50 protein-coding genes and 5 tRNA genes (1 of these 55 cut by a window edge) are annotated in these 57,671 nt (G+C 50.3%); 43 read left to right on the forward strand and 12 right to left on the reverse strand.

Annotated features, from left to right (window positions below):
* Nucleotides 1-11 precede the first annotated feature (11 nt).
* The 5 genes from relA (at nt 12) to adhP (ending at nt 7,536) form a co-directional block, all read left to right on the forward strand.
* Nucleotides 12-2,240 (forward strand): GTP diphosphokinase, encoded by a 2,229-nt coding sequence (gene relA, locus LVQ77_RS18800; protein ID WP_154152746.1) that lies wholly within the window; start codon nt 12-14, stop codon nt 2,238-2,240.
* Nucleotides 2,241-2,302: 62 nt separating this feature from the next.
* On the forward strand, nt 2,303-3,094 hold the full coding sequence (gene mazG, locus LVQ77_RS18805) for a nucleoside triphosphate pyrophosphohydrolase (RefSeq protein ID WP_232865733.1): 792 nt from the start codon (nt 2,303-2,305) through the stop codon (nt 3,092-3,094).
* Between the two features lie 225 nt (nt 3,095-3,319).
* Nucleotides 3,320-4,960 (forward strand): glutamine hydrolyzing CTP synthase, encoded by a 1,641-nt coding sequence (pyrG, locus tag LVQ77_RS18810; protein ID WP_151995032.1) that lies wholly within the window; start codon nt 3,320-3,322, stop codon nt 4,958-4,960.
* An 84-nt stretch (nt 4,961-5,044) separates the two neighbouring features.
* The gene (gene eno / locus LVQ77_RS18815) at nt 5,045-6,349 is read left to right on the forward strand and encodes a phosphopyruvate hydratase (RefSeq protein ID WP_034497984.1); all 1,305 of its coding nucleotides are present in this window, start codon (nt 5,045-5,047) and stop codon (nt 6,347-6,349) included.
* Nucleotides 6,350-6,519: 170 nt separating this feature from the next.
* Entirely contained in the window at nt 6,520-7,536 is a 1,017-nt protein-coding gene (adhP, locus tag LVQ77_RS18820; RefSeq protein ID WP_034457491.1) for an alcohol dehydrogenase AdhP, read from the forward strand.
* A 48-nt stretch (nt 7,537-7,584) separates the two neighbouring features.
* On the opposite strand, the gene LVQ77_RS18825 is transcribed toward adhP, so the two are convergent.
* Complete coding sequence (locus LVQ77_RS18825) at nt 7,585-8,697, reverse strand: M20 family metallopeptidase (RefSeq protein WP_232865732.1); 1,113 nt, start codon at nt 8,695-8,697, stop codon at nt 7,585-7,587.
* A 300-nt stretch (nt 8,698-8,997) separates the two neighbouring features.
* Between LVQ77_RS18825 and queE the strand changes: the two genes are divergently transcribed.
* Nucleotides 8,998-9,669: a 7-carboxy-7-deazaguanine synthase QueE gene (queE, locus tag LVQ77_RS18830; RefSeq protein ID WP_154152755.1), complete on the forward strand. Its 672-nt coding sequence runs from the start codon at nt 8,998-9,000 to the stop codon at nt 9,667-9,669.
* A 32-nt stretch (nt 9,670-9,701) separates the two neighbouring features.
* Here queE and queD read toward each other — a convergent pair whose 3' ends face one another.
* Nucleotides 9,702-10,064: a 6-carboxytetrahydropterin synthase QueD gene (gene queD / locus LVQ77_RS18835; RefSeq protein WP_198528572.1), complete on the reverse strand. Its 363-nt coding sequence runs from the start codon at nt 10,062-10,064 to the stop codon at nt 9,702-9,704.
* Between the two features lie 312 nt (nt 10,065-10,376).
* Here queD and cysJ point away from each other — a divergent pair, with 312 nt between their 5' ends.
* The 7 genes from cysJ (at nt 10,377) to LVQ77_RS18870 (ending at nt 19,807) form a co-directional block, all read left to right on the forward strand.
* On the forward strand, nt 10,377-12,182 hold the full coding sequence (gene cysJ, locus LVQ77_RS18840; protein WP_232905217.1) for an NADPH-dependent assimilatory sulfite reductase flavoprotein subunit: 1,806 nt from the start codon (nt 10,377-10,379) through the stop codon (nt 12,180-12,182).
* Nucleotides 12,182-13,894 carry an assimilatory sulfite reductase (NADPH) hemoprotein subunit gene (gene cysI, locus LVQ77_RS18845; protein ID WP_232905218.1) on the forward strand — a complete coding sequence of 571 codons (1,713 nt, stop codon included), beginning with the start codon at nt 12,182-12,184 and terminating at the stop codon, nt 13,892-13,894. The genes cysJ and cysI overlap by 1 nt, the downstream gene beginning before the upstream one ends.
* Before the next feature lie 115 nt (nt 13,895-14,009).
* Nucleotides 14,010-14,741 (forward strand): phosphoadenosine phosphosulfate reductase, encoded by a 732-nt coding sequence (gene cysH / locus LVQ77_RS18850; RefSeq protein ID WP_232905219.1) that lies wholly within the window; start codon nt 14,010-14,012, stop codon nt 14,739-14,741.
* A 369-nt stretch (nt 14,742-15,110) separates the two neighbouring features.
* Entirely contained in the window at nt 15,111-16,328 is a 1,218-nt protein-coding gene (gene manD, locus LVQ77_RS18855; protein ID WP_232905220.1) for a D-mannonate dehydratase ManD, read from the forward strand.
* Between the two features lie 23 nt (nt 16,329-16,351).
* Complete coding sequence (locus LVQ77_RS18860) at nt 16,352-18,127, forward strand: sodium:solute symporter family transporter (RefSeq protein WP_232865728.1); 1,776 nt, start codon at nt 16,352-16,354, stop codon at nt 18,125-18,127.
* Nucleotides 18,128-18,222: 95 nt separating this feature from the next.
* Nucleotides 18,223-18,999, forward strand: coding sequence for an SDR family NAD(P)-dependent oxidoreductase (locus tag LVQ77_RS18865; RefSeq protein WP_232905221.1), 777 nt, complete (start codon nt 18,223-18,225; stop codon nt 18,997-18,999).
* A gap of 112 nt (nt 19,000-19,111) precedes the next feature.
* Nucleotides 19,112-19,807 (forward strand): FadR/GntR family transcriptional regulator, encoded by a 696-nt coding sequence (locus tag LVQ77_RS18870; RefSeq protein ID WP_232905222.1) that lies wholly within the window; start codon nt 19,112-19,114, stop codon nt 19,805-19,807.
* On the opposite strand, the gene LVQ77_RS18875 is transcribed toward LVQ77_RS18870, so the two are convergent.
* Nucleotides 19,802-21,910, reverse strand: a complete 2,109-nt coding sequence (locus tag LVQ77_RS18875; protein WP_232905223.1) for a heparinase II/III domain-containing protein — start codon at nt 21,908-21,910, stop codon at nt 19,802-19,804. The genes LVQ77_RS18870 and LVQ77_RS18875 overlap by 6 nt on opposite strands.
* Before the next feature lie 162 nt (nt 21,911-22,072).
* A complete protein-coding gene (locus tag LVQ77_RS18880; protein WP_232905224.1) occupies nt 22,073-23,113 on the reverse strand; it encodes an aminopeptidase in 1,041 nt (346 codons plus the stop codon).
* Nucleotides 23,114-23,383: 270 nt separating this feature from the next.
* On the opposite strand from LVQ77_RS18880, the gene cysD reads away from it, so the two are divergent.
* The 12 genes from cysD to rpoS all read left to right on the forward strand — a co-directional run bounded on the left by cysD (nt 23,384) and on the right by rpoS (nt 33,652).
* On the forward strand, nt 23,384-24,292 hold the full coding sequence (cysD, locus tag LVQ77_RS18885; RefSeq protein ID WP_034497961.1) for a sulfate adenylyltransferase subunit CysD: 909 nt from the start codon (nt 23,384-23,386) through the stop codon (nt 24,290-24,292).
* 11 nt (nt 24,293-24,303) lie between these two features.
* Nucleotides 24,304-25,731 (forward strand): sulfate adenylyltransferase subunit CysN, encoded by a 1,428-nt coding sequence (cysN, locus tag LVQ77_RS18890; protein WP_232865723.1) that lies wholly within the window; start codon nt 24,304-24,306, stop codon nt 25,729-25,731.
* Nucleotides 25,731-26,336 (forward strand): adenylyl-sulfate kinase, encoded by a 606-nt coding sequence (cysC, locus tag LVQ77_RS18895; RefSeq protein ID WP_232905225.1) that lies wholly within the window; start codon nt 25,731-25,733, stop codon nt 26,334-26,336. The genes cysN and cysC overlap by 1 nt, the downstream gene beginning before the upstream one ends.
* Nucleotides 26,337-26,387: 51 nt before the next feature.
* Complete coding sequence (locus LVQ77_RS18900; RefSeq protein ID WP_232865721.1) at nt 26,388-26,711, forward strand: DUF3561 family protein; 324 nt, start codon at nt 26,388-26,390, stop codon at nt 26,709-26,711.
* Between the two features lie 184 nt (nt 26,712-26,895).
* Nucleotides 26,896-27,210 carry a cell division protein FtsB gene (gene ftsB, locus LVQ77_RS18905; protein ID WP_151995048.1) on the forward strand — a complete coding sequence of 105 codons (315 nt, stop codon included), beginning with the start codon at nt 26,896-26,898 and terminating at the stop codon, nt 27,208-27,210.
* Nucleotides 27,211-27,230: 20 nt separating this feature from the next.
* Nucleotides 27,231-27,941 carry a 2-C-methyl-D-erythritol 4-phosphate cytidylyltransferase gene (gene ispD / locus LVQ77_RS18910; protein ID WP_232905226.1) on the forward strand — a complete coding sequence of 237 codons (711 nt, stop codon included), beginning with the start codon at nt 27,231-27,233 and terminating at the stop codon, nt 27,939-27,941.
* Nucleotides 27,941-28,420, forward strand: coding sequence for a 2-C-methyl-D-erythritol 2,4-cyclodiphosphate synthase (ispF, locus tag LVQ77_RS18915; protein WP_064555179.1), 480 nt, complete (start codon nt 27,941-27,943; stop codon nt 28,418-28,420). The genes ispD and ispF overlap by 1 nt, the downstream gene beginning before the upstream one ends.
* A complete protein-coding gene (truD, locus tag LVQ77_RS18920; protein WP_233338226.1) occupies nt 28,420-29,466 on the forward strand; it encodes a tRNA pseudouridine(13) synthase TruD in 1,047 nt (348 codons plus the stop codon). Before ispF ends, truD begins: the two co-directional genes overlap by 1 nt.
* A gap of 360 nt (nt 29,467-29,826) precedes the next feature.
* A complete protein-coding gene (gene surE / locus LVQ77_RS18925) occupies nt 29,827-30,588 on the forward strand; it encodes a 5'/3'-nucleotidase SurE (RefSeq protein ID WP_232865718.1) in 762 nt (253 codons plus the stop codon).
* Complete coding sequence (locus LVQ77_RS18930) at nt 30,582-31,208, forward strand: protein-L-isoaspartate(D-aspartate) O-methyltransferase (protein WP_232865717.1); 627 nt, start codon at nt 30,582-30,584, stop codon at nt 31,206-31,208. Before surE ends, LVQ77_RS18930 begins: the two co-directional genes overlap by 7 nt.
* Before the next feature lie 131 nt (nt 31,209-31,339).
* Nucleotides 31,340-32,476 carry a murein hydrolase activator NlpD gene (gene nlpD / locus LVQ77_RS18935; RefSeq protein ID WP_232905227.1) on the forward strand — a complete coding sequence of 379 codons (1,137 nt, stop codon included), beginning with the start codon at nt 31,340-31,342 and terminating at the stop codon, nt 32,474-32,476.
* Nucleotides 32,477-32,659: 183 nt separating this feature from the next.
* On the forward strand, nt 32,660-33,652 hold the full coding sequence (gene rpoS, locus LVQ77_RS18940) for an RNA polymerase sigma factor RpoS (RefSeq protein ID WP_151995055.1): 993 nt from the start codon (nt 32,660-32,662) through the stop codon (nt 33,650-33,652).
* Nucleotides 33,653-33,715: 63 nt separating this feature from the next.
* Here the strand turns inward: rpoS and mutS are convergent, their stop codons facing one another.
* A complete protein-coding gene (mutS, locus tag LVQ77_RS18945) occupies nt 33,716-36,277 on the reverse strand; it encodes a DNA mismatch repair protein MutS (RefSeq protein ID WP_232905228.1) in 2,562 nt (853 codons plus the stop codon).
* A gap of 249 nt (nt 36,278-36,526) precedes the next feature.
* Between mutS and mltB the strand changes: the two genes are divergently transcribed.
* From mltB to luxS, 18 genes are all read left to right on the forward strand, one after another.
* Nucleotides 36,527-37,600, forward strand: coding sequence for a lytic murein transglycosylase B (mltB, locus tag LVQ77_RS18950; RefSeq protein ID WP_232905229.1), 1,074 nt, complete (start codon nt 36,527-36,529; stop codon nt 37,598-37,600).
* A 254-nt stretch (nt 37,601-37,854) separates the two neighbouring features.
* Nucleotides 37,855-38,547 carry a metal ABC transporter ATP-binding protein gene (locus tag LVQ77_RS18955; RefSeq protein WP_232905259.1) on the forward strand — a complete coding sequence of 231 codons (693 nt, stop codon included), beginning with the start codon at nt 37,855-37,857 and terminating at the stop codon, nt 38,545-38,547.
* On the forward strand, nt 38,544-39,428 hold the full coding sequence (locus LVQ77_RS18960) for a metal ABC transporter permease (protein ID WP_232905230.1): 885 nt from the start codon (nt 38,544-38,546) through the stop codon (nt 39,426-39,428). The genes LVQ77_RS18955 and LVQ77_RS18960 overlap by 4 nt, the downstream gene beginning before the upstream one ends.
* The gene (locus LVQ77_RS18965; protein WP_232865712.1) at nt 39,425-40,303 is read left to right on the forward strand and encodes a metal ABC transporter substrate-binding protein; all 879 of its coding nucleotides are present in this window, start codon (nt 39,425-39,427) and stop codon (nt 40,301-40,303) included. The genes LVQ77_RS18960 and LVQ77_RS18965 overlap by 4 nt, the downstream gene beginning before the upstream one ends.
* A 128-nt stretch (nt 40,304-40,431) precedes the next feature.
* Complete coding sequence (pncC, locus tag LVQ77_RS18970; RefSeq protein WP_232905231.1) at nt 40,432-40,941, forward strand: nicotinamide-nucleotide amidase; 510 nt, start codon at nt 40,432-40,434, stop codon at nt 40,939-40,941.
* 83 nt (nt 40,942-41,024) lie between these two features.
* Nucleotides 41,025-42,089 (forward strand): recombinase RecA, encoded by a 1,065-nt coding sequence (gene recA / locus LVQ77_RS18975; RefSeq protein ID WP_064513292.1) that lies wholly within the window; start codon nt 41,025-41,027, stop codon nt 42,087-42,089.
* Between the two features lie 75 nt (nt 42,090-42,164).
* Nucleotides 42,165-42,662 carry a regulatory protein RecX gene (locus LVQ77_RS18980; RefSeq protein WP_232865710.1) on the forward strand — a complete coding sequence of 166 codons (498 nt, stop codon included), beginning with the start codon at nt 42,165-42,167 and terminating at the stop codon, nt 42,660-42,662.
* A gap of 289 nt (nt 42,663-42,951) precedes the next feature.
* Nucleotides 42,952-45,579: an alanine--tRNA ligase gene (gene alaS, locus LVQ77_RS18985; RefSeq protein ID WP_232905232.1), complete on the forward strand. Its 2,628-nt coding sequence runs from the start codon at nt 42,952-42,954 to the stop codon at nt 45,577-45,579.
* Between the two features lie 249 nt (nt 45,580-45,828).
* Complete coding sequence (gene csrA, locus LVQ77_RS18990; protein ID WP_013574027.1) at nt 45,829-46,014, forward strand: carbon storage regulator CsrA; 186 nt, start codon at nt 45,829-45,831, stop codon at nt 46,012-46,014.
* Between the two features lie 325 nt (nt 46,015-46,339).
* Nucleotides 46,340-46,432, forward strand: a tRNA-Ser gene (locus tag LVQ77_RS18995).
* A gap of 4 nt (nt 46,433-46,436) precedes the next feature.
* A tRNA-Arg gene (locus tag LVQ77_RS19000) sits at nt 46,437-46,513 on the forward strand.
* Nucleotides 46,514-46,710: 197 nt separating this feature from the next.
* A tRNA-Arg gene (locus tag LVQ77_RS19005) sits at nt 46,711-46,787 on the forward strand.
* 62 nt (nt 46,788-46,849) lie between these two features.
* A tRNA-Arg gene (locus LVQ77_RS19010) sits at nt 46,850-46,926 on the forward strand.
* Nucleotides 46,927-46,988: 62 nt separating this feature from the next.
* Nucleotides 46,989-47,065, forward strand: a tRNA-Arg gene (locus LVQ77_RS19015).
* Between the two features lie 293 nt (nt 47,066-47,358).
* Entirely contained in the window at nt 47,359-47,925 is a 567-nt protein-coding gene (gene yqaB, locus LVQ77_RS19020; RefSeq protein WP_232905233.1) for a fructose-1-phosphate/6-phosphogluconate phosphatase, read from the forward strand.
* Nucleotides 47,922-48,350: a YqaA family protein gene (locus LVQ77_RS19025; protein WP_232865708.1), complete on the forward strand. Its 429-nt coding sequence runs from the start codon at nt 47,922-47,924 to the stop codon at nt 48,348-48,350. Before yqaB ends, LVQ77_RS19025 begins: the two co-directional genes overlap by 4 nt.
* Before the next feature lie 195 nt (nt 48,351-48,545).
* Nucleotides 48,546-50,102, forward strand: a complete 1,557-nt coding sequence (gene gshA / locus LVQ77_RS19030) for a glutamate--cysteine ligase (RefSeq protein WP_232905234.1) — start codon at nt 48,546-48,548, stop codon at nt 50,100-50,102.
* A 155-nt stretch (nt 50,103-50,257) separates the two neighbouring features.
* The gene (luxS, locus tag LVQ77_RS19035; RefSeq protein WP_232865707.1) at nt 50,258-50,773 is read left to right on the forward strand and encodes an S-ribosylhomocysteine lyase; all 516 of its coding nucleotides are present in this window, start codon (nt 50,258-50,260) and stop codon (nt 50,771-50,773) included.
* A 63-nt stretch (nt 50,774-50,836) separates the two neighbouring features.
* Here luxS and emrB read toward each other — a convergent pair whose 3' ends face one another.
* The 7 genes from emrB to proX all read right to left on the reverse strand — a co-directional run.
* Complete coding sequence (gene emrB / locus LVQ77_RS19040; protein ID WP_232866611.1) at nt 50,837-52,375, reverse strand: multidrug efflux MFS transporter permease subunit EmrB; 1,539 nt, start codon at nt 52,373-52,375, stop codon at nt 50,837-50,839.
* Between the two features lie 15 nt (nt 52,376-52,390).
* The gene (gene emrA, locus LVQ77_RS19045; protein ID WP_232905235.1) at nt 52,391-53,563 is read right to left on the reverse strand and encodes a multidrug efflux MFS transporter periplasmic adaptor subunit EmrA; all 1,173 of its coding nucleotides are present in this window, start codon (nt 53,561-53,563) and stop codon (nt 52,391-52,393) included.
* Between the two features lie 134 nt (nt 53,564-53,697).
* Complete coding sequence (mprA, locus tag LVQ77_RS19050; protein WP_151995075.1) at nt 53,698-54,228, reverse strand: transcriptional repressor MprA; 531 nt, start codon at nt 54,226-54,228, stop codon at nt 53,698-53,700.
* An 84-nt stretch (nt 54,229-54,312) separates the two neighbouring features.
* Nucleotides 54,313-54,654, reverse strand: a complete 342-nt coding sequence (gene ygaH / locus LVQ77_RS19055) for an L-valine transporter subunit YgaH (protein ID WP_232866616.1) — start codon at nt 54,652-54,654, stop codon at nt 54,313-54,315.
* The gene (locus LVQ77_RS19060) at nt 54,651-55,391 is read right to left on the reverse strand and encodes an AzlC family ABC transporter permease (protein ID WP_151995077.1); all 741 of its coding nucleotides are present in this window, start codon (nt 55,389-55,391) and stop codon (nt 54,651-54,653) included. The genes ygaH and LVQ77_RS19060 overlap by 4 nt, the downstream gene beginning before the upstream one ends.
* Nucleotides 55,392-55,515: 124 nt before the next feature.
* On the reverse strand, nt 55,516-56,691 hold the full coding sequence (locus LVQ77_RS19065; RefSeq protein WP_232905236.1) for an MFS transporter: 1,176 nt from the start codon (nt 56,689-56,691) through the stop codon (nt 55,516-55,518).
* Between the two features lie 118 nt (nt 56,692-56,809).
* Nucleotides 56,810-57,671, reverse strand: the 3' portion of a protein-coding gene (proX, locus tag LVQ77_RS19070; RefSeq protein ID WP_151995079.1) for a glycine betaine/L-proline ABC transporter substrate-binding protein ProX. The gene runs 131 nt beyond the window's last position; 862 of the gene's 993 nt are visible here — the last part of the coding sequence; its start codon lies off the right edge, out of view; the stop codon is at nt 56,810-56,812.

Raw genomic sequence — 57,671 nt, forward strand, 5'->3', positions numbered from 1 at the left:
GAGGACGGACAATGGTTGCGGTAAGAAGTGCACATCTCAATAAAGCTGGCGAATTTGCGCCCGATAGATGGATTGCGAGCCTCGGGATCACCAACCAGCAGTCATGTGAACGCTTAGCCGAAACCTGGCGGTATTGCGAGCAACAGACCAAAGGCCATCCTGACGCAGAATTGCTGTTGTGGCGCGGCGTCGAGATGGTGGAAATCCTGTCGATGCTGAGCATGGACAATGACACGCTGCGAGCCGCGCTGTTGTTCCCTCTTGCCGATGCGGGTGTGGTCACCGAAGAAGTGATGCGCGAAAGCATTGATAACCAGGTTGTGACGCTGATTCACGGCGTGCGCGATATGGCTGCGATTCGCCAGCTAAAAGCCGCTCATACGGATTCCGTTTCTGCTGAGCAGGTCGATAACGTTCGTCGCATGCTATTGGCAATGGTGGATGATTTCCGCTGCGTGGTTATCAAACTGGCAGAGCGAATTGCTCATTTGCGCGAAGTCAAAGACGCTCCGGAAGATGAACGTGTTCTGGCGGCAAAAGAGTGCACCAATATTTATGCTCCGCTCGCTAACCGTCTCGGCATTGGCCAACTCAAATGGGAGCTGGAAGACTACTGCTTCCGCTACCTTCATCCTGATGAATACAAACGAATCGCGAAATTGCTGCATGAGCGTCGTATCGACCGTGAGCATTACATCGACGATTTTGTCAGCGCACTGCGCAAAGCGATGAAAGAAGAGGGTGTTAAGGCTGAAGTGTATGGCCGCCCTAAACACATCTACAGTATCTGGCGCAAGATGCAGAAGAAATCCCTCGCCTTTGATGAGCTGTTCGATGTGCGTGCCGTGCGCGTGGTGGCTGAACGTTTGCAGGATTGCTACGCAGCACTCGGTATTGTGCATACCCATTATCGCCATATGCCTGACGAGTTCGATGACTATGTCGCCAACCCGAAACCTAACGGTTACCAGTCGATTCATACGGTGGTGTTGGGGCCAAACGGCAAGACTATTGAAATCCAAATCCGAACCAAGCAGATGCATGAAGATTCGGAGCTGGGCGTTGCTGCCCACTGGAAATACAAAGAGGGTAATGCCAAGAGCGGCAGTTCCGGCCACGAAGATCGCATTGCGTGGCTGCGTAAACTAATCGCCTGGCAAGAAGAGATGGCTGATTCCGGTGAACTGCTGGATGAAGTGCGCAGCCAGGTGTTCGATGACCGTGTGTATGTGTTTACGCCAAAAGGTGATGTGGTGGATTTACCGGCAGGCTCCACGCCGCTCGATTTTGCTTACCACATCCACAGCGATGTCGGGCATCGCTGTATCGGTGCCAAAATCGGTGGGCGCATTGTGCCATTTACCTACCAGTTGCAGATGGGCGATCAAATTGAAGTTATCACCCAGAAGCAGCCGAACCCGAGCCGTGACTGGTTGAACCCAAACCTGGGCTACATCACCACCAGCCGCGGGCGGGCGAAAATCCACAACTGGTTCCGTAAACAGGATCGCGATAAAAACATCCTGGCCGGGCGGCAGATCCTTGATGATGAAATTGAACATCTTGGTATCAGCCTGAAAGAGGCCGAGAAATCATTACTGCCACGTTATAACTTCAACGATATCGAAGAGTTACTGGCGGCAATTGGTGGCGGTGATATTCGTCTTAATCAGATGAGTAACTACCTGCAAGCGCAGTTTAATAAGCCAACCGCAGCTGAGCAGGATGAACAAGCGCTTCGCCAACTGAAGCAGAAAACGCACACGCCGCAATCGCGCAGCAAAGATAATGGCCGCGTCGTTGTAGAAGGTGTGGGCAATTTGATGCACCACATCGCGCGTTGCTGCCAGCCGATTCCAGGCGATGAAATCGTCGGTTTTATCACCCAAGGCCGCGGTATTTCGATTCACCGCGCAGACTGCGACCAGCTTGCGGAGCTGCAATCCCACGCGCCAGAACGCATTGTGGATGCAGTGTGGGGCGAAAGCTACTCCAGCGGTTATTCGCTCGTGGTGCGCGTTACCGCCAACGATCGCAGCGGATTGCTACGCGACATCACCACGATTCTGGCGAATGAAAAGGTGAATGTTTTAGGGGTTGCGAGCCGCAGCGATACTAAACAGCAACTGGCGACTATCGACATGAATATTGAAATCTACAACCTACAAGTGCTGGGCCGTGTGCTAGGTAAATTGAACCAGGTGCCGGATATTATCGATGCGAAGCGATTGCACGGTTAGACGTTTGTGACAAAAGGGCGGGAGCAATCCCGCCTTTAAATTTTGTATTGCAAGGAATTGAAATGAACCAAATCGATCGCCTTCTGGGCATTATGAAGCGCTTGCGCGACCCGGAAACCGGCTGTCCGTGGGACAAAGAGCAAACTTTCGCGACTATCGCGCCCTATACGCTTGAAGAAACTTATGAAGTGCTCGATGCCATCAACCGCGAAGATTTTGATGATCTTCGTGGTGAACTTGGCGACTTACTGTTCCAGGTGGTGTTTTACGCACAAATGGCCCAGGAAGAAGGGCGCTTTAATTTCGACGACATCTGTGCAGCCATCAGCGACAAACTCGAGCGTCGTCATCCGCATATCTTTGCTGACGGCACCGCAGGAAACAGCACCGAAGTGCTGGAGCGCTGGGAACAAATCAAGAGCGATGAGCGTGCTGAAAAAGCGCAACATTCTGCACTCGATGATATCCCTCACGCTCTGCCTGCGTTAATGCGCGCACATAAAATCCAGAAGCGTTGTTCAACGGTTGGTTTCGACTGGACCACGCTTGGCCCGGTATTAGACAAAGTCTATGAAGAGATAGACGAAGTGATGTTTGAAGCCAAACAGGTCGTCGTTGATGAAGCCAAACTGGAAGAAGAAGTCGGTGATTTATTGTTCGCGACCGTCAATCTTGCACGCCATTTAGGCACCAAAGCTGAGACCGCTTTGCAAAAAGCCAACCTTAAATTCGAGCGCCGTTTCCGTCAGGTAGAAGAGATTATTGCCGCCAGAGGCCTGACAATGACCGGAGTTGACCTGGAAATCATGGAAGAAGTCTGGCAAGAAGTTAAACGCCAGGAAACTGATATCTAACACGTTTTTGTGGTCAAGCGCATTTTATGGCCATTTCGATTTAACAAGCTCTTGATTTGAGTCAAAAACATTTCTACCAGACGGGCTATTTTCAGTGCCCTGACAAAGTGCGAGGTCAGGGCTTAGCAGACAGAATGAAAGTTTGTGGCGCCGATACTGTTCGGGTATACTACTTTCCCGTCCTGGTACTCCCATCGTCTTTAAACCTAACTTCTCAGGTTCAGCATGACAACGAACTATATTTTTGTGACCGGCGGGGTCGTTTCCTCTCTGGGTAAAGGCATTGCCGCAGCCTCCCTCGCAGCTATTCTCGAAGCCCGTGGCCTCAACGTATCCATCATGAAACTCGATCCGTATATCAACGTCGATCCGGGTACCATGAGCCCTATTCAACATGGGGAAGTGTTCGTTACAGAAGACGGCGCTGAAACCGACCTGGATTTAGGTCACTACGAGCGTTTCATTCGCAACAAAATGACGCGTCGTAACAACTTCACCACTGGCCGTATCTACTCAGATGTTCTGCGTAAAGAACGCCGTGGCGACTATCTGGGCGCGACAGTCCAGGTTATTCCACACATCACGAACGCAATCAAAGAACGCATCCTTGAAGGTGGCGAAGGCTACGATGTCGTGCTGGTTGAAATCGGCGGTACTGTAGGTGATATCGAATCCCTGCCGTTCCTCGAAGCGATTCGCCAGATGGCCGTAGAAGTGGGTCGTGAGCACACGCTGTATATGCACCTGACTTTGGTGCCATACATGGCTGCTGCCGGTGAAGTGAAAACCAAACCGACTCAACACTCCGTTAAAGAGCTGCTTTCTATCGGTATTCAGCCTGATGTGCTGATTTGCCGCTCAGACCGCGTCGTTCCGGCTAACGAACGTGCAAAAATTGCATTGTTCTGTAACGTGCCGGAGAAAGCGGTTATTTCTCTAAAAGATGTTGATTCCATCTATAAAATTCCAGGCCTGTTGAAATCACAGGGGCTGGACGATTATATTTGTAAACGATTCAGCTTGAACGTTCCTGAAGCTAACTTGTCCGAATGGGAACAAGTTATTTATGAAGAAGCGAATCCGACAAGCGAAGTCACGATTGGTATGGTCGGCAAGTACATTGAACTGCCAGATGCCTACAAATCTGTGATTGAAGCGTTGAAACACGGTGGTTTGAAAAACCGTCTTACCGTTAACATCAAGCTGATTGACTCGCAGGATGTTGAAACTCGCGGTGCTGAAGAAATGCTGAAGGGATTGGATGCTATCCTTATCCCTGGCGGTTTCGGTTACCGTGGTGTGGAAGGCAAAATCGCCACCGCGCGCTATGCTCGTGAGCAGAACATTCCATATCTGGGCATTTGCTTAGGTATGCAGGTTGCGCTGATTGAGTTCGCACGGAACGTTGCAGGCATGGCTAACGCCAACTCAACTGAATTTGTGCCAGACTGTAAATACCCGGTGGTCGCCTTAATCACCGAGTGGCGTGACGAAGAAGGTAACGTTGAAGTTCGTACTGAAAAGAGCGACTTAGGCGGCACCATGCGTCTTGGTGGTCAGCAGTGTCAGTTGACCGATGGTAGTCTGGTGCGCCAGATGTACGGTGAGCCGACAATTACTGAGCGCCATCGCCATCGTTATGAAGTCAACAACATGTTGTTGAAGCAAATTGAAACAGCAGGTCTGCGCGTTGCGGGCCGTTCCGGTGATGACCAACTGGTAGAAATCATCGAAGTGCCAAATCATCCTTGGTTTGTTGCTTGCCAGTTCCACCCGGAATTTACTTCTACTCCGCGTGATGGGCACCCACTGTTCGCAGGCTTTGTGAAAGCTGCCGGTGAGTACCAGAAGCGTCAGGCGAAGTAAGCAGAAAGTTAGAACGACAACGCGCGAATGTTTCGCGCGTTGTTTGTCTGGAGTTTTAGTTTAACTTGTACTGAGGAAAATCTAATGTCCAAAATCGTTAAAGTCATCGGTCGTGAAATCATCGACTCCCGTGGTAACCCGACTGTTGAAGCTGAAGTTCATCTGGAAGGCGGTTTCGTAGGTATGGCTGCTGCACCATCAGGTGCTTCAACTGGTTCCCGCGAAGCGCTGGAACTGCGCGATGGCGACAAATCTCGCTTCCTGGGCAAAGGCGTTCTGAAAGCCGTTGCTGCAGTTAACGGCCCGATCGCTGCGGCTGTAATTGGTAAAGATGCGAAAGACCAGGCTAACATCGATAAGATCATGATCGACCTGGACGGTACCGAAAACAAATCCAACTTCGGCGCTAACGCAATCCTGGCTGTTTCCCTTGCTGCTGCTAAAGCTGCTGCTGCCTCTAAAGGCCTGCCGCTGTATGCACACATCGCTGAACTGAACGGCACCCCAGGCAAATTCTCTATGCCTCTGCCAATGATGAACATCATCAACGGTGGCGAGCACGCAGACAACAACGTTGATATCCAGGAATTCATGATTCAACCAGTTGGTGCTAAAACTCTGAAAGAAGCCATCCGTATGGGTTCTGAAGTGTTCCACACCCTGGCTAAAGTTCTGAAATCTAAAGGTATGGGTACTGCTGTTGGTGACGAGGGTGGCTATGCGCCAAACCTGGGTTCCAACGCTGAAGCATTGGCTGTAATCGCTGAAGCGGTTAAAGCTGCAGGCTACGAGCTGGGTAAAGACGTTACTCTGGCTATGGACTGTGCTGCTTCTGAATTCTACAAAGACGGTAAATACGTTCTGGCTGGCGAAGGCAACAAAGCTTTCACCTCTGAAGAATTCACCCACTTCCTGGAAGACCTGACCAAACAGTACCCAATCGTTTCTATCGAAGACGGTCTGGACGAGTCTGATTGGGATGGTTTCGCATACCAGACTAAAGTTATGGGCGACAAACTTCAGCTGGTTGGTGACGACCTGTTCGTTACTAACACCAAAATCCTGAAAAGAGGTATCGACAACGGTATCGCTAACTCCATTCTGATCAAATTCAACCAGATCGGTTCTCTGACCGAAACTCTGGCTGCGATCAAAATGGCGAAAGATGCTGGCTACACTGCAGTTATCTCTCACCGTTCAGGCGAAACTGAAGACGCTACCATCGCTGACCTGGCTGTTGGTACTGCTGCAGGCCAGATCAAAACTGGTTCTATGAGCCGTTCTGACCGTGTTGCTAAGTACAACCAGCTGATTCGTATCGAAGAAGCTTTGGCTGCAGCGGGCACACCAGCTCCGTTCAACGGTCTGAAAGAAGTTAAAGGTCAGTAATTCGTTACTGCTTTAAATTCTGATTAAAAAACCCGCTTTGGCGGGTTTTTTTGTGCCCTTTTTTCGCCAAACCTGAGTCACCCTCGCATAAACCGGGAATGCAGTTTGCGGTTGCCTGTGCTCTCGACCAGGATTAGTGAGTTATTTCACTCACAGGTCAGGAGACCGCCATGAAAGCTGCAGTTGTTAACAAAGACCACTCTGTCGGCATCATAGATAAGCCCGTTCGCCCACTTGAGTACGGCGAGGCATTACTGACGATGGAGTGTTGCGGTGTTTGTCACACCGATTTGCATGTGAAAAATGGAGACTTTGGTGATGTGACTGGCATTACGCTGGGTCACGAAGGTATCGGGGTAGTGAAATCTATCGGCCCAGGTGTTACTTCGCTGAAAGTGGGGGACCGTGCTAGTGTCGCCTGGTTCTTCCGTGGATGCGGAAATTGCGAATATTGTAATACTGGTAACGAAACGCTGTGTCGTAGCGTAACAAACGCAGGGTATACAGCAGATGGTGGAATGGCCGAAGAGTGCATCGTTGTTGCTGACTATGCGGTAAAAGTACCCGACGGCCTCGAATCTGCCGCAGCCAGCAGCGTGACTTGTGCGGGTGTGACAACTTACAAAGCGGTGAAAGTTTCGCATATCCAACCAGGGCAGTGGATTGCGATTTACGGCTTAGGTGGTCTTGGTAACCTCGCACTGCAATACGCAAAGAATGTGTTTAATGCCAAAGTTATCGCTATCGACGTGAATGATGCACAACTCGATTTTGCCAAAGAATGCGGGGCTGATTTAGTCATCAATTCGCGCAATGAAGATGCGGCAAAAGTTATTCAGGAAAAAGTAGGTGGCGCACATGCGGCTGTGGTCACCGCTGTCGCAAAAGCGGCGTTCAACTCGGCGGTAGATGCGGTTCGTGCCGGTGCTCGCATTGTTGCTGTTGGGCTGCCTTCAGAGTCCATGAGTCTCAACATTCCGCGTCTGGTGCTTGATGGCATCGAAGTTGTTGGTTCATTAGTTGGAACTCGCATGGATCTGGCCGAAGCCTTCCAGTTTGCTGCCGAAGGCAAAGTTGTGCCGAAAGTGACGATGCGCCCACTTGAAGATATCAATGCGATCTTCAAGGAAATGGAAGAGGGTAAAATCAAAGGCCGCATGGTGATTGATTTTAAAACGAAGAAGTAAGCGTTGCCGGGAAAATTTAATATGGCCGGGTTTCCCGGCCATTTGATTTTATAGCGACTGAATCACGCGTTTAAGCAGCCGAATTCTCGGCTCGATGCTGTCTATCTCCAGATACTCTGACGCACTGTGGAAACCTGCGCCGATCGGGCCAAACCCATCAAGCGACGGGACACCTAATGCGGCTGTATGGTTAGCATCTGAACCACCACCCACAGACTTCCAGCGTACGTCGATGCCTTCGGCAACACCGGCCTGTTCAACAACTTGCATTAACTTTTCAGTATCTGCTGTTGGTGACATGGCTGGTTTATGCGCTTGCTGTTTAACAGCGGTTTTCACATCGCGCTCGAATTCCCGCTGGCTATAAGCCTGGATTGCAGCATGGACTCGCGCATATTCATCGTTGTCCTGGAAGCGGACATCGACAATCATCTCCGCGTGTTCCGGTACGATATTCGCCACGACACCGCCAGAAATCACACCGACATTGATAGTGGTGCCCTTGGATATATCTGCCAGGTCACTGATTTCCAGAACGGCGCGCGCCAGCGCTTTTATAGCAGAGCGACCAGACTCCGGATCATTGCCCGCATGTGACGCCACACCCTTAAATGTGAGTTTATAACCTGCAATGCCTTTGCGTGCTTTCACCAGCGAACCATCAGCCCTGGCGGCTTCACACACCAATACATAACGGCTACGTTTTGCCAGTTCACCAATCCAGTGGTGGGAGTGAGCGGAGCCGGTTTCTTCATCCGGGTTCATTGCCACGCCAATGGATAACCGCTCCAGAGTCGCCTTATCCATTTCGCGCAACGCCCAGAGAATATTCAGCAGCCCGCTTTTCATATCGGATACGCCAGGGCCATATGCACGGTTTCCTTCAATGCGGAAAGGGCGCTCAGCTACAGTTCCGACTGGGAACACGGTATCCATATGCCCGACGAGCAGCACGTCATACCGATCAGCATTGGGTTTGTTGGTTGCAAACAATCCTGGCCCAACTTTTTCACCGAGTGAGACTCGGTCGCATTGCCAGTTTTCGTCCTGATACCAGTGCTGAATAATTCTGCTGACTTCCTCTACGCCATCAATAGTTGCTGTTCCACAGTCGATGTTGACTACTTTTTTTAGTTCATGAAGATACTGTTTTAAATCCATGGGGGTACTCCAGAATCATAGTTAACGTGGCGCCAGGCATCCTGCACCTGTGAGCCCATCAGAAAAATGGCTGGAGCGATGCTAAAAGTGTCTGGTGAATGGGAACATGACGATGATCAAGCCGCGTGGCATAGAGGTAGATCAAGGGGAATTGTTGTGATGATAACCATGTTTTATATGCGTTATCAGGTGTTTTTTTAACATTGATTCTGGAACATATGCCGCCGCAGCCGCGTTACGCATGATCTCAGCCGTCACTTCTGCGATAATTACTCTTTATACCTATTATCTGAGAAGACTATGCAGTATCCGATTAACGAGATGTTCCAGACCCTGCAAGGGGAGGGCTATTTTACTGGTGTGCCCGCCATTTTTATTCGCCTACAAGGCTGCCCAGTGGGCTGCGCGTGGTGCGATACCAAACACACCTGGGATAAACTCGCGGATCGTGAAGTCTCTCTGTTCAGCATTCTGGCTAAAACCAAAGAAAGCGATAAATGGGGCAATGCCAGTGCCGAAGATCTGCTGGCAATTTTCCAGCGCCAGGACTACACAGCCCGCCATGTAGTGATTACTGGTGGCGAACCTTGTATTCACGATCTCACGCCACTGACCTCGCTCTTTGAGCACCACGGCTATAGCTGCCAGATTGAAACCAGCGGCACGCACGAAGTGCGTTGTACTGCCGGAACCTGGGTTACTGTTTCACCAAAAGTGAATATGCGCGGGGGATATGATGTGCTGTCTCAGGCGTTAGAGCGTGCGGACGAAATTAAGCACCCGGTTGGGCGTATGCGTGATATTGAAGCGCTGGACGAACTGCTGGCGACGTTGGTGGATGATAAAAAACGGATTATTGCGCTTCAGCCAATCAGCCAGAAAGAAGACGCGACACGCCTGTGCATTGAAACGTGCATTGCCCGCAACTGGCGACTTTCGATGCAGACACATAAATATTTAAATATCGCATAAAACTAAAAAGGCACCTTTACGGTGCCTTTCTTTTAACCTTTATACACGCAACCGGCGGTACAGGTTTCTTTTACCATCACTGAACTTAGCAGCGGCACAAGCGGTTTCATTTCATCCCAGATCCATTTCGCCAGCACTTCGCTGGTCGGGTTTTCAAGCCCCGGAATATCATTCAGATAGTAATGATCCAGTCGGTCATAAGTCGGTTTAAATGCCGCCTTCAGCTCAGAAAAATCCATAATCCAGCCGGTATAAGGATCAACCTCGCCAGTGATTTCCAGACGCACCATAAAGGAGTGGCCATGCAGGCGGCCGCACTTGTGGCCTTCAGGCACATGCGGCAGGTGGTGAGCGGCTTCGAAGGTAAAATCTTTAAACAGAGTGGTGGTCATTATTACTATCTCAATAGGACGAAAAACCGCCGCATAGTACCGGAATCCACTATTTTAAGCATTAACTAAAACTATCATCATTGGTTAAAGCTCTGTTTTAGTCATGTTTACTAATTTAAGTTGATATAAATCAAAGGATTAACTAACCACTTTTAACGTTATGGATTACCCGTAAAAGCGGTTAGTCATTTTGGTTATTTGATATTTCTATCCCTTCTTTAATTGTTATTATCCTGATGGTTACCCTTACACCATGAATGCTTTTTACCGTTGAATGATGAAAACGGACCTTTTGCTACTGGAACCCAATCAAGCATGACAACTCAGGCCCCACCGACCGCTTTGCTGCCGCTAACCCCGGAGCAATTGGCACGCCTTCAGGCGGCGACAACCGATTTCTCGCAGACGCAACTGGCTTGGTTATCCGGCTATTTCTGGGGGATGATAAATCAACAACCGGGCGCTGTTACCACGGCTCAGGCACCTGCGGCAGAAGTTCCAGTCATTACGCTGATTTCTGCATCGCAAACCGGTAACGCGCGTCGCGTGAGTGAGCAATTGCGCGATGATTTACTGGCAGCAAAACTGAACGTTAACCTGGTTAACGCGGGCGACTATAAATTCAAACAAATTGCCCAGGAAAAACTGCTGGTTGTCGTGACTTCAACGCAAGGTGAAGGGGAACCCCCTGAAGAAGCCGTAGCGTTGCACAAATTCCTGTTTTCGAAAAAAGCGCCAAAGTTGCCAGGAACCGCGTTTGCGGTATTCAGCCTCGGCGATACCTCTTACGAATTCTTCTGCCAGTCCGGTAAAGACTTTGATAACAAACTCGCGGAACTCGGTGGTGAGCGCCTGTTGGACCGCGTGGATTGTGATGTGGAGTTCCAGCCAGCAGCAGCCGAGTGGCGTGCAAAAATTGTCGATGTCCTGAAATCCCGTGTGCCGGCCGAAACGCCTGCACAAGCGGCAGTGACTGCCACGGGCGTGGTCAACGAAGTATTCTCAAGCCCATACACTAAAGAAGCGCCGCTGACCGCAACGCTTGCAGTTAACCAGAAAATCACTGGCCGTGATTCAGAAAAAGATGTGCGCCATTTCGAAATCGATTTGGGTGATTCAGGCCTGCGTTATCAGCCGGGTGATGCGCTCGGTGTCTGGTATCAAAACGATCCTGCACTGGTTAAAGAACTGGTTGAACTGCTGTGGCTGAAAGGCGATGAAAGCGTCACGGTCGACGGTAAAACGTTACCGCTCAGCGAAGCACTGGAGTGGCATTTCGAACTCACTATCAACACCGCCAACATTGTTGAGAAATACGCGCAGATTACCCGCAATGCAGCGCTGCTGGATTTGGCGGGTGATAAAGCTAAGCTGCAACACTTTGCTCATAACACGCCGATTGTCGACATGGTGCGTTATGCGCCAGCAGAATTAACGGCTGAGCAGTTGGTTGAACTGCTGCGTCCACTGACGCCGCGCCTGTATTCCATTGCATCGTCGCAGGCAGAAGCTGAAAACGAAGTGCACATCACCGTTGGCGTAGTGCGTTATGACATCGAAGGTCGTGCTCGCACCGGAGGAGCTTCTGGTTTCCTGGCCGATCGCCTTGAAGAAGATGGCGAAGTGCGTGTGTTCATTGAGCACAACGATAACTTCCGCCTGCCAGCTAACCCGGAAACCCCGGTGATTATGATTGGCCCAGGCACTGGTATTGCCCCGTTCCGTTCGTTCATGCAGCAGCGTGAAAACGACGGTGCGGGCGGTAAAAACTGGTTGTTCTTCGGCAACCCGCACTTTACTGATGATTTCCTGTATCAGGTTGAATGGCAGCGTTACGTCAAAGATGGCCTGTTGACCAACATTGATCTCGCCTGGTCACGCGACCAGGAACATAAAATATACGTACAAGATAAACTGCGCGAAAAAGGCGCGGAACTGTGGAGCTGGATTAATGAAGGCGCCCACATTTACGTCTGCGGCGATGCGAATCGCATGGCAAAAGACGTTGAGCAGGCGTTACTGGAAGTGGTAGCTGAGTTCGGTGGTATGGATACCGAAACGGCTGATGAATTTTTAAGTGAGCTGCGCGTTGAGCGCCGTTATCAGCGAGATGTCTACTAATGAGCGAAAAACACCCAGGACCATTAGTGGTCGAAGGCAAACTGTCTGATGCCGAGCGCCTGAAACGCGAAAGCAACTATTTGCGTGGCACCATTCAGGAAGATTTGCAGGACGGCCTGACCGGCGGCTTCAGAGGCGACAACTTCTTGTTGATCCGCTTCCACGGTATGTATCAGCAAGATGACCGTGATATTCGTGCTGAGCGTGCTGAGCAAAAGCTCGAGCCGCGTCACGCGATGATGCTGCGTTGCCGTCTGCCGGGGGGGATTATTACCACCGAGCAATGGCGTGCGATTGATAAGTTTGCCGAAGACAAAACCATCTACGGCAGCATTCGCCTGACCAACCGCCAGACTTTCCAGTTCCACGGTATTCTGAAAAAGAACGTGAAACCGGCACACGAAATGCTGCATGAAGTTGGGCTGGATGCGCTGGCGACCGCCAACGATGTGAACCGCAACGTGCTGTGTACGTCGAACCCGGTGGAGTCTGAACTGCACCAGGAAGCGTACGAGTGGGCGAAAAAGCTTTCCGAACATTTGCTGCCACGCACTCGCGCTTATGCGGAGATCTGGTGGGATCAAGAGAAAGTGGCGACGACCGACGAAGAGCCGATCCTCGGTTCCACCTATCTGCCGCGTAAGTTTAAAACCACGGTCGTGGTACCTCCGCAGAACGATGTCGATCTTCATGCCAACGACATGAACTTCATCGCGATTGCGAAAGACGGCAAGCTGGTGGGCTTTAACCTGCTGGTGGGTGGTGGTTTATCCATCGAACATGGTAACAAAGCAACGTATGCCCGCACCGCGAGCGAGTTTGGCTACATTCCGCTGGAACACACTCTGGCGGTAGCGGAAGCTGTTGTCACCACGCAACGCGACTGGGGCAACCGTACCGATCGTAAAAATGCCAAGACCAAATATACGCTGGAGCGCGTCGGTGTTGACGTGTTTAAAGCCGAAGTTGAACGCCGTGCCGGGATTACATTCGAGCCGACTCGCGCGTATGAATTTACCGGGCGTGGCGATCGTATTGGCTGGGTAAAAGGCATCGACGACAAATGGCATCTGACGCTGTTTATCGAAAATGGCCGCATTCTGGATTACCCGGGAAGGCCGCTGAAAACCGGTCTGATGGAGATCGCGAAGATCCATAAAGGCGATTTCCGCCTGACGGCAAACCAGAATCTGATCGTGGCGGGTGTGCCAGCAAGCGAAAAAGCAGCGATCGAGAAGATCGCCAAAGAAAGCGGCCTGATGAACGCGGTGAAACCACAGCGTGAAAACTCGATGGCCTGCGTTTCCTTCCCGACTTGCCCGCTGGCGATGGCCGAAGCTGAACGCTTCTTGCCGCAGTTTGTGACTAAAGTTGAAGAAGTGCTGGAGAAACACAACGTGCCGGATGAACACATCGTCACGCGTGTTACCGGCTGCCCGAACGGCTGTGGCCGTGCGCTGTTGGCTGAAATCGGTCTGGTGGGCAAAGCACCAGGGCGCTACAACCTGCACATCGGCGGTAACCGTATTGGTACGCGTATTCCGCGTATGTACCGTGAGAACATCACTGAGCCAGAAATTCTGGCATCGATTGATGAACTGGTTGGGCGTTGGTCGAAAGAGCGCGAAGCTGATGAAGGCTTTGGTGATTTCACCATCCGTGCCGGGATTGTTCGCCCGGTGCTGGACCCGGCCCGGGATCTGTGGGACTAGCGTTGCAGTTAATGTCGGATGGTGCTAACGCTAGTCCGACCTACGAAAGACCGTTGTAGGGTGGATAGGCCGAAGGGGCCGTCCACCATGATATCAAGCAACTAGCGAGGCACGTATGTCGGTACTCGATCTAAAAGCGTTGAATGAACTGCCGAAAGTCGAGCGCATAATGGCGCTGGGCGAGGTCAATAGCCAGCTCGAAAAGCTCACGGCGCAGCAGCGTGTCACCTGGTCGCTGGAAAACCTGCCGGGGGAGTTTGTGCTCTCCTCAAGTTTTGGTATTCAGGCTGCGGTGTCTTTGCATCTGGTAACTCAACAGTTCCCGGATATCCCTGTCATTCTTACCGATACCGGCTATCTGTTCCCGGAAACCTACCAGTTTATTGATGAGCTGACCGACAAGCTGAAGCTCAATCTGAAAGTTTTCAGCGCGAAGGAAAGTGCGGCGTGGCAGGAAGCGCGTTACGGCAAGCTGTGGGAGCAGGGTGTTGAAGGCATTGAGAAATATAATGACATCAACAAAGTTGAGCCAATGAACCGTGCGCTACGCGAGCTGGACGGCCAAACCTGGTTTGCTGGCCTGCGCCGCGAGCAATCTGGCAGCCGTGCCAATTTGCTGGTGCTGGCGATTCAACGCGAAGTCTTTAAAATTCTACCAATTATCGACTGGGACAACCGCCAGGTTTACCAATACCTCACAGCCAATGGCCTGAAGTACCATCCTCTGTGGGATCAGGGCTACCTTTCCGTGGGCGACACTCATACCACGCGTAAGTGGGAAGAGGGTATGGCAGAAGAAGAGACACGTTTCTTTGGTTTGAAGCGCGAGTGCGGTTTGCACGAATAACACACCGAAAGCACTATAATTCCGAAGCCTGTCGCGCAATGCCGACGGGCTTTTTTTATGATTAGAACTCGTCTTCATTTCTATTAGTCATACTAATAGATTCGTAATATTTGACAATCCCCCTCGAAACTGCAAATTCGTCATTGTTATCATTTTAAATATAACACAATAAAATCAATGTGTTAGTGATGTTTATTTCAGGTGTTTTCATAAATACCGTTAATATTTGCCATTCGGCAACAAATAATCACTAATTTGGTAACTTTAAAATTACGACATTGTTCACACAATAGTCAGTTTATAAATACTATAGTACGACAAATAGAATAATTTACTCCCCTGTCTTTTCTCAACCCTACGAGAGTTGCTATGAAGATCGAACGTATAAAAGTGCTGGTGAGCCGGCCTGGACGAAATTTTGTTACGGTAAAAATTGAAACGGACGAAGGAATTTATGGTGTGGGTGACGCCACACTGAATGGCAGGGAAATGGCCGTTGCAGCTTATCTGGAAGAGCACATTGCTCCGTGTCTTATCGGCAAAGATCCGCGCAATATCGAAGATATCTGGCAGTACCTTTATCGCGGTGCGTACTGGCGTAAAGGTCCGGTGACGATGACGGCGATCGGTGCAATCGACATGGCGTTGTGGGACATTCTGGGCAAACATGCGGGGCTACCGGTCTGGCAACTGCTGGGTGGAAAAAGCCGTCAGGGCGTGACGGTGTATGTTCATGCCAACGGTGAAAGCATCGACGAAGTGCTGGATAACACGGCGAATTTTATTGAACAAGGCTACAAAGCCATTCGTCTGCAATGTGCGATTCCATCCACCAAAGGCACTTATGGCACGCTGGAAGGGAAGAAAAATTACTATGAGTTGCAGGGTAATCGCCCGTTGCCGCCGGAACAAGCGTGGTCTACGCGCAAATACATGAATTTCATACCTGAGTTGTTCAAAGCGGCTCGCGAACGTTTCGGTTACGGCATCGATTTATTGCATGATGTTCATAGTCGCCTGACGCCAATAGAAGCAGCACGATTAGGAAAACTGCTGGAGCCGTATGATTTACTGTTTTTAGAAGACACCGTCACGGCAGAAAACCCGGCTGGTTATCAAATTATTCGCCAGCACACCACGACACCGCTGGCCGTGGGTGAAATATTTAATACCATCTGGGATGCAAAAGAGTTAATCGAAACGCAATCGATAGATTATATCCGTACCGCAGTTTCACATGGTGGTGGAATAACGCCGATGCGTAAGCTCAGTGCATTTTCCGACCTTTATCATGTGCGTATGGCTCCGCATGGAGCACCGGATTTATCCCCCATATCCACAATGGCCCATTTGCATCTTAATAGTTGGGCACCTAATTTTGGTATCCAGGAATTTGTTGGTTTTGGCACCCCTGAATTAAATAGCATCTTTAAATACGAACTACCTCTCAAGGATGGAATGCTATTAGTTTCTGATAAACCAGGTTTGGGAATAGATATAGATGAAGCCGCCATGGGAAATTACCCCTATGTCAGATCTTATCTTCCTGTTAGCCGCCTCGAAGACGGAACGCTCTGGAACTGGTAATCCTCTGACCTAAGGGTACGATTATGATCTATGATACCGCTGTAATCTGTGGTTATTTCATCTTAATGGTGTTGATCAGTTTTATATTTAAAAAAATGGCCAGTAAATCCTCCAGTGATTATTTCCGTGGCGGTGGCCGTATGTTGTGGTGGATGGTGGGGGCGACGGCGTTTATGACGCAGTTTAGCGCCTGGACATTTACCGGAGCCGCCGGGAAAGCGTTTAGCGATGGCTTTATGGTGGCAGCAATATTCCTCGGGAATACCATCGCATACGGAATTTCCTGGCTATGGTTTGCAAAACGTTTCCGCCAGGTACGCGTAGACACGGCCACTGAAGTGATTCGTCATCGCTTTGGTTCGCAGAATGAACACTTCTTCACATGGGTGATTATCCCACTGAGTATTCTGAGCGGCGCAGTAATGATGAATGCGTTGGCGATATTTGTTAGCACCGTTTTTGACTGGGATCTTTCGGTCACGATTTGGGTAACCGGTATTGTGGTGTTAATGATCTCGTTATTAAGCGGAGCCTGGGGCGTGGTTGCTTCAGACTTTGTTCAAACCTTAATTGTTGCGGTTATTTCTATTGCCTGCGCCATTGTTGCATTAGTCAACGTTGGCGGTCCAGTAAATATGGTCACTCACTTCCCATCCGGCTTTATTATGGGGCCGAATATGAATTACGGAGTGGTGATATTAGGTTCAGTTATCTTCTTTATTGTAAAACAGCTGCAAAATATAAATAACATGCAGGACTCTTACCGTTTCCTGAATGCGAAAGACTCGAAGAATGCCCAAAAGGCCGCTTTCTTTGCCATGATATTAATGGCGGTAGGGACGTTGATTTGGTTTATTCCACCGTGGGTTTCTGCCAGCCTTTACCCGGATGCCACTGCGCAATATGCCGCTCTCGGAAATAAAGCCTCGGACACTATTTATTTGAGCTTTGTTGAACGGGCAATGCCTGCGGGAACCGTTGGTTTGCTAGTCGCCGGTTTATTTGCCGCAACCATGTCGACAATGGACCCGGCTTTGAACCGCAATAGCGGCATTTTCGTGCGCAGTTTCTGGGTGCCGGTGGTTTGCCGTAATAAAAAGATCAGTGACCGTGCGGAGCTATTTGCCGGGAAAATGTTCTGCATTGTGAACGGCTTGCTGGTGATTATTGTTTCGCTGTTCTTCAGTCATCTTGAAGGCATGAGTTTGTTTGACCTGATGATGTCGGTTTCAACACTTGCTCAGGCTCCACTCCTGGTGCCGCTGTTCTTCGGCATGTTTATCAAGCGCACTCCGCGCTGGGCGGCGTGGGGAACCGTGGTATTCGGCATCTTTGTGTCATGGATGTGTATGGATGTGTTGACCTCGAAAGCACTCGGCCAGTTGCTGGGAATTGAGTTTACAAAACGTGAACTGAGCGAAATCAACGTCATCATCAACATCATTGCTCACCTGGTGCTGACGGGCGGTTTCTTTATCTGCACCAAACTGTTCTACCGCGAAACCTCTTACTCAGCTAAAGAGAAGGAGCAGATTGAAACCTTCTTCAAAAATATTGAAACCGAGGTGGTTGAGGATTCAGAACAGCAAGGGTTTGACCTGCAGCAACGCGAAAAAATCGGCTTTATTACCATGCTGATGAGCGGCGGCCTGGTGTTGATGGTGCTTATTCCCAACCCGTTATGGGGGCGATTATTGTTCCTGGCGTGTGCCGCATCGGTATTCCTGGTGGGGTATTTACTGCGCCTGAGTTGCCGGGTTGGGCAGGATTCCCCGCAGCAGGCGAAAGATACGCTCTGACTCGCAAAAGCGCCTTTTACCGGGCGCTTTTCTTTTGCATAGCCCGGATAGGTTGGTAGTATTTGTAATACTAAATGACAAATAGAGGTGATCCGATGTTTCCTGATTTACGGAATAAACGTGTATTAGTGACTGGCGCTTCGGCAGGCGTAGGTTTGGCAGCGGCAGAGGCACTTTTACGCTGTGGCGCAAAAGTGGGTATTAATGGCCGCCGCTCCGCGCAGGAGATGGAACCGCAGCTTGCGAGGCTTCGCAGTTTAGGTGGCGAAGTTTGCTATTTCCCGGCTGATTTATCCCAGTCAGGTGCCTGTCAGCAATTGGTCAGCGCTTTTGTCGAACAATTTGGTGGCCTCGATGTGCTTATCAATAACGCCGGGGGTTTAGGTGGGCGTGCAGGTCTTGAGAGCATCGACGATGACTTCTATGATCTCGTCATGGACTTGAACGCACGCTCGGCATTAATGATGACCAAATATGCGATTCCTCATCTGCGTGAGTCGGCAAAAACCAGCGGTGAAACCGCCTCGGTAATCAGCACCGGTTCGATTGCAGGGCGCGAAGGTGGCGGCATTGGCGCAGGTATTTACGCAGCGTCAAAAGCCTGGTTGCACGACATTCATCGCAATTGGGTGAAAGAATTCACCAAAGATAATATTCGCTTCAACATTGTTTCGCCGGGCACCATTGATACCGCGTTCCATGAAGATAAACCGCAGGAGCTGCGTGACAAGATTGCCGGGTCGATTGCAATGGGGCGTTTTGGGCGCAGTGAAGAGGTGGCTCCGAGCTTCCTGTTCTTTGCATCTCATAAAATGAGCGGCTACATTACCGGCCAGATTTTAGATGTAAATGGCGGCCAGATGGCGCCTTAAAGGTATCCGTCGTACTTCGAGTTGCAGCAGTGCTGACTGCAACTCGAATTTTTTTGGCTACATGGTTTAGTGATACACTAATTTCCTTCCCTTTTTCAGGTATGACAAAAGCATGCAATTCACAACCATTGCTACTACGCAACGCGGTCTGGATGGACTTATTGCCAGCGACATCGCCCGCAAGATTCTTTCCGGGCAACTTTTGCCGGGGGATATTCTACCCAGCGAAGTGGAGCTTTGTGAACAGCTCGGTGTGAGCCGCACGGCATTGCGTGAGGCGCTCAAACTTGTGTCATCTAAAGGGATGCTTGAATCTCGCCCGAAAGTGGGAACCCGTGTTCGCCCGCGCAATAACTGGAATATCCTTGATGTTCAGTTGCTCGAATGGATGAATGGCATGGAAGGGACGCTGGAAATGTATCACCAGTTTCTCGAGTTCCGCCGTGTTATTGAGCCACATGCGACACGTCTTGCCGCGCTGAATGCGACCAGCGAGCAGCGAATTGAGCTTTCCCGTGTGCATGAAGAAATGTGTGCCGTGGCGAAAGATTTCGACCCGGATCGGTGGGTGGATGTGGATACGCGCTTCCACCGTGCTATTTTCCTGGCTTCGGGAAATTGCTTCTATGCCCCGTTTGGCAATGTGCTGACCACCGTGTTTAAGTGGTTTATCAGCCATTCGTCGAAAGAAGGCGGCATGTGCCTGGAAGATCATCACCGCATTTATCGCGCGATTATGATTGGCGACGGTGAAGCCGCCTATGATGCATCTTTAGCGTTGATGACGGCAAGCAAACACCGTCTATAAAGGCTGCACCGCAAACTGCCCAAATCCTGGGCGGTTATCGACGCAAATTTCCAGCGCTTCACCTTCCGCAAAATAAACCGCAACTTTAGTCTGGGCGGCAATATCGTGCTCCAGCACTTCGACACGTTTTACCTGCCCGCGCGCATTGCGTGAAGTTTCGCTGGCTTCATCAAAATAGCCGTGGCTTTCAATAGTGGTGGCAAATACCACGTTGTCGCCATGAGTACGCCATAACCACGCAGGTTCAACACGTAAATTGAACTGCGGATCGCCAGCACCGGTCTGAGCAATAATCAGCTCGCCGCCCTGGGGCAACGCGCCCGTTGCGGTGTAAAAAGTATCGCCATCAAGCCAGGTCAGTTGCCCATTTTCACCTGCAGGAACCGGGCTGCGGGCGCAATCCCATAAATGCTGATAGCCATTCCGATCGCCTAATGGCTGCCATGACCTTGAATAATTCAGTGATAGCGAGGTGTTGATCAGTTGTCCACGCCCGTGCAGGCAATAATCATATTGGTGTTTATCGCTGCTGCTTAGACTGAAAAGATCGAGCACCAAGGGCTTTTCGCACTGCGGCACATTGAGTAATAACACGGTGCGCTGCTGGTTGACGCCGGGCCAGTCATCGTGGCTGCAAGCGCTCATCCCCTGGCCGTGTGGGTTATCGGTGATAAAGAAGTGCGTTTCACCATGGTGCAACGCGGCCCGGTTTTTGTCGAAATTATGCTGACAGCCTTCATCTACCACCACCGTGTTGTGGGCGACGGTTTGTTTGCAGTAGCTGTTGTTTTCAGGAATGTAGCGCCCGCCAAATTTCGGTTCGATATTGACCCAGCGACCGAAACCGTAATCACGTAAAAACTCGCGACCATGATTAAACAGGCTCAGGTGCAAGCCGTCGAAATGACCGTGGTTTAACGCCGAATGCATTCCGGCAATATTACCGTGACCGCCCCAGTACAGCAGCGCCATATTGTCATCTTGCTGATTATCTCGCACCCGCAATACGCCGATAGCCCCACGCTCTCCGTCCTGGCCATCACGAACTAACTGGCTTGGCCAGGGTAAAGATTGAGCTGACGAATTTTCCAGATACTCGCAAAGCGATAAAGCCCCGCGCCCCGGCCAAACGTATGATTGCCAGCGAGCCAACTCAGCCAGACGGGCATCTGCTCCGTAATGCTGCCAACACAGGCTGACGGCGATAACGGCACCTTCATCGCGTAAGTCCATCGTTTTTGACGCGTCATTTAAAGCCGGAAGCGTACCGTCGGGGAAGGCCAGCGCAAACAAGGTGTAACAAGCGTGTTGAATAATGCGATGGTTATATTCCCAGATATTCAGTTCAGGCTGGCGGTGGGAAATAGCCTCGGCTAATAAGAGGAGAGGACGCAGAGCAAATCGCTGATAATAAAGTCCTTCAATGTAATAACCACCGCATGAAAACAGTTGATCGAGCTGGGCGAAGAAGCCACCGCTGACACTGTCTCGGGCCAGGCCATAAAGCGAGTCCAACACCATTTCGTCATCGCCCAGTACGTACCCGCAAATCGCAACTGCCGCGACTGACCACATTCCATGGTTATGCACAATATCGAAGGTTGCAGCGTGAGTATGCGTGGCGTCGTACGCCATCAGACGCAGCAAATTGCTTTCAATATGTAGGATTTGTTCAGCGGTCGATTCAGTCTTTACACAGTGCCAGGCTTCAGCGGCATAGAGCAAAAACATATGTTCGTTAAGCGTCTGGTGGAATAAACGCCCTGGCGGATTGGTGTCGTGGCTGATGGCATCACCCAACTGCGGGTAGCGATCGGCATAGATGCAGAGAATCTGAATCACCCGTTCTTTGTAACGTGCATCCTGAGTAATGAGCCACAAACGCCCCGCAAGATTCATCATCTGGTAATTCAGTTTGTGCTGTGTGTGTTCCGGCCCGCCGCCTTCCCCATGCCCGGGGACCCACAGCGGTGCATTTAGCCATTGTTCAACTTGCTGTTGCTGAAGGCGCAGGGTTTCGCCCAGCATAGTATTGCGCGTCAAATGGATACGTAGCGCTGCGGCATCGTCGTTATCAATAAATAGCGGGGACCAGGTGGACATAGCCTTCTCTCTGACACTTATTAGTATGACTATTTAAGTTTCGGATACCGGGTTGTGTCCAGAATGAAAGGCGAAATGAGTCGGGCAGGTCACAAAATTGTGTTTTTATTAGTCATACTAAAAGGCCGGTTTTGTCGAACCGACCCGTTTAAATTTGCAGGGTTATTGCTTCGCTTTTGCCAGCTCTTTCACCAGTGGCAGTATCACACGCACCACATCATGGCTGCGTTTCTCGATGCGCGTTGGTAGCCACTTATCCAGATACTGTTGGTTATCGATTAAGCCATTATGCCAACTGGTTCCATCCGGGAAGGCTTTGCTTTTCGCTCGTTGCTGATAACCATCTTTCTTGCCCAATGACCAGTTAGTTGCTTCAACAGAAAGCACTGGAATGCCGGCTTCATCAAACACGTCGGCATCGTTACAACAACCGGTTCCTTTCGGATATTTGGCATTTAGTCCTGGATTAGTCGCGGCTTTAACATTCAACTGGCGCGCCAGTTTTAACGCACGATCGCGCGTCAGTTTACTGACCGCTGTTGGTGTTGATTTGCCGCTATTGAAATAGAGTTTGTCGCCGACAATCAGGTTATCGAGATTAATCACCAGCAAGGTATTTTTCTTCTCGCTGGGACTCATACGTTTAAGAACATCTTCCGCACCAAGTTTGCCAATTTCTTCACCACTGGTGGCGATAAAGCGGATGCCATAGCGCGTTGGAATATCTTTCAGGCGCGTTGCAAGCTCAAGCATAACGCCCAGCCCTGAAGCATTGTCATCAACACCTTGCAGCGTTAAACCACCAAGATTGTTATTTACATCATTATCACTGAGCGGTGAATAGGTATCGAGGTGCGCCATGATGATGATTTGCTGCGGCTCTTTTCCTTCACGTGCGGCAATTACTGAACTTGCACTGACGTTATGCCAGCTCTGATGGCCATCTTTGGTGGTGTACAAATAACGCGTGTTAAAGCGGCGAATATCGCTTTGGTAACCAAGCTGGCTAAATTGCTGCTTGATGTAGTCTGCGGCCAGCATTTCCGAGGGGCTGCCGGTCATGCGTCCTGGGAATACCGTGGCAATGTGGCGTGTTTGTTGACTGGCAATTTTGCCCATTGGCGTTGTGCTGGCAACTGCGGGCAAGGTACAGCAAATGCTTAACGCCAGGCTGGTTAGCGAGTGGCGCATTGCGGAAAACATAGTGAAGGTCCTTCAACCAGGAAAATTTTTTGCCCGCATAGTATGAAACTGTGACGGGCGTTACACAATTTCAATTGCTCTGAAAGCCACGTTAAATCGCTGGTTCAGCACATTTTGTGATTTGCATTTCCATGGCGTTATTCCTTTGTGGAACTACTCATTCCAATTCGTAATTTCATAACAAATAAACCACAGACGTATAGTCCCCTAATGAATTTTTAAACGGAGGTTCTATAGCCCTCCGCACCAAACCTCGGCTAAGGGAAGTTTATGGACCAGAAACGACTTACACACTTGCGGCAGTTGGAGGCGGAAAGCATCCATATCATCCGTGAGGTTGCCGCCGAATTTGCCAATCCGGTGATGATGTATTCCATCGGTAAAGACTCCTCGGTGATGTTGCATTTGGCCCGTAAAGCCTTCTACCCTGGCACGCTTCCTTTCCCGCTGCTGCATGTTGATACCGGCTGGAAATTCCGCGAAATGTACGACTTCCGAGACCGTACCGCGAAGAACTACGGCTTTGAGCTGCTGGTGCATAAAAACCCGGAAGGCGTGGCGATGGGGATCAACCCGTTCGTGCACGGTAGCGCTAAACATACCGACATCATGAAAACCGAAGGGCTGAAGCAGGCGCTGAGCAAATACGGTTTTGATGCCGCCTTTGGTGGCGCGCGTCGTGATGAAGAAAAATCCCGTGCGAAAGAACGTATCTATTCGTTCCGTGACCGTTTCCACCGCTGGGATCCAAAAAACCAGCGCCCTGAACTGTGGCACAACTACAACGGCCAGATTAATAAAGGTGAGAGCATTCGCGTGTTCCCACTTTCAAACTGGACCGAACTGGATATCTGGCAGTACATCTTCCTGGAAAATATTGAAATCGTTCCGTTGTATCTGGCAGCACCGCGTCCGGTGCTAGAGCGCGATGGCATGTTGCTGATGGTTGACGATGACCGCATCGATTTACAACCTGGTGAAGTGATTGAGCAGAAAATGGTGCGCTTCCGTACCCTGGGATGCTGGCCGCTGACCGGCGCCGTTGAATCCGAAGCGCAGACATTGCCGGAAATCATCGAAGAGATGCTGGTTTCGACCACCAGTGAACGTCAAGGGCGGGCAATTGACCGCGACCAGGCAGGCTCGATGGAGCTTAAAAAACGCCAGGGTTATTTCTAAGGAGCCGCCAGATGAACACCACTATTGCACAACAAATTGCTGATGAAGGCGGCGTTGAAGCCTATCTGCACGCACAACAAAACAAAAGCCTATTGCGTTTTCTGACCTGCGGCAGCGTGGATGACGGCAAAAGTACGCTAATTGGCCGCTTGCTACATGACACGCGCCAGATTTATGAAGACCAACTTTCTTCGCTGCATACCGACAGCAAACGTCACGGTACGCAGGGTGAGAAACTGGATCTGGCATTGCTGGTGGATGGTCTGCAAGCCGAGCGCGAGCAGGGCATTACTATCGATGTGGCTTACCGTTATTTCTCCACTGAAAAACGTAAATTCATTATTGCTGATACCCCAGGGCATGAGCAGTACACCCGTAATATGGCGACCGGTGCTTCAACTTGCGATCTTGCGATCTTATTGATCGATGCGCGTAAAAGCGTGCTGGATCAAACGCGCCGCCACAGTTTTATCTCCACGCTGCTAGGGATCAAACATCTGGTGGTGGCGGTTAACAAAATGGATCTGGTGAGCTTTAGCGAAGAGACATTTGAGCAGATCAAACAGGATTACCTGACTTTCGCAGAGCAACTGCCGTCGGATCTGGATATTCGTTTTGTACCGCTTTCAGCACTGGAAGGCGACAATGTTGCCACGCAAAGCTCTAACATGCCGTGGTACACCGGCCCAACTCTGCTGGAGCTTCTGGAAACGGTAGAAGTGAAGCGTATCGTTGAACAACAGCCGATGCGTTTCCCGGTGCAGTACGTAAACCGCCCAAATCTGGATTTCCGTGGTTATGCCGGAACGCTGGCATCAGGCATCGTGAAAGTTGGGCAACGCGTTAAAGTTCTGCCGTCGGGTGTTGAGTCTGCCATTGCACGAATCGTCACTTTTGATGGAGATTTGCAACAAGCCGCTGCGGGTGAAGCTATTACGCTGGTGCTCAAAGATGAAATCGATATCAGCCGCGGCGACCTGCTGGTTGATGCCAGTGATACACAGCCTGCAGTACAAACGGCAAAAGTCGATGTGGTGTGGATGGCTGAACAACCATTGGTGCCGGGCCAAAGCTACGACATTAAAGTCGCAGGCAAGAAAACCCGCGCTCGCGTCGATAACATTCACTACCAGGTTGAAATTAACAGCCTGACACAGCGCCTCGTGGAAAGCCTGCCGCTGAACGGTATTGGCCTGGTGGATTTAACCTTTGATGAACCACTGGTGCTGGATAAGTACCAGGAAAACCCGGTCACTGGCGGGTTGATTTTCATCGACCGACTGACCAACGTGACGGTTGGCGCTGGCATGGTACGTGAGCCACAAGAAGAGGTGTTTCAGGAGCCGTCAGCATTTAGCGCGTTTGAGCTGGAACTGAATGCACTGGTGCGCCGTCACTTCCCACACTGGGGTGCACGCGATTTGCTGGGAGGCAAATAATGGCTGAGCACGACGAAAATGTCGTCTGGCATGCCCATCCAGTAACAGCTGAGCAGCGTGAGAGTCTTCACCAGCACCGGGGCGCGGTGCTGTGGTTTACCGGGCTTTCGGGCTCGGGTAAATCCACCGTTGCTGGCGCCCTGGAAGAAGCGCTGCATAAACTTGGCGTGAGCACTTACTTGCTTGATGGTGACAATGTACGCCACGGTTTGTGTAGCGATTTGGGTTTTAGCGATGCCGATCGTAAAGAAAACATTCGTCGTGTCGGTGAAGTTGCCAACTTGATGGTGGATGCGGGGTTAGTCGTGTTGACCGCCTTTATTTCGCCACATCGGGCTGAGCGCCAGATGGTGCGTGATCGTGTGGGGGAAGGGCGGTTTATTGAAGTGTTTGTTGATACTCCACTTTCCATCTGCGAAGCGCGCGATCCGAAAGGTTTATACAAAAAAGCCCGTGCGGGCGAACTGCGTAACTTCACCGGAATTGACTCAGTCTATGAAGCACCAGTGAATCCGGAAATACACTTAGACGGCGAACAATTAGTAACAAATTTGATAGCCCAATTATTAGACCTGTTGCGTCGTGACGTTATTATCAAAACCTAAGACATTGCCAGGCGCCTAACGTGCCTGGCTTGCAGGGTTTACGGAATCGTTATGCGCAATGGCACTAACATGGCAATTACATCGGCTGAAGCAAGCCCTGGTACCGAAGAGACAACCTGGTCATTGGCCGGCGCGTTCATCGGTTTTTTGTCATGGCTATTAGCGCTGGGTATTCCTTTCCTGATTTATGGCCCTAACACGCTGTTTTTCTTCCTCTATACCTGGCCATTTTTCCTCGCTTTGCTACCTGTAGCGGTTGTCGTGGGAATTGCACTGCACTCTCTTCTACGAGGCCGTTTGATCTTTAGCTGCATTGCTACGGTGCTTGCCGTAGCGCTGATGTTCGGCATCCTATTCTTATGGCTGATGGGTTAATCTTAAAATATTGGCCAAACCGTAACAGACTATTTATGGCTGCATGCCCGCTAACTCACCTGCAAACGCGCATGTTGGCGCTTTCTGTGATAAATTCTGCCGCAAATACGAAGGGCCACCTTGTGCCCAGAGCGAAGCTCGATAAAATTTTGTGCGATGATTGTGCCGTTTTTCAGGGGGCAGGATGGGTAAACTAACGCTGCTATTGCTGGCCTTGTTGGTCTGGCTGCAGTATTCGCTGTGGTTTGGAAAAAACGGCGTACATGACTACACGCGAGTAAACGACGACGTTACTGCTCAGCAGGCGACGAACGCTAAACTCAAAGCGCGTAACGATCAGCTGTTTGCGGAAATTGACGATCTTAATGGCGGGCAGGAAGCCATTGAAGAACGTGCACGCAATGAATTAAGCATGACCAAGCCGGGTGAAACTTTCTACCGCCTGGTACCCGATAGCTCTAAGCGCTTAACTAACAGTGCCGGGCAGAACAATCGATAATCAAGCGTAAGTGAATCTACATGGCAGACTCCTCCCCGGACGTAATTGCCGTGGTGCCGGCAGCAGGTATCGGCAGCCGCATGCAAACGGAATGTCCTAAGCAATATCTAAAAATCGGCGATAAAACTATTCTTGAACACGCAGTGGCGAGTCTGATGGCTCATCCACGCGTGGCTCATGTCGTTATCGCCATTAGCCCAACCGATAGCTGGTTTGCCTCTTTGCCCCTTGCCTCTAACCCAAATATCACCGTGATAAAGGGTGGTGCACAGCGTGCTGACTCGGTACTTGCCGGGCTAAATGTGGTGCAAGGTGCTCAATGGGTTCTGGTGCACGATGCTGCGCGCCCGTGTTTGCATCAGGACGATTTAGCGCGTTTATTAGCAATTACCGAAACCAGCAAAATCGGCGGCATTCTGGCGGCACCTGTGCGTGACACCATGAAGCGCGGCGAGCCGGGCAAAAATCTCATCGCTCATACCGTCGATCGCGAAGACCTGTGGCACGCTTTAACGCCTCAACTGTTCCCTCTGGAATTACTGCGCAGCTGTTTGCAGCGCGCACTCGATGAACATGCCTCAATCACTGATGAGGCCTCTGCTCTTGAGTGTTGTGGCTTCCATCCCGAATTAATTAGCGCCCGCGCCGATAATATAAAAGTGACTCGTCCTGAAGACCTGGCGCTGGCTGAGTTTTACCTCACGCGGTTAACCCAAACGGAGAATAAATAATGCGTATTGGACATGGTTTTGATGTACACGCTTTTGGTGGCCCAGGCCCAATCATCATTGGCGGCGTACGTGTGCCTTTCGAGCAGGGGTTGCTTGCACACTCGGATGGTGATGTCGCTCTGCACGCATTAACCGATGCTCTGCTTGGGGCGGCTGCTTTGGGCGATATCGGCAAATTATTCCCGGACACCGACCCGGCGTTTAAAGGTGCCGATAGCCGCGAATTGCTGCGCGAAGCGTGGCGTCGTATTCAGGCGAAGGGCTACACATTGGGTAACGTCGATGTGACGATTATTGCACAGGCTCCAAAAATGGCTCCGCACATCCCACAGATGCGCGTGTTTATTGCCGAAGATCTCGGCTGCCATATGGACGATGTGAACGTAAAAGCGACCACCACTGAGAAGCTCGGTTTTACAGGCCGTGGTGAAGGCATCGCTTGCGAAGCGGTCGCTTTGCTGCATAAGGCGCGCAAATAATGGATATGCAGAATCTGACCTGGCTGCACGGCAAGCCACAAGGCACCGGGTTAATCAAAGCCAGTCCAGAGGACTTCGTGGTTATCGAAGACCTGGGTTTTGGGCCGGATGGTGACGGTGAGCAACTCCTGTTACGCATCCTGAAAAATGGCTGCAACACCCGCTTTGTTGCTGATGCGCTGGCTAAATATCTGAAGGTTCCAGCCCGCGAAGTGAGCTTTGCCGGGCAGAAAGACAAGCATGCAGTAACTGAACAGTGGTTCTGTGTACGCCTTCCGGGCAAAGAAATGCCGGATATGAGCGGGTTTGAGCTTGAAGGCTGCCAGGTGCTGGAATATGCCCGTCACCGCCGTAAATTGCGTTTGGGAGCTTTGAAAGGTAATCGCTTCACGCTGGTACTACGTGAAGTGAGTGACCGCGCCGATATTGAGCAGCGTTTGAATACAATTTTGCATCGTGGAGTGCCGAATTATTTCGGTAGCCAACGTTTTGGGATTGCAGGCAATAACCTGCACCAGGCCGTGCGCTGGGCGCAAACCAATGCACCGATCCGCGATCGTAATAAGCGCAGTTTTTATTTGTCGGCAGCTCGTAGCGCCATGTTTAACCAGATTGTTAGCGAAAGGCTGAAAAAGTCCGATTTCAACCAGGTTATCGATGGCGATGCGCTGCAACTAGCTGGGCGTGGAAGCTGGTTTGTTGCCACACAGGAAGAGCTTCCTGAGCTGCAAAATCGTGTCGATAGCGGTGAATTATTAATTACTGCACCGCTGCCGGGTGACGGTTCCTGGGGCACGCAAAACGCCGCACTGGAGTTTGAACAGCAGTGTGTTGCTGGAGAAACGGATTTGCAGTCGCTGCTGGTGCGTGAGCGTGTAGAAGCAGCTCGCCGCGCTATGCTGGTTATGCCCAAAGAGTTGAGCTGGAGCTGGTGGGATGACATCACCGTTGAGCTGAATTTCTGGCTGCCTGCCGGCAGTTTCGCAACCAGCGTGGTGCGTGAATTAATGAACGCACCGGGTAATTACGCTGATATTGCTGAGTAACGGTAGAACTTATTTATGGCGGGTAATGATATTACCCGCTTTTTTTTGTTTTAAATTCCGCATTATTTTGTCTCTGACAGTTCCACAACCTCTTGTTTCCAGCTCAATCCTCAGCCCACGGAAGGTGATTTAGTCAACCCAGGATTGTATAGTAGCCTCCAGACTGGCGTTTGTTGTGAATGTTACAAAAACAGCAACAATTTCATGACAGGTGCACTAAAATCAGCTGAATGGGATAAAACAACAAGTTGGAGCGTTTTTTGAGTATAAAAAATACGCGGACAGTAAGCGTCTCATGGGACCAACGTGTGGTTTTATCTTTTTCGTATATTCATATAAAAGAAGCTTTGTAAAAAGAATATGAGAATACTTTTGAGTAACGATGACGGGGTCAACGCGCCGGGCATTCAAGTTTTGGCGGCCCGACTAAGGGAATTTGCTGAGGTGCAGGTGGTAGCCCCCGACCGTAATCGCAGTGGGGCATCAAACTCACTGACGCTCGAATCTTCATTGCGTACTTTCACTCTCGCAAACGGCGACATTTCCGTGCAAATGGGCACGCCGACTGACTGCGTCTACCTTGGCGTCAATGCCTTGATGCGCCCGGTGCCTGAAGTGGTGGTTTCCGGGATCAACGCAGGCCCAAATCTGGGCGATGACGTTATCTATTCCGGCACCGTTGCGGCAGCGATGGAAGGGCGACACTTAGGTATTCCGGCGCTGGCCGTTTCTCTTAATGGCCATGAGCATTATGAAACCGCCGCTGCGGTAACCTGCACGATTCTGCGAGCGCTGATGCGTGAGCCGCTGCGAACCGGGCGCATTTTAAATATCAATGTGCCTGATTTGCCACTTGATCAAATCAAGGGTATTCGTGTCACGCGCTGTGGTAGCCGTCATCCTTCAGATAAAGTTATTCCGCAAGAAGATCCTCGCGGTAATACCCTGTATTGGATTGGGCCTCCGGGCGACAAATTTGATGCAGGTCCGGATACCGATTTTGCCGCTGTTGATGAAGGCTATGTGTCGGTCACGCCGTTGCATGTCGACTTAACCGCCCACAGTGCTCGTGAGGTGGTTAGCCACTGGTTGAGCAAGTCAGGAGTGGATGAGCAATGGTAAGCAAACGCGTACAAACCCTTCTCGAACAGCTACGCAATCAAGGCATTAAGGACGAAAAAGTTCTTGATGCAATTGCCCAGGTGCCTCGGGAAAAATTTGTCGACGAAGCGTTTGAGCACAAAGCCTGGGAAAACACTGCATTACCCATTGGCTCAGGCCAAACCATCTCGCAGCCTTATATGGTTGCAAGAATGACCGAGTTACTTGAACTGACTCCTGAGTGCCGTGTGCTGGAAATCGGGACAGGTTCCGGGTATCAAACGGCCATTCTGGCGCACCTGGTGCATCATGTTTGTTCAGTTGAACGCATTAAAGGCCTGCAATGGCACGCAAGGCGACGTTTAAAACAACTCGATCTGCACAATATCTCAACCCGTCACGGTGATGGTTGGCAGGGCTGGCATGCGCGTAGTCCATTTGACGCTATTATTGTTACGGCAGCACCGCCGGAGATTCCCAGCGAGCTCTTAGCACAGCTGGATGAAGGCGGAATTTTAGTTCTCCCTGTAGGCGAAGATCGACAGTTTCTTAAAAGGATTCGTCGCCAGAATGGGGAATTTGTCATTGATACGGTAGAAGCCGTTCGTTTTGTGCCCTTAGTGAAGGGGGAACTGGCATAACCCGGAAATATCTTGTTTTTTTCTAAGGGTTTTGGCGTAACGTAACGCGCAGCGAAATTTTGATAGCTGGCCTTAAGCGCCAGTTTTGCCGTATTTTCATACATAAGCATATGATTGTTTTTGGGGGATAAATGAGCGCGGGAAGCCCAACTTTTACTTTACGCCGTATTGCAGCGTTGTCGCTGGTTAGCCTTTGGTTAGCTGGCTGTACCAGCAATAACAGCCAGGCGCCTATTAGTTCTGTAGGTGGTAGCAGCAATGCCGGTGGCAGTTCATCTGGTGGAATGCTGATTACCCAGCCACCGAAAATGTCCACTCAAAGCCAGACTCCGCAAATTCAGCCTGTACAGCAGCAACCACAGATCCAGCCTATGCGCACTCAGCCGCAGCCCGTTGTTTCAACGCCAGTTCAAACAGAAAACGGCCGTATCGTTTATAACCGCAAGTATGGGAACATTCCGAAAGGCAGCTATGCCGGCGGCAGCACTTATACCGTTAAACGCGGCGACACTCTTTTCTATATTGCGTGGATTACCGGGAACGATTTCCGTGACTTAGCCCAGCGCAACAATGTCCCCGCCCCGTATGGCTTAGAAGTAGGTCAGACTCTGCAAGTGGGCAGCTCTTCTGGGACGCCAATCACTGGCGGAAATGCGGTCACAACGGCTGATGCCAGCGCGCAAGGCGTCGCTCCGCCACCTGTGCAAAATACCACCGCAGTGGTTGCTTCTAAACCTGTAATTACGTATTCTGAGGATTCAGGTGAACAGAGTGCTAACAAAATGTTGCCGAATAATAAAGGTACTGCGACTGTCGTCACAGCACCGGTTACGGCACCTGTGGTTAGCTCTACGACTACTGTACCAACTGCCAGCAGCACGTCCGATAGCGCGCCAATTTCAACCTGGCGCTGGCCGACTGAAGGCAAGATTATTGAGAACTTCTCTGCTACCGAAGGTGGCAATAAAGGGATCGATATCGCAGGCAGCAAAGGCCAGGCTGTTGTTGCTACCGCCTCCGGGCGAGTGGTGTATGCCGGTAACGCGCTGCGTGGTTACGGTAATCTAATCATCATTAAACACAACGATGATTACCTGAGTGCCTACGCCCATAACGATACAATGCTGGTCCGGGAACAACAAGAAATCACGGCGGGGCAGAAGATAGCTACCATGGGTAGCACCGGAACCAGTTCAACACGTTTACATTTTGAAATTCGTTACAAGGGGAAATCCGTCAACCCGCTGCGTTATTTACCGCAGCGATAAGCCGGCAAAATCCTAAGCTGCACATAGTTATTTAAGTGGTATCAAGGCGGCAACTGAGTGAATCCCCGGGAGCTTATTCAAGTAAGTGACTGGGGTGAATGAAGGTAGCCAACGCTGAGAACGCTTAAAGGACGAAGTGCAAGGTAGGTATTTTGCCCAGGGATCACGGGTAGGAGCCACCTTATGAGTCAGAATACGCTGAAAGTTAACGAGTTAAATGAAGACGCGGAATATGATGAGAATGGAGTTGAGGTCTTTGACGAAAAAGCCCTCGTAGAAGAGGAACCCAGTGATAACGACATAGCCGAAGAGGAGTTGTTGTCACAAGGTGCCACTCAGCGTGTGCTTGACGCAACTCAGCTTTATCTTGGGGAGATTGGTTATTCCCCATTATTAACAGCCGAAGAAGAGGTGTATTTTGCCCGCCGCGCACTGCGTGGTGATATCGCTTCTCGCCGACGCATGATCGAAAGTAACTTGCGTCTGGTGGTTAAGATTGCCCGTCGTTATAGCAATCGTGGTCTGGCTTTGCTGGACTTGATTGAAGAGGGGAATCTGGGGCTGATCCGTGCTGTTGAGAAGTTTGACCCAGAACGTGGGTTCCGTTTCTCAACATACGCAACATGGTGGATTCGTCAGACCATCGAACGGGCAATTATGAACCAAACCCGTACGATTCGTTTGCCGATTCATATCGTGAAAGAGCTGAACGTTTATCTGCGTACTGCTCGTGAGCTTTCCCACAAACTCGACCATGAGCCGAGTGCGGAAGAGATTGCTGAGCAACTCGATAAACCTGTTGATGATGTCAGCCGTATGCTGCGTCTCAACGAGCGCATTACTTCAGTAGACACCCCGTTGGGTGGTGACTCTGAAAAAGCGCTGCTGGACATTCTGGCTGACGAGAAAGACAACGGCCCGGAAGACACCACGCAAGACGATGATATGAAGCAGAGCATCGTGAAGTGGTTGTTTGAACTGAACGCTAAACAGCGAGAAGTGCTGGCTCGTCGTTTTGGCCTGTTAGGCTATGAAGCTGCAACACTGGAAGATGTTGGCCGTGAAATTGGTCTGACTCGTGAACGTGTTCGCCAGATTCAGGTAGAAGGTCTACGTCGTCTGCGCGAAATTTTGCAGGCTCAAGGACTGAATATCGAAGCGTTGTTCCGCGAATAATCGACTCTTCAAATAAAAAGCGGTGACTAAGGTCACCGCTTTTTTTATGGCTTTAGTCAGGTGTTACACCAGGTTTTTAAGCCGATAAATCCACTCCAGCGCCTGTCTTGGTGACAGCGAATCCGGGTCTAACGCTTCCAGAGCTTCTACCGCAGGCGAGGTTTCCTCAGCAACTGACAGCAACGACATCTGAGTACCATCGACTTGCGTGGCAGCCGTGTTATTAGAAAGCGTCTCCAGTTCACGTAGTTTTTGACGTGCTCGTTTAATCACATCTTTTGGTACACCAGCCAGCGCCGCAACGGCCAGGCCGTAGCTTTTGCTCGCTGCACCATCTTGCACACTGTGCATAAAGGCGATGGTGTCACCGTGTTCGATAGCATCAAGATGCACGTTTGCCACACCTTCCATTTTTTCTGGCAACGTCGTCAGCTCAAAATAGTGCGTGGCAAACAGGGTCAGTGCTTTGATGCGATTAGCCAGACTTTCGGCACAGGCCCAGGCTAATGACAGACCATCGTATGTGGAAGTCCCACGACCAATTTCATCCATCAGTACCAGGCTATTCTCGGTGGCGTTATGCAAAATATTTGCCGTCTCGGTCATCTCAACCATAAAGGTTGAACGCCCGGAAGCCAGATCGTCTGCCGCGCCTACGCGTGTGAAAATACGGTCGATTGGCCCGATTTCTGCTTGCTGTGCTGGAACAAAACTACCGATGTAGGCAAGCAGTACGATCAACGCCGATTGGCGCATGTAGGTGCTTTTACCCCCCATGTTAGGGCCGGTAATAATCAACATGCGGCGTTGAGGTGCGAGACTTAGCGGGTTGGCAATAAACGGCTCACTAAGAACTTGCTCAACGACTGGATGGCGACCATCAACCACTTTAATCCCCGGTTTATCGGTCAGTTGCGGACAAGTGTAATTCAGGCTGTAAGCGCGCTCAGCAAGGTTAACCAGCACATCCAGTTCCGCCAAAGCAGTAGCACTTTGCTGCAACGCTTCAAGATGTGGCAACAGCGCATCGAACAACTGATCGTAGAGCTGTTTTTCTAGTGCAAGAGCTTTGCCTTTCGACGTGAGAACTTTGTCTTCGTACTCTTTAAGCTCAGGAATAATATAGCGCTCGGCGTTTTTCAGCGTCTGACGGCGAACATAGTGAATTGGTGCGTGGTGACTCTGGCTGCGGCTAATCTGGATGTAATAACCATGCACGCCGTTAAAACCGACTTTCAGCGTATCCAAACCAAGCTTTTCACGCTCGCGGATTTCCAGTTTATCGAGATAATCTGTCGCGCCATCAGCCAGCGCACGCCACTCGTCTAACTCTTCGTGATAACCTGGTGCAATCACGCCACCGTCGCGCACCAGCACTGGCGGGGATTCCACTACTGCGCGCTCGAGCAATTCACGCAGCTCGGTGAACTCACCCATATTTTCGCGCAGGGTCTGTACATATTCTGTTGGCACATCGGCCAGCATTTCACGCAATTCAGGCAGTTGTTGGAAAGCGTGGCGCATGCGCGCTAAATCGCGTGGACGCGCAGTGCGTAGTGCCAGACGCGCCAGAATGCGTTCCAGATCGCCAACCTGACGCAGCACCGGCTGTATTTCAGCGGTACGCTCTTGTAAGGCTGCGATGGTCTGCTGGCGTTTTTGCAGCACGTCGATGTTGCGAATTGGCATGTGCAGCCAGCGTTTCAGCATGCGGCTACCCATCGGCGTGACGGTGCAGTCCAACACTGATGCGAGCGTATTTTCAAAGCCACCAGACAGGTTCTGGGTTATCTCCAGATTACGGCGCGTTGCCGCATCCATAATGATGCTGTCTTGCTGGCGGTCCATGGTGACGGAGCGAATATGCGGCAGGGAAGTGCGCTGCGTATCTTTAACGTACTGCAGCAAGCAGCCCGCGGCACACAAAGCATGATGAGCATTTTCAACACCAAAGCCAATCAAGTCGCGGGTACCAAATTGCATATTCAATTGTTGGCGTGCGGTGGATATTTCAAACTCCCACAGTGGACGACGACGCAAGCCACGGCGGCCTTCAATCAAACGCGTCTGGGCAAAATCTTCTGCATACAGCAGTTCAGCGGGATTGGTACGCTGAAGTTCGGCGGCCATGGTTTCGATATCTTCAGGCTCTGACAGACGAAAACGCCCGGAGCTGATATCAAGCGTCGCATAACCAAAGCCTTTACCGTCTTGCCAGATTGCAGCCAGCAGGTTGTCCTGGCGCTCTTGCAGCAGGGCTTCATCGCTGATGGTGCCTGGTGTAACGATACGCACGACTTTGCGCTCGACAGGCCCTTTGCTGGTGGCGGGGTCACCAATCTGTTCGCAAATGGCGGCAGATTCACCCAGATTCACAAGCTTGGCTAAATAGTTTTCGATGGCGTGATGCGGAACACCCGCCATTGGAATCGGTTCGCCCGCAGATGCACCACGTTTAGTCAGAGAGATATCGAGTAGTTGCGACGCACGTTTTGCATCGTCATAAAACAACTCGTAAAAGTCACCCATGCGATAGAACAACAGGATCTCAGGATGCTGAGCTTTCAGGCGCAGATACTGCTGCATCATGGGGGTGTGGGCGTCTAAATTTTCCGTTGTACTCATAGTTTTTCTTTTTTAATCCATTGAATTAAAAGTTAATTGTGATTTTTTATTATTGTTAGTGTTCACATTATCTCATGAAGCTGATTTGTCGTGAAAAGCTTCGCTATTACACCACATAACTCTGCGATCACACATTGCCAAAAGGCAGGAAAACTTCGCGCCGTCTCGCAGAGTCTGTTACTACCACTGTGATTTTGATTTACCATAAGTAATACACATTCGTCGTTAGCTATATGGATATCCCAACACATGCGTTACTCCGTCGCGTTACTTCCGCTTATTGTTTTGCTCGCCGCTTGTAGCAGTAAACCGAAAACAGAAACACAGCCTCAACAAACCGGCACGCCTACTGGGGGGTTTTTGTTGCAACCGCAGCATGATGTGTTTATGCAGACGGGGGATTTTGCTAACAATCCAGAAGCTGAGAAATTCATCGATAAAATGGTGAATAAGCATGGTTTTGATCGCCAGCAATTGCACGAAGTGCTTTCTCAGGCCAAACGGCTGGATTACGTTTTGCGTTTAATGGACCAGCAGGCACCGACTACTGCACCACCAGCAGGTCCAAACGGTGCATGGCTACGCTATCGCGGCAAATTTATTACCCCTGATAATGTGCAAAATGGTGTCGCGTTCTGGAATCAATATGAAGACACTCTAAAACGCGCCTTCCAGGTTTATGGCGTGCCGCCAGAAATTATTGTTGGCATTATTGGTGTTGAAACACGTTGGGGCCGTGTGATGGGGAAAACACGGATTGTCGACGCACTTGCTACGCTCTCGTTTGCCTACCCTCGCCGTGCGCAATACTTCTCTGGCGAACTGGAAACCTTCCTGTTGATGGCACGTAATGAAGGCGATGACCCGCTGGCATTGAAAGGTTCATTCGCAGGGGCGATGGGCTACGGCCAGTTTATGCCTTCGGCCTTTAAAGAATATGCGGTGGATTTCAACGGTGACGGCCATGTAAACCTGTGGGACCCGGAAGATGCGATCGGCAGTGTAGCGAACTACTTCAAAGGCCATGGCTGGGTGAAAGGTGATTTGGTTGCGGTTCCTGCCAACGGCCAGGTGCCGGGGCTTGCGAACGGTTTTAAAACTAAATATTCCGTTTCCGCACTGACTGAGTCCGGTTTAAGCCCAACTGCTTCTCTGGGCAACCACCAGGAGGCAAGCTTGTTGCGCCTGGATGTGGGCGATAGCTACCAGTACTGGTACGGTTTACCGAACTTCTACACCATCACACGTTATAACCACAGCACGCATTATGCGATGGCGGTCTGGCAGCTCGGTCAGGCAGTAGCGCTGGCTCGCGTTCAATAATCTTCACCCCCGTCTTATTCTGAGGCGGGGTTAGCTTCCCAGATTGTTATGAAGGTTTTTCCTGATCGTCGATCAGGAATTTACATCGCATTTGATTTGGTTTATGTTATGTTATAACAAATCAAATTCAGTGGTTTTCCTGCAATGCTTCCTATACGGACACTATTCACAGTGGCTGCGCCTGTCCGATTTTGCGCGGTCTTAATTCTGCTGGCTGGGTTATGGCTGGCTATTCGCTGGGCGATAGCTCTGCCATGATCTCGCTAAATCAGTTAGTACTGGGTTATCAGGGAAGGGCAGTAACACCGCCATTAACTGGCCATATTGTGAAAGGCAGTATGACCGCCATCATAGGTGCCAATGGCACAGGGAAATCGACCCTTCTCAAGACGATCCTGAAGTTACAGTCACCTGTATCTGGTCAATTGTCTTTTACTGAGGGGCGCCCACGCATTGCATGGCTGCCACAACTTGCAGAAATGGAAAGGCAGTTTCCTACCACGGTTTACGATGTGGTTTGCATGGGAGCATGGCCCGCTCGAGGTCTGTTTTCCTCGTTGAATCGCCAAATCCGTCTGCGAGTAGCCGATGCCATTGAGCGTGTGGGTCTGACTACATTGAGCAAGCAACCCATCGAAACGCTTTCCGGCGGCCAGTTTCAAAGAATGCTGTTTGCACGCCTGCTGGTACAAAACGCGCCATTAGTATTGCTTGATGAGCCATTTACCGGCGTTGACTCACAAACCAGTGATTTTTTGATGACGCTTATCTGTCAGATGCATCAGGCGGGCCAGACAGTGATGGCAGTGCTGCACGATAACGAGCTCGTTAGCAGACACTTCCCTCAGGTTCTGTTGCTTACGCAAGACCATTTCCATTGGGGCGATACCGCTGAAGTACTGCCCCATTACTGCAAATCAAGTATCAATCTGGCGTTATCCGCATGATTTATCACTTCTTCTTTGAACCGTTTATTGCTTACGGTTTTATGCGACGCGCACTCGTCGCCTGTCTTGCACTATCGATAAGCACAGCCCCACTGGGGATCTTTTTACTTTTACGACGTATGAGTCTGGTGGGCGATGCGCTGTCTCACGCCATTTTGCCTGGCGTTGCTGTGGGGTATTTACTGGCTGGTATGTCGTTGGTTGCGATGGGGATTGGCGGCTTTATTGCGGGTGTGCTGGTGGCGCTAATTTCAGGACTTGTCAGTTCACGCACCAATCTTAAAGAGGATGCCAGTTTTGCCGGTTTTTATCTTGGCTCGCTGGCGTTGGGGGTCACGCTGATTTCATTACGTGGTTCCAGTGTTGATCTACTTCATCTTCTATTTGGTTCCATTCTGGCGGTGGATAGCCAGTCAACAATCTTTGTTGGCGTGATAGCCAGCGTGACGTTGCTTATTCTGGCCGGTTTATATCGTGGACTGGTGATGGAAACTTTCGACCGCAGCTTTTTACAGGTCAATAATCGCCTGGCTCCTCATCTTATTCACGGTGTATTTCTCGCGTTATTGGTTCTCAATTTAGTCGCCGGGTTTCAAATCCTCGGAACCCTAATGTCTGTCGGTCTAATGATGCTTCCCGCTGTTTCGGCACGCTGCTGGGCGAAAACACTACCAGGGGCGATGTTCATCGCTATTGTCTGCGGTTTGTTGTCGGCCTGGATTGGGCTTGCATGGTCTTTTGCCGCCGCATTACCAGCGGGCCCTGCCATTGTTCTTACGGCAAGCGTCGGCTTCTTTATCTCGATTCTTTTTGGTTCGCGCAGCGGGCTGGTTCGTAGCCTTTGTCGAGGCTTGATAACAACAAGCAAGGGGATTAAATGAAACGTTTTGGGATGATGGTGTCATTGGTGTTGGCGTGCTCAAGCCAGGCTGCGTTGGCGAAAAACCTCAATGTGGTTGCCAGTTTTACCGTGTTGGCTGATATGGCAAAACAAGTAGGTGGTGAGCATGTCACGGTGAAAAGTCTGGTGGGGCCAGATGGCGACCCACACAGCTTTGAGCCGTCACCGCAGGACAGCGTCGCTTTAAGTAAAGCTGACGTCGTGATTGTGAGCGGGCTGGGAATGGAAGGGTGGATGGACCGTCTGGTCAGCGCATCAGGCTATAAAGGCAAAGTGATTGTTGCCTCCGAAGGTATTTCTACGCGCAAGATGATCGATGACGGTAAACAAATTACCGATCCTCACGCCTGGAATAGCGCTGAAAATGGCGCAATCTACGCACAAAATATTACCAGGGCGCTGGTGGCTGCGGACCCGGAAGATGCAGCGGCAATCAACGACAGTGGTTCTGAGTATGTTACACGCCTCAAACTGCTCGATAGTTGGGCAAAGACGCGCTTTGAAGCTATTCCGAAATCAAAGCGTAAAGTGCTCACCAGCCATGATGCATTTGGCTACTTTGGCCAGGAGTATGGCGTGACTTTCATGGCGCCAGTGGGCTTCTCGACCGAAGCGGAAGCTAATGCCAGTGACGTTGCTGGGCTAATTAAGCAGCTCAAAGAACAACACATCAAAACTTACTTTATAGAAAATCAGACTGACCCTCGATTGGTAAAACAAATTGCCGCTGCGAGTGATGCCCAACCGGGTGGCGAACTATATCCAGAAGCGTTATCAGCCGCAAACGGGCCAGCCAGCACTTACGAGATGGCGTTCAAGCACAATGTGGATACTATCGCTAACAGCATGAAGTGATTTAACCGGCCAGCATTCGCTGGCCGTTCTTTTTTCTGGAAGTGCCTCGAGTTATCTAATGTAATCCTCTGCAAGAGCGGTTAAGTGCTATCGTGTAGCCCTGCGCTATGTCTACAATCGGAGCCAACATGACAGATAAAACATTGCGTCAATTAAGTCACCAGGTCGGCGAAGCACTCGGGCATATCGGCGCGACCGTTACTACAGCAGAATCTTGCACCGGTGGCTGGATTGCTAAAGTGATTACTGATGTTTCAGGCAGTTCCACCTGGTTTGAACGCGGTTTTGTTACCTACAGTAATGAGGCTAAGCACCAAATGATTGGTGTTGATAGCGGAACGCTGGAAACTCATGGTGCAGTTAGCGAAGCCGTGGTGCGTGAAATGGCACAAGGTGCGCTTTATGCGGCCGCTGCGGATTACGCGGTTGCTGTTAGTGGTATTGCCGGGCCAAATGGCGGTAGTGAAGAAAAACCTGTCGGAACGGTGTGGTTTGGTTTCGCTTCAAAACTTGATGGTACCATCGCCAACTGCCAGATTTTTGCGGGTGACCGTGATGCCGTTCGACGCCAGGCCACTGAATATGCGCTGCAAACCCTGTGGGAAGAATTTCTCAAAAATAAGCTTGATACTGTATGACCATACAGTATAATTGGCACAACAAAACAGCATAGTAAGCAGCGTGGCACATCCGTGTATCACCCTGCATGACAGGAGTAAAAATGGCTATCGACGAAAACAAACAGAAGGCGTTAGCGGCAGCACTTGGCCAAATTGAAAAACAGTTTGGTAAAGGCTCCATCATGCGTCTGGGTGAAGACCGTACCATGGATGTGGAAACGATCTCTACCGGTTCACTTTCACTGGATATTGCGCTTGGTGCCGGTGGCTTACCAATGGGCCGTATCGTTGAAATTTACGGGCCAGAATCCTCTGGTAAAACGACGCTGACTTTGCAAGTTATCGCCGCCGCTCAACGTGAAGGTAAAACGTGTGCGTTTATCGATGCCGAGCACGCTCTGGACCCGATTTACGCTAAGAAACTGGGCGTAGATATCGACAACCTGCTTTGTTCACAACCAGACACTGGCGAACAAGCGTTGGAAATCTGTGATGCGCTGGCACGTTCCGGTGCAGTAGACGTACTGGTTGTTGACTCCGTTGCCGCTCTGACGCCGAAAGCTGAAATTGAAGGCGAAATCGGTGACTCTCATATGGGCCTCGCGGCACGTATGATGAGCCAGGCAATGCGTAAACTGGCAGGTAACCTTAAGCAATCCAACACCTTGCTTATCTTCATCAACCAGATTCGTATGAAAATTGGTGTGATGTTCGGTAACCCAGAAACCACTACTGGTGGTAACGCGCTGAAGTTCTACGCTTCTGTACGTCTGGATATTCGTCGCATTGGTGCGGTGAAAGATGGCGATAACGTGGTGGGTAGTGAAACTCGCGTTAAAGTGGTGAAAAACAAAATTGCTGCACCATTTAAACAAGCTGAATTCCAGATCATGTACGGTGAAGGTATCAACTTCTACGGCGAGCTGGTTGACTTAGGCGTGAAGCACAAGCTGATTGAAAAAGCAGGTGCCTGGTACAGCTACAACGGTGAGAAGATTGGCCAGGGCAAATCAAACTCCAGTAACTTCCTGAAAGAAAACAAGCCAATGGCTGCTGAAATCGAGAAGAAACTGCGTGATATGCTGCTGAATAATCCAGATGGTACACCAGACTTTGTTGCTGATGACCACGACAAAGACGTTGCTGAATCCAAAGAAGACTTCTAAATCCCATAAGGGCTGCTACGGCAGCCCTTATTTGTTTCTGCCTTACTCCATTTTCTTTTAAACAGGTTATCCGCTATGCCTGCCGAATCTACTTCCCGCCGCAGTCCTTATTCCCGCTTATTAGACAAAGCCACTCGTATCCTGGCGATGCGCGATCACAGTGAACAAGAACTTCGCCGTAAACTCGCGACACAGCCTACGTTTCCCGGAAAACCAAGAGCTGAAGAAGATCCGTTCACGCCTGAAGATATCGAAAAAGTCATTGCCTGGTGTTATGAACACCGCTGGTTGGACGATGCTCAATTTGCCTCACGTTTTATCGCAAGCCGCAGCCGCAAAGGTTATGGCCCGCAACGTATCCGCCAGGAATTGCAGGGCAAAGGTATCGCGCGTGATCTGAGCGAAGCCGCAATGGAAAATTGCGAAATAGACTGGCAAGAGATGGCTCGAGACATTGCCGAGCGAAAATTTGGCGAGCAACTTCCGACAGAATGGAAAGAGCGAGCTAAAGTGCAGCGTTATCTTCAGTATCGTGGGTTCTTTATGGAAGACATCCAGGCTGTTTATTCATGATATACCCTTCATACTTAAAGTTGCCTCGGCGTTAGCTTCACTCGTTCATCCGAATCACTTACTGGAGTAAGCTCATCGGGATTTTCTCGCTTGCCGCCTTGACGCAACTTTAATTATTTTGGGTATAAAAACCGAAATTTTTCCGATTAGGCATACACGGGATTTTACTTCCCTCATAAGAAAACTTATCTTATTCCCACTTTTTCCAGGTAAACAGGTCAAGACCAAAGCAACAAAATTGGCTATGACCGGTTTGCTAACTCCTCGTTAGCTTGATTTCAGGATAATTATGAGCAAGAGCACCGCTGAGATCCGTCAGGCGTTTCTCGATTTTTTCCATAGTAAAGGCCACCAGGTTGTAGCGAGTAGCTCCCTGGTTCCGAATAACGATCCTACTTTGCTGTTTACCAATGCCGGGATGAATCAGTTCAAGGATGTTTTCCTTGGTCTCGACAAGCGTAACTATTCCCGTGCAACAACGTCTCAACGTTGTGTCCGCGCCGGTGGTAAGCACAATGATCTGGAAAATGTCGGTTACACTGCCCGTCACCATACTTTCTTTGAAATGCTGGGTAACTTCAGCTTCGGTGATTACTTCAAACATGATGCCATTAACTTCGCATGGGAATTATTGACCGGCGAACAGTGGTTTAATCTGCCAAAAGATCGTCTTTGGGTCACTGTTTACGAGACTGACGACGAAGCGTTTGAAATCTGGGAAAAAGAAGTTGGTGTGCCACGCGAGCGCATTATTCGCATTGGCGATAATAAAGGTGCTGCATATGCATCTGACAACTTCTGGCAAATGGGTGATACTGGCCCATGCGGCCCATGTACCGAAATCTTCTTCGACCACGGCGACCATATTTGGGGCGGCCCTCCGGGCAGCGCAGAAGAAGATGGCGACCGCTATATCGAAATCTGGAACCTTGTGTTCATGCAGTTCAACCGTCAGCAGGATGGCACTATGCTGCCACTGCCTAAGCCGTCTGTTGATACTGGTATGGGTCTGGAACGTATTGCTGCAGTTCTGCAACACGTTAATTCCAACTATGAAATCGACCTGTTCAGCAAGTTGATCCAGTCTATTGCTAAAGTGACAGGTGCTACCGATCTGACCAGCAAATCGCTGCGTGTTATTGCTGACCATATTCGTTCTTGCGCATTCCTTGTTTCTGATGGCGTTACTCCGTCGAACGAAGGCCGTGGCTACGTGTTGCGCCGCATCATTCGTCGTGCAATCCGTCATGGCAACATGTTGGGTGCGAAAGAAACCTTCTTCTACAAACTGGTTGGCCCATTAGTAGAAGTCATGGGTGCTGCGGGTGAAGAACTGCATCGTCAGCAAGCGCTGGTTGAACAAGTTCTGAAAACCGAAGAAGAGCAGTTTGCTCGTACGCTTGAGCGTGGCCTGGCATTGCTGGATGAAGAACTGGCTAATCTGAAGGGTGATACTCTGGATGGCGAAACCGCATTCCGTCTGTATGACACCTACGGTTTCCCGGTTGACCTGACGGCGGATGTTTGCCGCGAGCGTAACCTGAAAGTTGATGAAGCAGGCTTTGAAGCTGCGATGGAAGAACAACGCCGTCGTGCGCGTGAGTCCAGCGGTTTTGGCGCTGACTACAACAGTATGATCCGCGTTGATTCAGCCACAGCGTTTAAAGGTTACGACCACACTGATTTAACTGCTAAAGTCACCGCGCTATTTGTTGATGGCAAAGCTGTTGAACAAATTACTGCCGGGCAAGAAGCTGTTGTGGTGCTCAATGAGACCCCATTCTATGCGGAGTCTGGCGGCCAGGTCGGTGATAAAGGCGCGATTAAGGGTAACGGTATAGACTTTGCTGTTAACGATACGCAGAAATATGGTCAGGCGATCGGTCATCTGGGCAAGCTCGTTGCTGGGGTTGTGAAAGTGGGCGATAGCGTAAAAGCTGAAGTTGATGAAGAGCGCCGTTCGCGTATTCGTCTGAACCACTCTGCAACTCACTTGCTGCACGCCGCACTGCGTCAGGTACTTGGCACGCATGTCGCGCAGAAAGGTTCTTTGGTTAACGATAAAGGCCTGCGTTTTGACTTCTCTCATTTTGAGGGAATGAAACCTGCAGAAGTGCGTGCGGTTGAAGATATCGTCAACGCGCAGATTCGTCGCAACCTGCCAATCGAAACCAACGTCATGGATCTGGAAGCTGCTAAAGCTAAAGGTGCAATGGCGCTGTTTGGTGAGAAATATGATGACCATGTGCGCGTGCTGAGCATGGGGGATTTCTCAACTGAACTGTGTGGTGGCATTCACGCAAATCGCACTGGTGATATTGGCCTGTTCCGTATTATTGCGGAATCCGGTACAGCTGCAGGCGTACGTCGTATCGAAGCTGTGACAGGTGAAGGTGCGTTGGCAAACCTGCATGCGCAGAGCGAACAACTACAGGATATTGCTCAACTGCTTAAAGGTGACAGCCAGAACCTGAACGAGAAAGTGCGTTCGGTACTGGAGCGTACCCGTCAGCTCGAAAAAGAGTTGCAGCAGTTGAAAGAACAGCAGGCTGTGCAGGAGAGTGCAAACCTTTCCAGCAAAGCTGTCGATGTAAAAGGCGTGAAACTCCTCGTGAGTGAGCTCGCCAACGTTGAACCGAAGATGTTGCGTACCATGGTTGATGATCTGAAAAATCAACTTGGCTCGGCAATCATTGTTCTGGCGACGGTATCAGAAGGTAAAGTTTCTCTGATTGTGGGTGTCTCTAAAGATGTGACCGACCGTGTTAAAGCGGGGGAGCTGATTGGGGTTATCGCTCAGCAAGTCGGAGGCAAAGGGGGCGGTCGTCCAGATATGGCTCAGGCAGGTGGTACAGACACGGCAGCATTGCCTGGTGCTCTGGCCGGTGTTGAAGCTTGGGTCGCGGCTAAGCTCTAAGTAAAAAAATAAAGTGCAGACAGACGCCATAACTCATTCAGGTTATGGCGTCTTCTTAATCTGCACACACTCAATAATGATAAAGTCAGGTTAAAGTTGCGTATATCGGCTAGACTTAGTCATAACAGAAGGTAATGTCGTGGTCATTGACAGTTTATGTGTTTGTCACCACTTACTTTTTGGCGTATATGATGGAGAATGCCGGGATACAGAGAGACCCGACTCTTTTAATCTTTCAAGGAGCAAAGAATGCTGATTCTAACTCGTCGAGTTGGTGAGACCCTCATGATTGGGGATGAGGTGACCGTGACAGTGCTTGGGGTAAAAGGTAACCAGGTTCGTATTGGTGTTAATGCCCCTAAGGAAGTTTCTGTTCACCGTGAAGAGATCTACCAACGTATCCAGGCTGAAAAATCGCAACAAACGAGTTACTAAAGTTACTGCGTCTCGCTAATCACTAGCGAGACGCTTCCTTTAGCGCACCATTTTCTTCGCTTTATCACGCAATACTCCCTTCATTTCTCGATATCACCATAATTTCTTATTCATCCCGGACGCTTTCATTTATCTATTATCCTTATCCTGCCTGTTGATAAAACACTCTTTTTGCTGTCAATTCAGCCTGATTGTGCGTGAAGTGTGCAATTGATTATTAGTTGGGAAAAATTGTTTGACTTATAAGTGCAGGAAAGTAATATGTGCGCCACGCAGTGCCGATGAGCAGAAACAAGTTCAACGGCACACCTCGAAAGAGGCGTGTGGTGAGGTGGCCGAGAGGCTGAAGGCGCTCCCCTGCTAAGGGAGTATGCGGTCAAAAGCTGCATCCGGGGTTCGAATCCCCGCCTCACCGCCATTTTGCACCCATAGCTCAGCTGGATAGAGTACTCGGCTACGAACCGAGCGGTCGGAAGTTCGAATCTTCCTGGGTGCACCATTCTTCCTACTACCATTTTGCGCCGGTAGTGTTCCAAAGAAAGTTAATTTCTTAAGGAGCGACAGGGAGAAAAACGTTGCTTTAGCAACGGCCCGTTTGGGCGAGCACCGTGAGTAACTCTCCGGATGCACCATCTAGTTTGATGTTGTTTAGAACAACAAACAGCATTAAGTCAGCAGTAAAAGAAGTAATCCTGTGCACCCATAGCTCAGCTGGATAGAGTACTCGGCTACGAACCGAGCGGTCGGAAGTTCGAATCTTCCTGGGTGCACCATTCTTCTTCGATGTTGTAGTAAGTTCAACGACATTGAATCAGCAGTAAAGTAATACCCCGATGCACCCATAGCTCAGCTGGATAGAGTACTCGGCTACGAACCGAGCGGTCGGAAGTTCGAATCTTCCTGGGTGCACCATTCTTCTTCGATGTTGTGGTAAGTTCAACGACATTGAATCAGCAGTAAAGTAATACCCCGATGCACCCATAGCTCAGCTGGATAGAGTACTCGGCTACGAACCGAGCGGTCGGAAGTTCGAATCTTCCTGGGTGCACCATATTTCTCCCAAATACCAGCAATGGTAGCGCTTCAGAGAAATTCGATTTCTCAGCAAGCACAAGGGAAGATAACGTTGCTTCAGCAACGGCCCGAAGGGCGAGCCTTTGGCGAGTAATCTTCCTGGGTGCACCATATTTCCCCAAGTTTTACCTCCTGAATTTCAAAAAAATCCCCTGTAACGCCATATTTACCCATTAGTCACCTTCTGAACTATCTCAATTACAAATAAGCGACAATATTATTGGTTTACGATAAAGTAACGCCTCAATATTGAGTGATGTGAGGGATGAGATGTACGAACGTTACGAAGGTCTAATTTTCGATATGGACGGAACCATCCTCGATACCGAACCTACACATCGCAAGGCGTGGCGTGAGACGCTGGCAGGCTATGGCATGCAGTTCGACGAACAAGCAATGGTTGCGTTGAATGGTTCACCCACTTGGCGTATTGCGCAGGCAATTATCGAACTCAATCGTGCAGATCTTGACCCTCACCGTCTGGCGCAAGAAAAGACGCAGGCCGTGAGAGCTATGCTTCTTGATACGGTGCGCCCACTTCCCCTCATTGATGTTGTCAAATCCTGGCATGGGCGTCGCCCTATGGCTGTAGGTACGGGCAGTGAAAGAGATATCGCCGAAGCGCTGCTCAACCATTTAGGCTTACGGCAGTATTTCTCAGCTGTTGTTGCCGCAGACCATGTCAAAAATCACAAACCCGCTCCCGATACTTTTTTGCTGTGCGCTGAATTAATGGGCGTCGCACCAAATAAATGTGTGGTGTTTGAAGATGCAGATTTTGGCCTGGAAGCTGCAAGAGCGGCGGGAATGGATGGCGTGGACGTCCGTTTGCTGTGAGTGAAGGACTATCACTTTTTTCATTATTTACCAGTAGCTTTCTAAGCGCTACGTTATTGCCAGGAAGTTCCGAAGTGGTGCTGGTAGCACTATTAGTTGCAGGCTCTGGCCCAACCTGGTTACTCATCTTAATAGCAACAATGGGTAATAGCCTTGGTGGCTTAACTAACGTTATTCTGGGGCGCTTTTTTCCATTGCGGGAACAATCGCGCTGGCATGGGAAAGCAACTGGCTGGCTGGTACGTTTCGGCCCGGCAACATTATTACTCAGTTGGATGCCGTTAGTTGGCGATCTACTGTGCCTGTTAGCTGGCTTATTACGAATGAGCTGGGGACCGGTAATCTTTTTTTTATGCCTTGGTAAAGCGCTTCGCTATATCGTTGTAGCGGCTGCAACGGTACAGGGCATCGCGTGGTGGCACTAATTGCATGGACTGAAATACCCGTTATCTTTCAAGCTGCAGGTGTGTTGGCTGCACTCGCAAACCTCTGTCACTTACTTAAGTAAGTGACAGAGGATTTGCTCCTTTGCCGCCTTCCTGCAACTCGAAATCTAAAGGGTATTATTATCGCCATCTCTTATGCTTAATAAAAATGAATTCGACAGGCGGGAGGTCAATTTGATCCCGAACGTATCACAGGCGCTGGCCTGGCTGGAACAGCATCCTCAGGCAGTTAAAGGTATTTGTCGTGGTCTTGAGCGTGAAACGCTGCGAGTCACACCAGATGGTCAGTTGGCAACAACAGGCCACCCGGAAAGCCTTGGTTCAGCGCTGACACACAAATGGATTACTACTGATTTCGCGGAAGCGCTACTGGAGTTTATTACTCCAGTTGATGGTGATATCGACCATATGCTGACATTCATGCGCGATCTCCATCGCCATACAGCCCGTGAACTGGGTGATGAGCGTATGTGGCCGCTTAGCATGCCGTGTTATATCAACGATGGTCAGAATATCGAGCTGGCGCAGTATGGCTCGTCCAACAACGGGCGTTTTAAAACGTTATACCGTGAAGGTTTGAAAAACCGTTACGGTGCGTTGATGCAGACTATTTCGGGCGTGCACTACAACTTTTCGCTGCCGCTAGAGTTCTGGAAGGCGCGTCTGGGTGTTGAAAATGCTGAAAGCGGCAAAGAAGCGATTTCCGCCGGGTACTTCCGCCTGATTCGTAACTATTACCGTTTTGGTTGGGTTATCCCATATTTGTTCGGGGCATCGCCGGCGATTTGCTCCTCCTTCCTGCAAGGGAAAGAGAGCGCACTGCCATTTGAAAAGACCGAATGTGGCATGAATTACCTGCCATATGCGACTTCATTGCGACTGAGCGACCTGGGCTACACCAATAAATCCCAGAGTAACCTTGGTATTACGTTTAACAATCTGGAGACTTATGTCGCCGGGTTGAAACGCGCGATTAAAACGCCATCGGAAGAGTATGCGCAGATGGGCGTTGAGAAAGATGGCAAGCGCCTTCAAATCAATACCAACGTGCTGCAAATTGAAAATGAACTCTATGCACCTATTCGCCCTAAACGCGTTACTGGGCCTGGCGAGTCGCCTTCTGATGCGCTAATGCGCGGTGGGATTGAATATATTGAAGTGCGTTCACTTGATATCAATCCGTTCTCACCAATTGGTGTTGATGAGCAGCAGGTTCGTTTCCTCGACCTGTTCATGATTTGGTGTGTGCTGGCTGACGCGCCTGAAATGAGCAGCGACGAATTGCTTTGCACCCGCACAAACTGGAATCGTGTGATTCTGGAAGGGCGCAAGCCGGGCCTGACGCTGGGTATCGGTTGTGAAACTGCTCAGCATCCGTTGGCTAAAGTGGGCAAAGATTTGTTCACAGATTTACGCCGTGTTGCCGAAACGCTCGATGGCATCGCCGGGAATAGTGAATATCAGGATGTGTGTGACCAACTGGTTGCCTGCTTCGACGATCCAGAATTAACGTACTCAGCACGTATTCTGCGGTCTATGATTGATAATGGTATCGGCGGTACAGGTCTTGCCCTTGCTGAGCAATATCGTCAGATTTTGGTACAAGAGCCGCTGGAGATTTTGACCGAAGATGTGTTGCAGAAAGAACATGATGCTTCATGGCAGCGCCAGCGAGATATCGAAGCCAGTGATACCGAGCCGTTTGATGTGTGGCTTGAGAAACACGCTTAGTACAAAAGAAAAAGGCCACAATCAGTGTGGCCAAAATATACATCTCTGAATCAGGGATGATGATAACAAATGCGCGTCTTTCATATACTCAGAGTAGTGTGAGAAAGAATGGTTCATTTTATTTTTAAAAAAAATCACTTATCGGAGGTGATCAGATGCCGTTGTTGGATAGCTTCACAGTTGACCATACCCGCATGGGCGCACCAGCAGTGCGTGTAGCGAAAACGATGCATACGCCTCATGGCGATACTATCACTGTATTTGATCTGCGTTTTTGCATCCCGAACAAGGAAGTGATGCCAGAAAAAGGGATTCATACTCTTGAACACCTGTTTGCTGGTTTTATGCGTGACCACCTGAATGGGAATGGCGTAGAGATTATTGATATTTCGCCAATGGGCTGCCGTACGGGCTTCTACATGAGCTTGATTGGTGTACCTGAAGAGACTCGCGTTGCTGATGCATGGAAAGCGGCAATGGAAGATGTGTTGAAGGTGAAAGAGCAAAACCAGATCCCTGAGCTGAATGTTTACCAGTGTGGCACTTACCACATGCACTCGCTGGAAGAAGCACAGGATATCGCCCGTCATATCCTTGAGCATGGCGTAAGCGTAAACAGCAATGAAGAGTTGGCTCTGCCGAAAGAGACACTCAAAGAGCTGCATATCTAGTTCTGATTAGGCGTAAGCGCCAATAGCAAAAAGGGGCCAATCGGCCCCTTTAGTATTTCTGACTTAGTGCGCTCCGCCGCCGCCACCACCGGCACCAAACGGTGGTCTGGCAAACCAGATTAAACCCAGCAATAGAATAAATATTCCTGCAGAAACCCAGAAAATCTCATTGGCTGAGATAATCAGCCCCTGATTGGTGATCTGCTGCGCAATATAGCCAGAGGCTTGTTGCGGTGACATCCCCAGATTTTCCAGTTTTGAATACATCTCCTGCGCATTTGGGTTAAACGGTGAAACGGACTCCGTTAACTGCGCGTGGTGTAACGCCTCGCGGTTAGTCCAGAGCGTCGTGGTTATCGACGTACCAATCGAACCGGCAAGGGTTCGGGTAAAGTTCGACAAACTCGATGCAGCGGCCATACGCTCAGGCGGCAACCCGGAAAGTGTAATTGTCGTCAGTGGCATAAAGAAACATGCCACAGCGAAGCCCTGAATAAACTGCGGCCAGGCCGATGCGCCGAAATCCATTCCCGGCTCGAAGGTATATGCACGCCAGTAGAAACAGACGGCGTACATAATAAAGCTGAATGTCACCAGCCTTCGCATATCGAGCTTATGAGCAAAACGCCCGATAATCGGCGACAGCAGCACAGGAAGAAGCCCGACCGGTGCCGATGCCAGACCTGCCCAGGTTGCCGTGTAGCCATATACCTCCTGCAATAGCTGCGGCAGCAACACAATTGCGCCGAAGTAGAGCATGTAGGCGAGACTGATACACAAGCAACCAATGGTGAAGTTTCGCGACTTAAACAACGACAAGTCGACTATCGGGTTGTCGTCCGTTAGCTCCCAGACAATCAAGAAACTTATCGTCACCACCGCGACGATTGTCAGAACGACCACTTCTGTTGAGTTAAACCAATCCAGCTCTTTACCGCGGTCGAGCATGATTTGCAGGCTACCAATACCCACCACCAACAGCGCAAGGCCGATGGCATCAATACGGCGCTGCTCGGTTTTGGTTTCACGCCCACGCAAGGTTTGCATCGTCAGCAGAACGACCACCGCCCCGATGGGCACGTTGATAAAGAAGATCCAACCCCAGTGGTAGTTATCACTGATAAAGCCACCGAGAATTGGCCCACAAATCGGTGCCACGATGACCGTCATCGACCACAGCGCCAGCGCGATACTTCGCTTAGCAGGCGGGTAGTTATTGAGCAGCAGACTTTGTGACAGCGGAATCAATGGCCCGGCAACGATCCCCTGGATAACGCGGAAGAAGATCAGCATCTCCAGACTTTTGGACACGCCGCAAGCCCATGAAGCCAACACGAAGAGAATCGTCGACCACATAAACAACTTCACTTCACCAAAGCGCTTAGCAAGCCACCCGGTGATAGGAATTGAGATGGCGTTGGCCACCCCAAATGAAGTGATAACCCAGGTCCCCTGGCTCAGAGATGAGCCAAGGTTACCGGCAATGGTCGGAATGGCCACGTTGGCGATGGTAGAATCCAGCACCTGCATAAAGGTCGCCAATGACAAGGCGATGGTCATGATGACCAGCGGTGCCCCTTCTAGCGGTTTTTGTTGTGCCATACAACCTCCGCTTTGTTAACCCGCATTGGCCTGGATGATGTTATTAATCAGCTCATTAGCAGGTGCCAGGTTAAGTTCGCGCGCATTACTTTCATACACCGGAGAGTGACGAGTCTCGTTAGCCAGAATACTGCCTTCACGGTTGCTGGTATCCACGGTAACTAATGTGGACAAGCCAATACGTAGCGGGTGTTCTTGAAGTTGTTTCGCATCAAGCTCAATACGTACTGGCAGGCGCTGAACGACTTTGATCCAGTTGCCGGTAGCATTTTGTGCCGGGAGCAGTGAAAACGCGCTGCCGGTGCCCATATCCAGACCTACGACCTTGCCAGTGTATTCAACTTTATCGCCGTAAATATCACTGACCACCGTTGCAGGTTGGCCAATACGTATATGCGCAAGCTGCGTCTCTTTAAAGTTCGCATCTACCCACAAACCACTTGCTGGCACGATAGCCATCAGAGGAGTTGTTGGGCTAATTTGCGCACCAACCTGAACAACGCGGCGTGAAACATAGCCGGTCATTGGGCTGACAATTTTGGTGCGGGCTAGCGCCATCCATGCGTTACGCAACTCGGCAGCCGCTTGTTTAACACTTGGCTGTTCTTCAAGTTTGCTACCCAGAACCATGGCCTGGTTTGCATTATATTGTTGAATGGCAACATCCAGTTGCGCTTGAGCCGTCGCGACGGCATCTCGGGCGTGTTGCAATTCTTCACGGCCAATCAGGTTTGCGTTACCCAAAGGTACACGGCGATTAAGGTCGCTTTGAGCTTGAGCAAGCGAAGTCTTTTGCAGCGCAATATTGGCCTGCAACTGCTTACTATTAATCATTAACTGACGTGTCTGGCGCACGCTTGAAGCCAACACGGTTTGTGCCTGCTCAAAAGCTTGCTCAGCGTCAGCCTGGTCTAACGTCACCAGAACATCGCCCTGTTTAACGAAGTCGGTATTTTCAGCCCAAACTTTGGTTACGCTTCCGGAAACCTGGGACATTATCTGTACCTGATTACCGGCCACATACGCATCATCCGTATTTTCGTAGTGACGTAACACCAAAAACCAATAAATCCCATATGCCACAGCAATAATTACAAACAGCAGGGTCAATACAAGTAAGGCACCTTTACGTTTGCCTTTCTTGTTACCCGGCTGTTGCGGGGTTTGAGTCTCCGCATGTGCGCTCATGCTTATCTCCACACTTTTTTATTATAGTGATCGGCTGAGCCGACCTGTTAGACCCAACAGGCCAGCAAGGTAAGTTGCTGGCCTGTCGGTATTCATCTTTTTTGGGGTATTACGATTTCACGCGATGACAGCACTTAGCGCACGGCTTCAAGTACAGTCTGGTTTTCGTCCATTTCATCAAGGCGGGTCAGCAGTTTGCGGGTAATATTTTCCAACTGCTCTTTCTCCGTACCGCTCAGCGCAGACCACAGCTCATGCAGGCAGTGGTGTTGCGGCGGTAACACCTGACGTATGAATTCCTGACCTTTTTCGGTCAAATGCAGATGCAGGCAGCGGCGATCGTTATCGCTTTCACGGCGTTCGATCCAGCCACGCTTTTCCAGCTCATCGGCAATACGGGTCGCATTGGTACGGGAAGAACCCAAAGCACAGCTCAATTCTGAAGGCTGAATACTGTGGCTTTCCTGTGATTCAAGAGTGATCAACGCCATAAATAGCGTCTCGTTAATGCCCTGAGCTTTCAGCATTTTATTGCGGTTTTCCAAAAGCTTGCCCTGCATGTGCATGCACAGGCGCGTCAGCAGAACTTCCTGATATGGGAATTCCTCGTAGCGTTTGGCGCGAAATTTTAGCATTTGTTCAATGGGCGTAAACGAACTATCCATTTTGGCATAACCTCATTAGTTGCGGTCGATATAATAACGATGGTGACAAATAAAGTAAATGTATTGTTTATACGTTTTTTATCGTCAGACGGCGATCACCATCATGAGTTTCCAGGTTAATCCATAACCCAGAGCACTTAATAACGTCGGGATAATAATGCTGCGAGTCTTGTAATAACTCAGCCCGAGAATGATAAAGCCCATTAACGTCGGGACCAGACGCTGCGCATCATGCATGATCTCAGGCACACTTGAGACCACCAGCAGAGCGCAAATTGACGCGATACCAATGCTATCGAGCAGTACGCCAGTCGCACCACGTTTGGCTGGGCGTGTCGAATTTGCCCTAATACGCAGAGGTAAATAGCGGAATAGATAGTTGGCAAGCCCGACCAGCAGACCCAGCAAAAGTACTTGTGTACTCATCCCGGTTCTCCTTGATAAAACGCCTGAATCAGTGCCGCCAGACAGCCACAGACAATGCCTGCGAGGATGGCCGCTGGAATCGAAACCAGCGTGACGCCCAACAGCGCGCCTGCAAGCGATGCGGTAACAGTCCAGGATTGCTTACGCTGGAATGACGCCAGCAAGAAGCTCAGGAATAGGGCAGGCAGCATAAAGCCTAACGCTGCTTCTACCGCCGGAAATTTATCCAGCAAACCATTACCAGACCATGAACCTAACGCGGTGCCCAATATCCATGAAAACCACGAACTGAATGCGATGCCGATCATCCAGTTTTCGCTCCAGCGACGATTATCACGGACCAGTTTCGCTGTTGCGGCAGCAAACACTTCGTCGGTCAGGCCAAAGGCCCAAATCGCGGTTTTAGGTTTACTTAGCTGGCGAGTGATTCGTTGGCGCAGGGAAGGGCCGTATAAGACGTGGCGCACATCCATTGCCATTACTGTTAATGCTGCAACCCAGAGTGAGCTACCCGCAGCCAGTAATGCGGTAATAACAAACTGGCTAGCGCCTGCATAAATAATGCAGGAGAAAAATAGACTTTCGAATGGGGTAAATCCTAGCTTTGTGGCATTCAGCCCAAACGCAAATGCTACCGGGATATAACTGATGACAATCGGTAAACTGTCTTTCAGCCCTTCAGCCCAGGTAGCATCGTTTTGATTATTATTTAATGGAACTTCTGCAGGACTATCCATATTAACTATTTATCTATTTCTGACGTTAATGTCACTCGAATGAACAAACAGGGATAACCTTAACAGACTGGTACGACCCTTAATACCCCAAATTATTCAAGGGGAATGTAAAGGATTAGTGCCATCACGGCTGACGGTGATAGCCACGCCACCACACTACTAAATTTAGTAGGGCGATGATGGCACCTGCCGCGCAAACGCCATTCCATCCAGCATGTTGATAAGCACTGGCAGAAATAACTGAACCTGCGGCACCACCAATAAAGTAGCTAGTCATGTAACCGGCTGTCAGGCGATTTCGTGCATCCGGCATCATGCGATAAATAACGGTTTGATTAGTGATATGTACACCCTGAACCGTTAAATCCAGCACCAGAATCCCGACGATAAGTGCTATCACAGAGAACTGACCCATGGCGACAGCCATCCACGACAGCAGTAGCAGCACCAGGCCAATTGTGGTGGTGAGATGCGCTTTGCCTTTGTCGGCAAACCCGCCAGCTGGACGAGCGCCCAGCGCACCCGCGGCACCCGCCAGGCCGAACAGGCCAATCGTAGCTTCAGAGAAGTTAAACGGTGGCGAAGCCAATAAAAATGCCATCGACGTCCACAGAATGCTGAAGTTGGCAAACGTCAGGCAGCCCAACAGCGCGCGCGTTCGCAGCAGCGGGTTTTTGATAAAAAGGCCGAATACGGAAGAGAGTAATTGGGGATAATTCAGATGCGTTTCAGTCTTCACTTTCGGCAAGCCGCGCCACAGGGCTAAAGCCATCAAAACCATGAGCACACTGGCAACCCAGTAAACGGTACGCCAGCCACCGAGACTTGCCAGCAACCCGGCAATGGTTCGTGCCAGTAAGATGCCGAGCAGCAGCCCGCTCATAATCGTGCCGACGACTTTGCCGCGTTTTTCAGGCTCGGCGAGCGTGGCTGCCAACGGCACCAGAATTTGTGCGACCACCGAGAACAAACCGGTTAGCGCGGTGCCTAGAATCATCACCCACAGCGTCTGGCTCAGTGCGGTGATCACCATGCCGCCTGCGGCAAGCAGCGTCATAAACACAATCAAACTGCGGCGTTCAAACATATCGCCCAGTGGCACCAAAAGCAGCAAGCCTGCCGCGTAGCCCAACTGCGCGGCGGTAACAATAAACCCGGCCTGGTTAATCGACAGGGAAAACGCATTGGCGATGGTATCGAGCAGCGGTTGCGCGTAGTAGTTGCTGGCAACGGCCAGACCCGTGGCGATAGACATCAGGACGATGAGCGCGGGGCTGAGTCCGTGGTGAGTATTTTTCATTCTTATTCTTCGGTTGGTAATGACAGGTCGCGAATGATAGCGAAAATTGAGGCAAGCAGGGGTTAGATTGTGCGGTAGGAAATTGGCGGGTGATGTGCATCTCCCGCCATAACAAGTTTTACTTCGTCGCTAATGCTTCTTTCACCCAGCCATCAAACTGTGCCTGGTGCGCTTTAATCCAGCCATCAACGTGACCCTGAATATCCGCTTCTGAGGATTTACCGTTATGCATCATCGCATTCTCGGCATTGATATCCGCCAGCGGCAGTTTCATCAGGCTAAACAGTTTCGCCGCCTGCGGGTTTTTCTCGGCCCAGGCTTTGTTTGCCACGATATGCATGGTGTTCACCGGGAAACCATAGTTCGCGCCGTTCGGCAGTTTGGTGTCGATGTTCTTTTGCTCACCCGGCAAGGACGAGAACGGCACCTGCAACCACACCACATCTTTCCCAGGTTTGAGCACATCGCTCACCCAGTATGGCGTCCAGGTGTAATACAGTACCGGTTTGCCTTCTTTGTAACGCGCAATGGTATCCGCCATCATCGCTGAATAATTACCGTGGCTAACCGTTACCGTATCGGCCAGCTTATAGGCTTCGTTCTGATGGTTAATCACCGCTTCACAACCCCAACCCGGCGTACAACCCATCATGTCGGCTTTGCCATCGTCGTTGCTGTCAAACAGTTTGGCAATCTTCGGATCTTTTAACTGCTCAACGTTGGTGATGTGGTATTTATCTGCGGTCTTTTTATCAATGAGATAACCCTGCGCCGCGCCGGTCACATAGGTGCCTTCGCGATAAAACTTGTTACTGCCACCCGCAGCGGCATACATATCGTCATGCAGTGGCTGCCAGTTCACTGCGGTAAATGTGGCATCGCCAGAAGCAATCGAGGTGTAACCCACGTTGTAATCCACTTCGCTTGCCGTATTTACGGTGTAACCCAGTTTTTCAAGGGCACGGCTGACAAGCTGTGTC

The organism is Buttiauxella cochleicola (assembly GCF_021282435.1).
Classification (GTDB): domain Bacteria; phylum Pseudomonadota; class Gammaproteobacteria; order Enterobacterales; family Enterobacteriaceae; genus Buttiauxella; species Buttiauxella massiliensis.

Excerpts from the sequence above, each read along its gene's own strand:
- relA (WP_154152746.1), top strand. The coding sequence starts at position 12 with ATGGTTGCGGTAAGAAGTGCACATCTCAATAAAGCTGGCGAATTTGCG.
- mazG (WP_232865733.1), top strand. The coding sequence starts at position 2,303 with ATGAACCAAATCGATCGCCTTCTGGGCATTATGAAGCGCTTGCGCGAC.
- pyrG (WP_151995032.1), top strand. The coding sequence starts at position 3,320 with ATGACAACGAACTATATTTTTGTGACCGGCGGGGTCGTTTCCTCTCTG.
- eno (WP_034497984.1), top strand. The coding sequence starts at position 5,045 with ATGTCCAAAATCGTTAAAGTCATCGGTCGTGAAATCATCGACTCCCGT.
- adhP (WP_034457491.1), top strand. The coding sequence starts at position 6,520 with ATGAAAGCTGCAGTTGTTAACAAAGACCACTCTGTCGGCATCATAGAT.
- LVQ77_RS18825 (WP_232865732.1), bottom strand. The coding sequence starts at position 8,697 with ATGGATTTAAAACAGTATCTTCATGAACTAAAAAAAGTAGTCAACATC.
- queE (WP_154152755.1), top strand. The coding sequence starts at position 8,998 with ATGCAGTATCCGATTAACGAGATGTTCCAGACCCTGCAAGGGGAGGGC.
- cysJ (WP_232905217.1), top strand. The coding sequence starts at position 10,377 with ATGACAACTCAGGCCCCACCGACCGCTTTGCTGCCGCTAACCCCGGAG.
- cysI (WP_232905218.1), top strand. The coding sequence starts at position 12,182 with ATGAGCGAAAAACACCCAGGACCATTAGTGGTCGAAGGCAAACTGTCT.
- cysH (WP_232905219.1), top strand. The coding sequence starts at position 14,010 with ATGTCGGTACTCGATCTAAAAGCGTTGAATGAACTGCCGAAAGTCGAG.
- manD (WP_232905220.1), top strand. The coding sequence starts at position 15,111 with ATGAAGATCGAACGTATAAAAGTGCTGGTGAGCCGGCCTGGACGAAAT.
- LVQ77_RS18860 (WP_232865728.1), top strand. The coding sequence starts at position 16,352 with ATGATCTATGATACCGCTGTAATCTGTGGTTATTTCATCTTAATGGTG.
- LVQ77_RS18865 (WP_232905221.1), top strand. The coding sequence starts at position 18,223 with ATGTTTCCTGATTTACGGAATAAACGTGTATTAGTGACTGGCGCTTCG.
- LVQ77_RS18870 (WP_232905222.1), top strand. The coding sequence starts at position 19,112 with ATGCAATTCACAACCATTGCTACTACGCAACGCGGTCTGGATGGACTT.
- LVQ77_RS18875 (WP_232905223.1), bottom strand. The coding sequence starts at position 21,910 with ATGTCCACCTGGTCCCCGCTATTTATTGATAACGACGATGCCGCAGCG.
- LVQ77_RS18880 (WP_232905224.1), bottom strand. The coding sequence starts at position 23,113 with ATGTTTTCCGCAATGCGCCACTCGCTAACCAGCCTGGCGTTAAGCATT.
- cysD (WP_034497961.1), top strand. The coding sequence starts at position 23,384 with ATGGACCAGAAACGACTTACACACTTGCGGCAGTTGGAGGCGGAAAGC.
- cysN (WP_232865723.1), top strand. The coding sequence starts at position 24,304 with ATGAACACCACTATTGCACAACAAATTGCTGATGAAGGCGGCGTTGAA.
- cysC (WP_232905225.1), top strand. The coding sequence starts at position 25,731 with ATGGCTGAGCACGACGAAAATGTCGTCTGGCATGCCCATCCAGTAACA.
- LVQ77_RS18900 (WP_232865721.1), top strand. The coding sequence starts at position 26,388 with ATGCGCAATGGCACTAACATGGCAATTACATCGGCTGAAGCAAGCCCT.
- ftsB (WP_151995048.1), top strand. The coding sequence starts at position 26,896 with ATGGGTAAACTAACGCTGCTATTGCTGGCCTTGTTGGTCTGGCTGCAG.
- ispD (WP_232905226.1), top strand. The coding sequence starts at position 27,231 with ATGGCAGACTCCTCCCCGGACGTAATTGCCGTGGTGCCGGCAGCAGGT.
- ispF (WP_064555179.1), top strand. The coding sequence starts at position 27,941 with ATGCGTATTGGACATGGTTTTGATGTACACGCTTTTGGTGGCCCAGGC.
- truD (WP_233338226.1), top strand. The coding sequence starts at position 28,420 with ATGGATATGCAGAATCTGACCTGGCTGCACGGCAAGCCACAAGGCACC.
- surE (WP_232865718.1), top strand. The coding sequence starts at position 29,827 with ATGAGAATACTTTTGAGTAACGATGACGGGGTCAACGCGCCGGGCATT.
- LVQ77_RS18930 (WP_232865717.1), top strand. The coding sequence starts at position 30,582 with ATGGTAAGCAAACGCGTACAAACCCTTCTCGAACAGCTACGCAATCAA.
- nlpD (WP_232905227.1), top strand. The coding sequence starts at position 31,340 with ATGAGCGCGGGAAGCCCAACTTTTACTTTACGCCGTATTGCAGCGTTG.
- rpoS (WP_151995055.1), top strand. The coding sequence starts at position 32,660 with ATGAGTCAGAATACGCTGAAAGTTAACGAGTTAAATGAAGACGCGGAA.
- mutS (WP_232905228.1), bottom strand. The coding sequence starts at position 36,277 with ATGAGTACAACGGAAAATTTAGACGCCCACACCCCCATGATGCAGCAG.
- mltB (WP_232905229.1), top strand. The coding sequence starts at position 36,527 with ATGCGTTACTCCGTCGCGTTACTTCCGCTTATTGTTTTGCTCGCCGCT.
- LVQ77_RS18955 (WP_232905259.1), top strand. The coding sequence starts at position 37,855 with ATGATCTCGCTAAATCAGTTAGTACTGGGTTATCAGGGAAGGGCAGTA.
- LVQ77_RS18960 (WP_232905230.1), top strand. The coding sequence starts at position 38,544 with ATGATTTATCACTTCTTCTTTGAACCGTTTATTGCTTACGGTTTTATG.
- LVQ77_RS18965 (WP_232865712.1), top strand. The coding sequence starts at position 39,425 with ATGAAACGTTTTGGGATGATGGTGTCATTGGTGTTGGCGTGCTCAAGC.
- pncC (WP_232905231.1), top strand. The coding sequence starts at position 40,432 with ATGACAGATAAAACATTGCGTCAATTAAGTCACCAGGTCGGCGAAGCA.
- recA (WP_064513292.1), top strand. The coding sequence starts at position 41,025 with ATGGCTATCGACGAAAACAAACAGAAGGCGTTAGCGGCAGCACTTGGC.
- LVQ77_RS18980 (WP_232865710.1), top strand. The coding sequence starts at position 42,165 with ATGCCTGCCGAATCTACTTCCCGCCGCAGTCCTTATTCCCGCTTATTA.
- alaS (WP_232905232.1), top strand. The coding sequence starts at position 42,952 with ATGAGCAAGAGCACCGCTGAGATCCGTCAGGCGTTTCTCGATTTTTTC.
- csrA (WP_013574027.1), top strand. The coding sequence starts at position 45,829 with ATGCTGATTCTAACTCGTCGAGTTGGTGAGACCCTCATGATTGGGGAT.
- yqaB (WP_232905233.1), top strand. The coding sequence starts at position 47,359 with ATGTACGAACGTTACGAAGGTCTAATTTTCGATATGGACGGAACCATC.
- luxS (WP_232865707.1), top strand. The coding sequence starts at position 50,258 with ATGCCGTTGTTGGATAGCTTCACAGTTGACCATACCCGCATGGGCGCA.
- emrB (WP_232866611.1), bottom strand. The coding sequence starts at position 52,375 with ATGGCACAACAAAAACCGCTAGAAGGGGCACCGCTGGTCATCATGACC.
- emrA (WP_232905235.1), bottom strand. The coding sequence starts at position 53,563 with ATGAGCGCACATGCGGAGACTCAAACCCCGCAACAGCCGGGTAACAAG.
- mprA (WP_151995075.1), bottom strand. The coding sequence starts at position 54,228 with ATGGATAGTTCGTTTACGCCCATTGAACAAATGCTAAAATTTCGCGCC.
- ygaH (WP_232866616.1), bottom strand. The coding sequence starts at position 54,654 with ATGAGTACACAAGTACTTTTGCTGGGTCTGCTGGTCGGGCTTGCCAAC.
- LVQ77_RS19060 (WP_151995077.1), bottom strand. The coding sequence starts at position 55,391 with ATGGATAGTCCTGCAGAAGTTCCATTAAATAATAATCAAAACGATGCT.
- LVQ77_RS19065 (WP_232905236.1), bottom strand. The coding sequence starts at position 56,691 with ATGAAAAATACTCACCACGGACTCAGCCCCGCGCTCATCGTCCTGATG.